Genomic DNA, 50,228 nt, shown 5'->3' on the forward strand with positions numbered 1-50,228 from the left:
GCTGCCGCTGGCAATCGCCGCCGCCGTGCGTTGAGCCGAGGGAAGCTCGGCAATCTCGATCGGCTGCTCGAGCAATTCGCCGATGCGTTCCACAGCGGTGAGCCCGCCTTGGATCTGGGTGAAGCGCTCGGCCAGCTGGCGCAGAGGGTCGAACAGGCGCTGGGAATAGAGGATGAAGGTGGTGAGCGTGCCCAGGCCCATGGCGCTGCCCAGCACCATCCAGCCGCCCAGGGCCAGCACCACCGCGACGGCGCTGAGGGCCACCCATTCGATGAAGGCCGAGATGGCGCTGTCGTAGAGGATCGTGCCGCCGACTGCTTCGCGGTAGGCGGCCGTGACCTGGGCAAAGCGGGCGCTGTTGGTGGCCTCCCGCCGGAACATCTGCACCACCTCGAGGCCCTGGAGGTTCTCCTGCAGATCGGCGTTGAGCTGGCTGAGCTCCTCGCGCACGCGGTAGTTGGCCTTGCGGTAGCGCCCCTGCAGCCAGAGGATGCCGAGCACCACCGGCACCTGGCTCACCAGCAGCAACAGGCCCAGGCGCCACTCGATCGAGATCATCGTGACGGCGATCACCAGCAGGGTCACCAGGTCGGCGAGCACGCCCACGGCGCCGCTGCCGAACACCTCGGCCAGGGCGTCGACGTCGCTGGTGAGCCGGGTGAGCAACTTGCCCACGGGGGTGCGGTCGTGGAATCGCAACGACAGCGCCATGGCGTGGGCGAACAGGTCGTTGCGAATCCGGGCGGTGAGCCGCTGGCCGACGGCCTGAACGTTGAAGGTTTGGATGCCCTGAAGGCCCAGACGCAGCAGCACCGCCAGCAGCAGCAGCAGCACCAGCAGCCGCAGGGCTTCGGGCACTGGCAGGCCGGTGAGCCAGCCGAGGGTGGGCTCGCGCCGCAGCACGGCGATCGCCTGGCCCACCAGCAGGGGCTGCACGGCGGCGGCGAAGGCCACCGGAATCAGCAGCAGCAGGGTGAGGCCCAGGCGTCGGCGGTCCAGGCTCAGGTAGGGCAGCAGGCGCAGCAGGCGCTGGCGGTCGAGGCGCGCCATCAGCGGCCCTGGGGTGCTGCGGCCACCAGTCCGAGCCGATCGATGATCCCCTGGAGTGGGCCGTCGTCGAGCCGGAGGGCCAGGGGGTGACCCACCAGCCGGGCGGTGCTGTGGAACAGATCTTCAATCGCCACCAGGCCGTTTTCCTCCAAGGTGCGGCCGGTGGCCACCAGGTCGACGATCGCCTCACTCATGCCAGTGATCGGGCCGAGCTCCACCGATCCGGCCAGGTGGATCAGCTCCACTGGCAGATCGAGGGCATCGAAGAAGGCCTGGGCGCAGCCGGTGAACTTGCTGGCGACGCGGCAATGGGCGGGCAGATCGGCGGCGCGGCGATAGCCGCTGCTGGCCTTCACCGCCACACTCATGCGGCAGCCGCCGAAGCCCAGATCCAGCAGCTGGGCAACCGGCAGCTGGTGCTCACGGATCACGTCGTAGCCCACCACGCCCAGCTGGGCCTGGCCGTAGGCCACATACACGGGCACATCGGCATTGCGCACCAGCAGCGCCCGGGCCTGCCCGCAGGCACTGGGCACCATCAGTTGGCGGTTGCCAGGCTCGAGCAGGGCCGAGAAATCTAAGCCGGCGGCGGCAAAGCGGGCCACCGAATCCTTCAGCAGGGCGCCTTTGGCCAGGGCAACGGTGATCATGCCTGGGCTGCAGCGGTGATCATGGGGGAACGCCACAGGCTGGACTTTAACGATGCCCCAACTCCGCGTCGGCCTGATCCCGGTGCTGCACGACAACTACGTGTTTGTGTTGCAGCGCCAGGGCCAGGCCGCCGTGGTGGATCCCGCCGTGGCTGAGCCTGTGTTGGCCGCCTTGGAGCAGCAGGGGCTGGAGTTGGTGGCGATCCTGCACACCCACCACCACAGCGATCACATTGGCGGCACGCCGGGGCTGCTGGCCCGCTGGCCCGGTGCGGCGGTGCTGGCCAGCCGCGACGACCAGGCTCGCATCCCGCTCCAGACCCAGGGGTTGGTGGATGGCGACCGGTTTGACCTGTTGGGTGAGACGGTGGAGGTGCTGGCCGTGCCGGGGCACACCCGCGCCCATATCGCCTACTACTTGCCCATTTCGGGGCATCTGTTCTGTGGCGACACTCTGTTTGCCGCAGGCTGCGGGCGGTTGTTCGAAGGCAGCCCGGCCCAGATGCAGGCCTCGCTGCAGCGCCTCGGCCAGCTGCCCGAGGCCACCCGGGTGTGGTGCGCCCACGAGTACACCACCTCCAACCTGCGTTGGGCCGCCGCCACCGTGGCGCCCGGCGATCCCTGCGCTGCGGCGATCCAGCAGCGGCTTGCGGAGGTGTTGACAGCCCGGGCTCAGGGGGAGCCCACCATCCCCAGCACGGTGGGGCTGGAGCGCGCCACCAACCTGTTTCTGCGTGCCGGCAGCGCTGAGCAGTTGGCTGCCCTGCGCAGCAGCAAGGACCACTGGGCGGCCTAGGGGCGGGTCAGGGCTGGGGGGCGGCCAGCACCTGCAGCGGCACGCGGGTCGGGAAGAGCACCCCTGGGGCCCCGGGCCGTAAGGACAGCTGGCAGCGCACCCCGCGGTTGTATTCGGCGTCGAGGGGCAGCCGCAGCCGCAGCCTCAGGTGATCGAGCTGTACTTGATAGAGCCATTCCCGGCCCAGAAACTCACGCCCCTGCACCCAGGCCTGGCCGTCGGGGTCGGGGCGGAGCTGGATGGCCTCGGGGCTGATCAGCACCTCCAGCGGCTCCTGGGCTTGCTGTGTCGCGCCCGTCGCCAGGCTCGCTTCGCCTGGGCTGGCGATCAGGCAGCCGAGGACTGTGTGGAGGCGATCGCCCTGGCGCTCGGCTGGCAGCAGGTTGCCTTGGAGCACGAACCGTCCCACGAAGGCCGTGGCGGGCTGCTGCACCAGCTGCCGTGGACTGGCGCACTGGTGCAGTACCCCATCGCGCAGCACCGCCACCCGATCGCAGATCGCCAGCGCCTCTTCTGGGTCGTGGGTGACGATCAGACCGCTGGCGCCACAGCGGGAGAGCACGGCGGGTAGTTCGCTGCGCAGGCGCAGCCGCACCTCCACATCGAGGTTGGAGAAGGGTTCATCGAGCAGCACCACCGACGGCCCTGGAGCCAGGGCGCGGGCCAGGGCGAGGCGCTGGCGTTGGCCGCCGGAGAGTTCGTGGGGATAGCGGCTTTCAAGCCCCTTGAGCCCGAGCAACTCCAGCAACCAGCTGGCCCGGCTGCTGTCCTGGCCGCGCCGCAGCCCGAAGCAGGCATTGCGCCAGGCATCGAGGTGGGGGAACAGGGCGTAGTCCTGAAACACCATGCCAACGCCGCGGCGCTCGGGTGGCAGCCAGCGGCCAGCTCCGGCGACGGTGCGGCCATCGATCGACACCGAGCCGCGCTTGGGCCGCTCAAAGCCGGCGATCAGCCGCAGCAGGGTGGTCTTGCCACAGCCCGACGGGCCTAGCAGGCCCACCAGCTCCCCCTGGCCCAGGGCCAGATCGATTCCCTGGAGGGTCCACTCGTCGGGGGCGGCGTTGGCGTAGCGGTGCCAGATGTCTTTGAGTTGCACGTGCTCACGCAGCGGCAACTCAGCAGGGATCAGCTCGGTGAGGGGGCTGGCGATCGGCGCAGGGCCAGCAAGGGCCATAAGCTCTCCCTTCATCCTGACCTGGCATGAGCCCATCGATGCAGCTGGAAGCCGTGATCACCGCCGAAGCCCCGGCGCCCGTGGGCCCTTACAACCAAGCCGTGAAAGCCAGCGGTGTGCTGTATTGCTCCGGCCAGATCGCCCTGGATCCAGCCACTGGGGGCATGGTGGGCGGTGGTGACGTGGAGGCTGAAACCCGCCAGGTGCTCACCAACCTCAAGGCCGTGCTGGAAGCCGGCGGCAGTAGCCCCCAGCAGGTGCTGCGCACCACGGTGTTTCTGGCCGATCTGGGCGATTTCGCACGGGTGAATGCGATTTATGCGGAGATGTTCGGCGAGGGGGTGTCCCCGGCCAGGGCGTGCGTCGAGGTGGCAGCGTTGCCGAAGGGCGCCCGGGTGGAGATCGACGCCATCGCCCTCAGCGCCTGATTCCAGAAAGGCGGATGTTGCTCAACCAGGCAGATCGAGGGGACAGTCCATCAGGCTGGCGGCCTGGTCGTCGACGGCCCTGAGGCGCTCGAGGATCGATTGCAGGTCGAGCGCTGAAAGTTCCCCATCTCGCCCCCACTTCATGACGGATCGGCCGATGTCCGTGGAGTCGCCGGCCCGAGTGGAGAAACCATTGCCGGAGTCCATCGCCATGGTTGAAACCTCCGTGTGTCGGTTTCAACACTAGCCAGGGAGTGGAGGGTTGTCTGCCCCTCGGAGCGGGGGCAGCTGATCAAACAGGTTCCCCTGGATCAGCGTTGCCCAGGCGGCGGGAGCCTTGATTGGCGCTAAGGCCTTTGCGACCCGGCGCCGCGAGGCAGCGGGCTTGGGCGGCAGATCGGGCTCCGTGCGCAGCCATGGATTAGCTCTGAACACGGCGTAGGGAGAGGAGATGGTCATGGCGCCTGCAATCGGTACACCTGTACTAGCAGCTTTGGCTATCACCGTCAAGCACCGTTGGCTTGTCCAGGATGATGGAGAGGAATGGCTCAGGTTTTGGTGTGAAGCTGCTCGAGGGCTGGCGTGTGTGGTTGCTGGTGCTGGTTCTCAATGTCCTGGCTGGTGGCCTGTGGTTTCTTGATCGGGACGTGGCGCGCCCTGCCCCTGGGGGCAGCCTCTGGGATGCGTTCCGTTCTTTGGGCGGTGGTTGAGCCCTGCCGCATCGGCTCCACCGCTGTCGCCTGGCGCACGCCGCCCCCCTAAGCTCCCAGCAACGGGGCGTGGCGCAGCTTGGTAGCGCGGGTGCTTTGGGAGCACTAGGTCGCAGGTTCGAATCCTGTCGCCCCGATTATCTAAAGCCATTGCGGCGTAAGCACTTTCGAGGGTGTTCGTTGCGACCTAGGCAGCTCTGACGGCAGTCGCTGACGGCAATCCGACGGCAATTCTTGAGATCCGCTGCGCCGCAGTTGATTTCGGGTGCCGCTCTACGATTAGCAAGATTTGATCCTGTCTGAACCCTTGCAGTGACTGCGGTTTCGGCGGTTGTGGCTATCCCAGGTGCATCACATCCGCAGCACCTCGCCATCGGAGCGCAGCGAGGTGGCATAGGGTTGGGGTGAGGGCCAGATCCGAGCGGGTTGGTCAGGTGCGTCATCACCCGCAGACTGGTAGCGTCGAGGGTGGTGTGCCAGTTGGCTTGTCTGATAATCGGCAAAACTCGCGAGAATCAAGATGGGCTACAAGCTGCCAGCCGTGATCGCTGCGGCCCTGTCACTAGCCGTTTTTCAGCTACCAAGCCAGGCGCAGTACTTCCCGGGGTTTGGAGGGTATTCACAACCTCAGCAACAGGGCGGCGGCCGGTGTCGCGGCTACGACGGTCCTGGTGGACCTTGCTACAGCGGGCCTGGTGGTCCCTACTACGACGGTCCTGGTGGCCCCTGCTACGACGGTCCTGGTGGACCTTGCTACAGCGGACCTGGCGGTACTGGTCGAGGCTGCGCGCCAGGCTGCCCTTAGGCGTCGTGATTAGTCGCGCGACGTGTCTCGGGCAATGGACTAGTCGCGGGACAAGTCGAACAGATAGCCGCTCTCGCCGCCGCTGTGGCTGCTGCAATGCCAACGGCGCCTGTTAATCCATTGCGGCGGGCTAGGGCGCTGGCAGAGGCAGCAGAGCTGGGTGTGGCGCTGTCATCAATCGAGCTGGCGGAAGTGGTTGGTATGTCACCCGCCACCGTGAGCAGCTGGCCCGATGGGCACTCACCAAGGCCGGGGTTCACCTTGCGCTGTGAAAAGGCTGGTGCTGCGGTTTGGTGGATGGTTGAGAGGCAAGGCGCACCCATAAGCAACGTCCGCGCCATTGGTGGCCGCACTGTTGGTTTTGGTTCTTGCCTGACGGTGGAAGCGGTTGCCTTGCCTTACTTCTGAGGCGGACTGTGGTATTTCGCAACAGCTACGCCAGAAGTGCCTTTCTGGCGTAGCTAATTTCAACACAACACCACCACTCGAGCCCGCTGCATATAACCCTGTTGGCCCCCGGTAGACTTTAATCAACCGCGATTGAAGGGTGACAAAACCAGTGCGTCAGGTATCAGTCCTGGCTGATGCATTGCTCCGGCAGCTTCAGGTGGAAGCATTGCAGCAACACCAGCAGGATGATGACTGCTTGCCAGCACCTGACCCGATGAGCAGTGCTCAGGCCCGCCGTGCTGCTGTTGTTGGGGTGGCGCGATGACTGACCTAGATTCTCAAATCGACCAACAGCACAGGCAAGTTGAAGAGGTCGAAAATCAAGCCCGGCAAATCGAGGCCCGTATCTGTCGCATCCAAGGCGCCGCAAGGTATTTGCCACACCGCCGCTATGGCTCTGCTGTGGATGGCAACGAGATCAGAAAGAACCTCACGTTGGCGAGTCTGATTGCCAGACGTGACGCGCCATTAGCTGCCTATTTAGGTGTCGCCAGTGGTGAACATCGCCGCCGGGAAGAGGAAGCTGAAGCCCGCGCAATGGCTGCCGAGTCGATGCGGCTGCAAACCGAGCGGCTACGCCAACAAAACCAGCAGGCGCAACACCAGCGTTATCAGCAGCAGTTGGCAGGTGTTGACCAATGGGGCCGCCCGAGGTGGGCACGATGATTAGCAGGATGCACCCCGTAGCCAACTGGGTGAGGTTGGCGCCACACGAACACCGGAAGGCATTGGACAAGGTGATGCAGTTTCGTGATGCAGCACCCGACCCGATGGCTTCAGGTTTGCCACAGGCGGCTCTGACGTGGTTTTGGACAGAAGAACTACCCAGGCTGTTGCAGCGCCCAGATGTACGTCAACAGGCATTGGATCGCCTTGTAGAGCTGCAAGACACCCAGCTACGCCTGGCGGATCAGATCCAGATGCAATCCGGGTCGCTGCTCGAGCAGCAGGCCGCAGCACAGCAGGAGATCCAGCAGCTCACCGCCCTGGTGGAGGTGACAGCGTGACCCTGCTGCAAGACATTCCCGGCGCCAACCAAAGCGTCATCACCTACGCCATCGCTCACCAGGGGGGCGCTGTTGCTGTTGTGCGGCGCGTCATCACCGCCGCCGACTATCTGGAGCCAGAGCAACGTGAGGCGCTGCTAGGCGCCATACAGCAGGCGCTGAGCTGATGGCTAGAGCCGAGACTCATCACCGCCGACAGGAAGCCCTACGGCTATTGGGTGCGGGTTACGGCTGTAGTGAGCTGGTGTCGCACCTGGCTGAAACGTGGGGGTGCAGCAGGCGCACAGCGCAGAGATACGTTGTCGCCGCCTACGCCGAGCTGGTGTCAGACCTGACGCCAGTACAGGCCGCAGACATGCTTGCCACCATCGTGAACCGCTTAGAGCGTGTCGCCCGTAAAGCTGAAGAGTCGGGCCAATACGGTGCTGCTGTTGGCGCTTGCAGGTCGCTGTTGGAAGCGGTTGTGGAGCCGCATCGTGGGCAGCAGCAACACCACCCGCGGGTGAAGCGGTGGACTTGATACGGGCGTTGCTGGCATTGGAGCGCGCCGCCGCCGACGTGGAATCATTCATTCCCGCCGATGCGGATGATGCGGCATTGGTGGAGCTGCTGGATGCATGGGGGCCACCACGCCGCAGGCCCAACACCAGCCGCACCCGCGAGCTGCAACTGCTGGATTGGGTTGCATGGTTGAAGGACTGTGCGATGCGGTGGGAATCGCAAGCCAACTGGCACACCTCCCCCGACGCTACCCCGTTTGGACAAGCCAACAGCGGGTGTACTACCGCCAATGGCCACGAATCACGCTGAAATCACGCCCGTTCGGGGCCAACTACAACAGCGCCGCCTAGGCCACGACTGAGCCAACTGGCACATCTAGTCCGGCGTATCTGCATCCGCAGCAGAGCATCACGCCACCTCCGGAATCGCAATGCCAGTAGCGGCAGCGCGGCGGGTGTGGGCAGCTTCAAGCGATTGCAGCAGCTCTGGCAGCTCTTCATCACTCCAACCGCTTAGGTCGGTGGCGGGCTTCAGCTCCCGTAGGCGGGCGTCGATGGCCTGGCGGGGTGTAACAACCTCGGGGGGTGTAACAACCTCGGTTTCAGGAGGTTGTGACAGGCAAACCGACTGTGCCGCAACGGGTTTCGGTGGTGTCACAACCGTCACAACCTGTTTTCCCAAAAGGGGGTGTATGTGTGCGGCGGTGGTGGGGCTAGCGGCTGTCGTTTCCACTTCAGCCACCTTTTCCATGGTTTTAGGTTGTGACGGTTGTGACGGCAGCCCCAGGTCCATTGCAGCGCAAGGGCTCTGGGTGTCACAACCTCGCGCTTTTGAGGTCGTGACAGGTCGTGACGGTTGTGACGGCTCCCATAGGCGCATCGCGCGCCCATCAACCCTTTGCTGCTTGCCTTGTTTGAATCCCAACTGCCGGAGTACAGCCGCCGCCCGCATCTGGTCGGCTTTGCCGATCTGGTCGGGTCGGCGCAGTCCTGCGCTGTAGATCACGTCGGCGGTGGCCACCGGGCGATCCGGGCTGTAGATCACGGTGCTGGGGTCGCGGTCCGGGTCCCAGCGGTGCATCGGGTCGCCAGCCATCCAGGCGCGGACCATCTCCACCCACGGGTCTTGGGCGTTGAAGTCCTCGTTCTGCTGGGCAGACAGCAGCTCCATCTCAGCGGAGAGCACCGGCAGCGCGCCAGCCCGGTAGGCGGCGACAGCGGCCTTCCAGATGCCATCGCGGGCCGCCAGTAGGCCCTCACGATCCAACGGCTCTCCGCCTTCCACTGGCACCACCCAATAACGGCGGTTTCCGGTGTCATCCCGTAGGAAGGTGTCCTCGTTCACCGTGGCGCAGAACACGGACTGACGAGGCATCCGCTCGCTTGTGCGCCCATACGGCACCCGCACAAGGTCGGCTCTGGTGGTGATGAGGTTCTTCAGCCTTCCGGCCTCCTTCCTGCCGGTGACGGACTCCAGCTCAGCCAGCTCGTAGATCCATGTGCTGTGAACGTTCAGCAGCAGATCCTTTTCGCCTTCAGGGATGCTGGAGCAGTGCCACTCAGGCGAACCGAGTGTCTCCAGCGTCCAGGATTTTTTTTGTCCTTGGCCGCCCTTGAAGACCAAGCAATAGTCCATCTTGCAGCCGGGCTCCAGGGCCCGCGCCACGGCCCCGATCAGCCACTTCCGCACCATCTCGGCATGTAGATCCGACTGAGCCCGGAAGAATGTTTTGGCCACCTTGTCCAGGTCAAACGGCGCCACTGTCGGGTCCGCTTCCAGTCGGCGCAGATAGTCGCGGACTGGGTGGTGCGGCGCCTGCCTAGCGACATGGAGCACCGCCTTCACGGTTGGATCGAGTCCCACCTTCCAGCCCTTGCCGGTGAGCACGACGTAGGCGGAGTCCATGTCGGCATCGGTGATTTGCACCCACCCGTTGGTGGTGCTCACCTCACCCCTGAGTGTCATCTCGTTAAAGCGAAGCCACACGGAGGGGAGCTTTTCGGCAAGCTCTCCGGCGCTCATAGATCCTTTTGTCGCGGCACCTGTTTTCTCACTCACTCGCCACCCATCGGGCAGCTGCTGGATCAGGGCCTGAAAAGACGCGGGCTTTGCGGTGCTGGTACCGGGGTCTACGAGGGGTGTTCCCGTCCGGGGTGGGGGTGTTTTGGCGGTTTTGGCCTGCCGTGGCTTGGGTGTGACAAACACCGAGAACACGTCGCCATTGGCCTGCGCTTCGGTTTTGGCCAGCGCCCAGATAGTCCCTTGCCTGTCGGTGATCTCAGCCCCGGGCTTCAGCGCCCCGTGGTTGTGCTCTGGGTTGAATGTGCTCCCGTGGAAGCAACGGATCGTTGCCCCGTCGCGGTGTTTGCTGCAATAGCCCGTTGAATCCCTGCCGCAGATCGGGCACGGGTTCAGCGGCATCCAGTCTTTGCTGTTGCTACTGGTGGCCTTGGCCTTGCTGCTGGTGGCCTTGCTGCTGGTGATCTCCAGCGCTGCCGCCCACCAGCCTGGCGGGATCTCCGCCAGTGCTTCGGGTCCCATGTCATCAGGCCAAAAATAGACACCCTTGCTCAACCAGTGCTCCCCCAGGACGATCACTTGGCCGGAGCCATGGAACAGTTCCACCGCCTCTCCCTTGGTGATCTCTTTGCCGTTGGCGTCTAGAGCCGGTGGCTTGGTGTCCACCTTTGTGTGGATCTGCCCGATCTGCTGCTGCTGCTCTGGGTCGAGCCGGAACGCCACCTTCAGGCGCTCGGGGTCGGTGTTGCGGTGGATCTGCCAGGTCGTCGTCGTCGTCGGCTCACATCCGCGCTCCAGCAGCCAACCGCGAGCCGTTGCGCCGTCAATGTCGAAGACAGCCAACCCGTGCGCGTCCTTCCCGGTGCGGGTGCCGCAGGCAATCACCCGGGGAGACGATCCCTCAATGTCCCGAACCGAGTGCTTGGCTGTTGGCCATCCGAACAACAGCGCCCCATCGCGGAGCCGGGCGGGCGCCTTTCTTTCTTTGTCTGCGCCAACCGCCAGCAGCGGCAGATCCATCTCGTGGAGCCTGGTCAGCGCCCCGGCTGGCATCTTCCGCCAGGCCTTTGGCTGGAAGGAATCCAGCCCTAGACGGGTGTTGTCAGCTTCTGTGCCGACGGGCTGCAACTTCGACTCCCCATGCTCCGCCTGGAGCATCTGCATAGACAGCAGCGACAAATCGCCTTTTTCTGTCTCATCGCCGCTGCTGGCAACGGACTCACTGGAGTCTTCGGGTGTGGCTTGAGACTGTTCACCGCTTTTTGCAGTGACGCAATGGCCAAGACAAACGCTGTCTATGTCCAAGACAGCTTGGGACTGTGGCTGACCTAAAATGGCTTCGGAAGATTTCGCCATGAGGTCGCCCGGCAAGGCGGCCTTTTTCATGCCACTGCCTCCAGGGCGTGGTGGCCAAGGCGGTCGTGCTCCATCTGAGCCGCGATGGTTGCCGTCGATAAGTGGTGCTCACAAGCTGCCAGGTCGTAGATGACGTGGCTATTGAGGTTTGCAGGAACTTTCCTTATCCAGCACTTGCCAACTGGCAACTGCCCGTCGTTGCGCAGGCGTTGTAGCGAGCGAATACTGATGCTTAGGGCAGCAGCAGCCTCTTGCTGTGTTGCCCACTTTTGAATGGCCATTGGAGATCTAAGCGTTGATTTGGCTTTAGATCTCCGTTCCGGTCTTTCCTACTGAATTCAAGCCTGATTCAGCGGTCCCGGCAGTCGGCTGAGGTTTCCTTCTCTGGCTAGAAGGCGCCTTGGCGACGGAGTGGCATTTCTACCTGTGTCGCACCATAGCCGCATCTGTCTGGTCTTAACCGGTCAGCTGACACCAGCCACGGTGTGCGGTTCGATTAGGCGTTGACGAGTCTGCTATGTGCGTTGGCAAAAGCCTCTTCAGTACTGGACTTTTGTGCCCACGGATAGAACGTGCAGTGTGTCTGCAATGAATGACCCATGACCATCGCCATGGACCCCGCGTCAATGTGTCTGCGATGACCTCTGACGCTGAAGCTGTGCCTGAAGCTGTATGCCGTTAGTCGCTTGTCTTCCACTTCTTGCGCCCGCTGTTTCAGCGATAGCCAGTAAGGGCGGCGACAAAAGTAGGTCTTCCAGCGGTCGGCGGCGCCATTGCCGGACTCAAGTGGTGGCAGTTCGATGTCCACGGCTCGCCATCGCTGCAGCAGGTTCCATTGCTGTAGCTCCCCATCGGTGCTCAGCAATGGCAGCGGGATGATTCTGCGTGGCTCCGTGGCACCGTTCCCACCTTTCTTGCGATAGGTACACCACCAGTACGGCTCACCGCTCATTTCGTCGATTCGCACCTTGAGGTGCAGAAGCTCGACAGGTCGGAGCCCCAGTTCTGCCATGAGCATTGTGGCGTCACGCCATCTGCGCCCTGTTTCGTCATCGGGCAGCGATCCCAGCAGATCAATGATTTCCTGATCGCTGCTAAAGGCATGAGCCTTTTGGTTGACCGCTTCAGAAGGCTTCTCGGCGCCGATGAGCGGCTTTAGGTTTTTGGGTGCGGCCCAAGCGTCTGGAAGGTGGTGTTGTTCGACGCAGTAGTTCAAGAACTGCGCCAGCGAGCGGACCCGGATCTTTCGCATCCGACTGCCGCTGCGCCAATCCTTGACGCAGGCCAGCATCAGGGGTTGCGCCATCAATGGTGGTGTCTTGCCCGTAAGGAGCTTGAGGGCGTCGCTGATGACCGGTTCGTAGCTGTGCGCCCAGGTGACGGCTTTGATGGCGCTGTCGGCGGTGGTCTTCCATTCCTTGAACGCCGCCTTCATGGACTCCCAGTTGCGTTCGCCGCTGGGTGACCTGGCTTCGGTCAGGTTGGCCGCCTCGACGAGGTTGTAGCCCTGGATGGCGGTGCTGTACACGTTCCGAATCCGGACATAGCAATCGCCCCACGACGCCTCGCACCAGTCGAATGGCAGGACGATGCGATTACCTGGTCGCCGTGGCCTGATCGACAGCTCGACTTTGCCGCGCACGGAGCGGCTGATGCTGAGAACAGGCTTCAGGCCTCGGCTCGTGCACAGCTCGTTGAGTTGCCGGCGGGCGCCATCGACCCATTCAGAACTGCCGTCAGACCTCTCTGAAATTGCCGTCAAACTGCCGTCGCTTTTTCGGCGCTTTGAGGCCTGATTCCGCGAGAGTGGCTGTGCCATGGGGCTTTTGGGGTGACGGCAATCCGACGGCAAAACCACCCTAAACTGTCCAGACAGACCGCGCCAGAGCCGGTCAAAACCATTGCAATAACTGAAGACCCAGTGCTTCAAAAGCTGTTTTCAGTGCTTTGGGAGCACTAGGTCGCAGGTTCGAATCCTGTCGCCCCGATTAACTTCTCAGGGATTAGCCGCTGATTCTGCGGTCAAAACGCGGTCAAAACCCCACTCCCCCCTGAGCTTCGCCCGCAGCAGCTCGTGGCGGTCCTAGCTGTCGAGCAGCCGGAGCTGGTGAGGATGCGTAGCGTTGGCTCATGAAGCAGCTGCCCGGTAAAGCAAGGCCGAAATGGCTAGTGGCGGTTGCTCAGGGCATCGCGGCTGTCGTGTTTGTAGCCATGACCGCCAGCATCCTTCCGGTGCTGCTGATCGCGAGCCTTCTGGCAGCTCTGTTGCTGATTCCTGTGATGCGCCAGCTCCGCAAAGAGGTGGAGCGGACTGCGGTGACCCTCAACACGCCCTCGAGGGAGGAAATGGTTGACATCACGCCGCTCCACCAAAGATTGCGGCAGGAGTTCTTGCTGTTCATGCGCCGCCGCCGATAGGCGCACGATCATGCTCATTCCCAGTCTCCGTGCTCCTCCCGGAGCCATGCCCGCAGCTGCGCGATGGGATTCCCTCGATCGTCGCTCCCGGCTGCTGGGGTCTCTTTGGCGGTCACCTGGATCCGGGCGAGACGCCGGAGCAGCCCCAGGCGACTGAGCTGGTGATGGTGCACCACATCCACCGGCGCACGGCCCACGTGTTTCGGGCCGAGCTGTCGGTGCCGCTGGAGCGACTGACGCTGCTGGAGGGTCAGGACATGGGAGGAAATGGTTGGGAATCGACGCAGAGTGCACCTCTTGAGGAGCGCATCAATCCACCATCACGGGGCGATAAGCGAGGCCTATGGCTGCGATCAGGTCTGCTGCTGATCCACAGCAGGTCCTCGGCGGCTAAGGACTGTGAACTGGTGTTAAGCTGGAATGAGCGAGCGGATTTCCGCACCGCACCTATCTACCGCTCTTCTGCCAACGCCTCCGGGCAGAGGCCAGCCGAGCACTCTCCCAACCGTTCTCATGACAACCACAATTCAGCAGCGCCAAGGCGCTTCTGCGTGGAACCAGTTCTGCGAGTGGGTCACCTCCACCAACAACCGCCTGTATGTGGGCTGGTTCGGTGTGCTGATGATCCCCTGCCTGCTGGCTGCCACCATCTGCTTCATCGTGGCGTTCATCGCCGCTCCCCCCGTCGACATCGACGGCATCCGTGAGCCCGTCGCCGGCTCCCTGATGTACGGCAACAACATCATCTCTGGTGCTGTTGTGCCTTCCAGCAACGCCATCGGCCTGCACTTCTATCCCATCTGGGAAGCCGCCAGCCTCGATGAGTGGCTGTACAACGGTGGTCCTTTCCAGCTGGTGGTCTTCCACTTCCTGATCGGCATCTACGCCTATATGGGTCGCGAGTGGGAACTGTCCTACCGCCTCGGCATGCGCCCCTGGATCTGCGTTGCTTACAGCGCACCTGTGGCTGCTGCTTCTGCTGTGTTCCTGGTGTATCCCTTCGGTCAGGGCTCCTTCTCGGACGCCATGCCCCTGGGCATCTCCGGCACCTTCAACTACATGCTGGTGTTCCAGGCTGAGCACAACATCCTGATGCACCCCTTCCACATGCTGGGTGTGGCTGGCGTCTTCGGCGGCAGCCTGTTCTCCGCCATGCACGGCTCGCTGGTGACCAGCAGCCTGGTGCGTGAGACCACCGAGAGCGAGAGCCAGAACTACGGCTACAAGTTCGGTCAAGAGGAAGAGACCTACAACATCGTGGCTGCCCACGGTTACTTCGGTCGCCTGATCTTCCAATACGCCTCCTTCAACAACAGCCGCAGCCTGCACTTCTTCCTGGCTGCCTGGCCCGTGGTTGGCATCTGGTTCACCGCCCTGGGCGTGAGCACGATGGCCTTCAACCTGAACGGTTTCAACTTCAACCAGTCGATCCTCGACGGCCAAGGCCGTGTGGTGAACACCTGGGCAGACGTGCTGAACCGTGCAGGCCTGGGCATGGAAGTGATGCACGAGCGCAACGCTCACAACTTCCCGCTCGACCTGGCAGCAGCAGAAGCCACCCCCGTGGCTCTGACCGCACCGGCAATCGGCTGAGGCAACAGCCTCTGCTGAGCGTGACGCTCAAACGGAATCCCTCAAGCCCCCTCTTCGGAGGGGGCTTTTTCATGGGAGATGGCCTTGGAAATGGTTTTGGCGTTGTTGCACAGGCTGTTTTACAGGCTGTGCAACAGCATGATCAAACGTAGGAAGTGGCGTCGGTTGTGTCAAAGCATCATTTCAAGCTCTTGCCCGCCAAGGGTTAGACTGGGATTTGATTCCATTGAAGATAATGTCTGAAATCGAAGAAATTAATAAGCTTGTCACATTTGGACTTGTCGATGGAAAGCTGCGGATCCTGCAAGTTAACGCCAACGTGTGGGGTGACGTAAAGGGAGATATTCAAGGCAGCGTCCAAGGCGATATTTATGGAGACGTTGCAGGCAGTGTTGAGGGATATGTTGGCCGTGATGTTGGTGCAAATGTCGGCCGCCATGTCTTGGGGAATATTAATGGCAATGTGGAAGGAAGTATTTGGGGCGATGTGAAGGGAGCTATTTGGGGTCGCGTCTACGGTGAAATCCAGGGTGGTCAGGAGCAAGAAGATGTTCTCGATTAAGAGTCCAGAATCCATTGTTAAAGTCCGTTCGCTGACAAAAGCAAGATCTAGTTCTGCTTCATCAATTCTTATCTATCGATCATTTCTCTGAAGGCCCTAGCCTTCGTCTCGGGCGGTCGAATTCGTTGATGATGCGCGAAAGCGTGTAATGCTGTTTCGAGAAGTTGATCCACGGGGAGCGGTTCAAGCTCTGGGCGCAGACGCGGCAGCTGGTTAGGCGGCCCGCCAGCATGGAGTTACTCGCAACCTCGACGTGCTTTTGAATCCCTTCTTGCCGTTCAGCACTGCCAAGGTGCTGGGCCTTAAGGCCACCGTGCTGCTGCTGCTCACCCTGCTGATCAAGGCCAGAGTGCAGATTGTGGCCGGTTCGGCCTTGGGGATCTTCCTCTTGCTGCTGCAGGTGCTGGTGTTCCTGGCTGTCAGCGGTGGGCTGCTGCTCACGGCTGGTGGAGCAGCGTTTTACGCCACCCAGCAGCGGCGGTCGGCGGCGGCCTGATCGGCAGCGAGGGGATTCCTTTGCTTCATTTGCAGGATCGCAAGGCATCCTTGGAGAAGCTGAGGGCCCACGCCTATCCCGAGCGAACAGCAGGTTCAACAGAATGGCTTGATCCCGGAATCAGGAGCCATGGGGGTTGAGGAGTGCAGTGCCGGAGCGACCCGGCACATCCTGCTTACGGGTGGCAGCTCCGGGATCGGTTTTCAGGCGGCGATCCTGCTGCTCCAGGCCGGTCACCGTCTCACCCTGCCCTGCCGGGATGCCAACACTGCTGCGGCCTTGCGCCAGCGCCTAGGCGGGCGGATCGAAACCCCCATCTGCGATCTGGCCGATCTGAGCAGCATCAAGCGCTGCGCTGAATCCCTGCTGGCAGAGGGCGAGCCGATCGACACCTTGGTGCTCAACGCCGGCCTGCAGTACAGCGGTGGGGGCGAGCCCCGCTGGTCAGCCCAGGGTTTTGAACTCACCATTGCGGTGAACCACTTGGGCCACCAGGCTCTGCTGCAGCAGCTGTTGCCCCTGCTGATGCGGGGCACTGCTCCGCGGCTGGTGGTCACGGCCTCTGAAGTGCATGACCCCACCACCGCCGGAGGCAAGGTGGGCCTTCCGGCCGGCTTGGGTGACCTTGCTGGTCTGCGACAAGGCCCTGGGGCTCTGCTGCTGGATGGCAGCGGCAGCTTCAATGCCGAGAAGGCTTACAAAGACAGCAAACTCTGCAACCTGCTGATGGCCAGGGAGGCGGAGCGCCGGCTGAGGGAGCAGGGCGCGCCCCTGCCGGTGCTCGCCTGGAGCCCGGGGTTGGTGATCCCGCGCAGCAAGGGTGGCTTCTTCCGCTACAGCCGCAGCCACAACCCCGTGGCCCAGGCACTGTTCGCCCTGGTGGCCCGCGACCTGCTGCGGCTCACCGAAACGCCGCAGAGGGCTGGCACCCTGCTGGCAGGCCTGGCCAGTACGGCAACGCCGCAACCCAGCGGATTCCAGTACTGGAGCAACCGGGTGCTGGGCCCAGGCCGGCTGCGTTTTGAGGCCAGTCAGCCCAGCGGGGAAGCCTGCTCAGACACCCTGGCCCTGCAGCTCTGGGATCTCAGCGCTCAGATCGGAATCGGTTGACCGCGCTAGGCCGAGCGCAGAAGCAAAGCCCACGTTTCATATTTCTTCACATTAGAGTTGGCAAAAGCGGAGCTGCAAATGAATGACCTTCTGGCTGGTGTGTATCTGATCTGCTTTGCGGCCATCGCTGGTGGTGCCTTTGCTCTGATGACCCAGAACCTGCGCAGCTCCACAGGGCGGGTTTCTTCTCCCTCTCCTCGCATGCGCGGCAGGGTGCACCCAGAGGCCCCCCAGCCTGGAGAAGAGGTGCTGTATGCCGACTTCAGCCGGGAGCGGCTGGAGCAGTTGTATCAGCAAACCCCGTGACTCCCTAGGGGTACCACTCGCGATACAACACCCGTCCATGATCTTGATTTCTTTGCTTTGCTCGTTGGATATCTCCTCGGCCAGCTTGCGAATCATGTGTCGACGGATGTTCGCCGCTGTCATTGTTGACATCATCGCGCCCATTTGATGGTGAGGAATCATCTGCTCGATAAAGGCCTCGGTCGAAATCGATGGATTGACGCAGGGCCTGCATGTTGACGCCGATCATGCGGCTGTGTTGCCAGTCCATCCCCAAGCGGCGATCTGGAGCCCATCGCTGGAGATCACTGCCATACCACTGTCGATACCAGCGGCGCATCTGGTCGTTTTCGCGCCCCTGATTCACCTTGATGGTGCGAGCCAGGTTCTTGATTTCGTCGCGCCGTGCTCTGACTAGGGCGAGATCAGCCATCGCAATCGCGTCTTCATGGTGGAGCACCATCACGTGAAGAAGTTCTGATCTGTCGGCTTCATCCGCCCCTGCCAGGTCCATCCCTTGCCCAGGCAAAATTCAGCCATGGTCAGTGGCTTTGTTCGGGGTCTTGCGGGCTGCGTGGCAGTGGGGCTCGTTGCGGCCTTGGTATGGCCGACTGGTGTGACCGGGCGGCGCATCACGGCCGTGGTGGTCTCAATCGGCGACGGCGACACCATCCGCGTGCGCCAGGCGGGACGGGTGTTGACGGTGCGGCTAGCCTGCATTGATGCCCCTGAGGCGGCCCAAGGCTCCTACGGTGCCCAGGCGCGTCGCTCCCTGCAGCAGCTACTACCCCTCAACCGCGCGATTTCGCTCGACGTGAAAACCGTCGATCGCTATGGCCGCACGGTTGCTGAGGTGTTCACGGTGGCCAACCTTTTCAGGCAGGTGAACATCAACCTGGCGATGGTGGAGGACGGTGAGGCCTTTGCCTATCGCCGATACCTGAGCAGCTGCAACGAACAGGTTTACCTAGAGGCGGAGCACAGGGCCAGCCGCCGCCGTTTTGGGGTGTGGCAGGTGCCGGGCGGCATCACCCGGCCCTGGGATTTTCGGCGTGGGCGCTGACGCCTGATCAGATCTCCTGCCCCAACTGCGGTTGGTAGAAAAAGCCGCCGCCCGCACTCGCCTGCTGAACGACGGCGCAGCGGGTCGCCACCCGCCACAGCGCCCGGTGAATCGGGGTAGGGTCGTGTCGCACGAGGTGGGGGAAGCGCAGTCTCAGCAGGGTGGTGGCCTTCCAGGCGTTGTAGTGAGGGATTCGGGGATTGATGTGATGACATACGTGGGTGGATCCGATGCCGTGGTGGAGCAGGTTCAGAACGGGGCCGTAGGGGCGATCCACCGTCTGCAGGGCTCCCTTGGCCCAGGTCCAGTCAGCGGTGGAAAAGTGGGGAATATCCGTATCGGTGTGTTGTAGCCAGGTGTAGCCCACCAGCCAGGCATTGATCACCAAGTAGGGAAGTCCGTAGACGCACAACATCCGTGCCGGCGAGAACTGAATCGCGGCCATGATCAGGATCCCTATCATCGCCAGCAACCCAAGATTCGAGAGCTGCATCAAGGGGAGGCAGGCATTCGGAAATAGGGCTCGCTTGCCGTTTCGAAACGGCGCAGCCGTGGTGAAGTGGGAGGTGGGAGCACCGTATTTTTCGCCGCCGGCCACGCCGAACAGCAGATAGAGCGGCCAGCCCAGCAGCAGATGGCTGATTAACGAGGTGATACCAAACAGCTGGGGCCCGAGACGCCTGCTCATCCCCGCCACAATCTGGCCCGTACGCGACTCTGCACGGGGGGGCACATGGGTTTCACCCCCTTCCATGTGATTGCAATTGGCGTGATGCACCGCATGGCTGTGCTGCCAGCTGAAGTAGGGCACCAGCAGCAGGCTGTGCAGCACGAATCCCACGGTGGCTTCCACGCGAGGGTTCGGATGGAAGGCGCGGTGCCCGCACTCATGGGCAATCACCCAGCAACCGCCAGCCACGGTGCCCGCCACCACCGCGTAAGGAAGCCAAAGCGGAGCCGCCATCGCGGTGAGGGGAATCTGGGTGCCCAGTCCGTAGGTCAGCAGTGTGAGGCTGAGGGACATCGCCAGGCTCCCCCAGGCTTTGCCTGGATGGATCCTTAGGAGCTCGGGGGGAAGGCAGGCCAGCAGTTCAGCTTTGCTGGGATAGGCGGGTGATTCAGGCGAAACTGACTCCGGTGCAAGGGGCCGGAGGGAGACAGAAGAAATCAATGAGGCAGCCGTAGGCGCAGGGAAATCAACAAGACCGGGGTAGGCCTCGATGACACTAGGGATTTCACGATGCAATCGTGGATGGCCTCAGTGACAGGCCGAAGGATCAGGAAACAGATTTAATAGTTATCGCCGTATTTGACGGGTGACGAGGCGTCCATGAGTTCAACGGTGGTTTCATATCCCTGAGCAACCGTAACTTCGTGCTGCTTGCCAATGTCTCTGAGGGCGTCGAAGTCAAATGTTGGAGCCGTGATCCAGCTGAAGCCTTTGCCAAAGGTGTTGTCTGGATTAACGATGTACCAATGACAGGCCGTATCGGGTACGGATACAGAGCATTTCGACCAATCCACATCCCATTGGGGGACTTGAACGAATGACAGCGCTGCAAAAAGAAAGCCGAATAGACTTATTAACATTTCAATCTCAAATTTTGGCTATTCTATCACATGACTTCGAGATCCTAACCCCTGTTGTTCAGCTTCGCTGTGCAGTTTGGAGAGGTCGTTCACGATCAGTTCTGCTGCGCGCTCAGCAGCATCCAGAAAGGGCAGCAGGGTGCGCTGGGCGCCGATGGCTTCCAGCTTCACCACCTCAGCTTCATCGTGGGCGGTGGCAATGAAACGCCCCTGAAAGCCTGCCGTTTCCAGCCCATGACGGATGGCGGCGTTGCTTTTCAGCGACGGCAAGGTGCTCACCACCACCGTGGCCGACGACAGCGGCAGGGTGGCGGTGAACTCTGGATCCTCCGAATCGCCGTATTGCACAGGCAGCCCGTGAGCCGCTGCCAGTCGCAGCGCCTGAGGATCGAAGTCGATGCCCAGGATCGAGAGGCGGTGGGTTTGTAGCTGGCGGTAGATCGCGCTGCCAAACCGCCCCAGCCCCAGCAGCACCACATCCGCCCGCACCGGACCGCTAGCGCTGCCACTGATCTCGCTGAATGGCGTGCTGCGTTCGAACATCCGCAGAGGTGCCTGCAGCCACCCGTAGAGACGATCGGAGCCCAGGATCATGTATGTGGAGAGGCCGATGGTAATGACGCCCACCAGGGTGATCAGGCTCACCTCGCCTTCCCTGAGTTGGCCTAGCTGGAGCCCCAGTGCCGCCAGGATCAGTGAAAACTCTGAGATCTGGGCCACGGTGAGCCCTGCCAGAAATCCGGTGCGTCGCCGGTAGCCCATCGCCCCCATGATCGCCACCACGATCAGCGGGTTGCCCACCAGCACAAAGACCGACAGCACCAGGGCTGGCCCCAGCTGCAGACCCGCCGCTGACAAGCTGAGGCCGGAGCCCAGATCAATGAAGAAGAACAGCAGCAGGAAGTCGCGCAGGCCGGTGAGCCGCGAGGCGATGGCTTCCCGGTAGGGGGTGGAGGCAATCGACACCCCACCGAGAAACGCACCCACCTCCTTGCTGAAATTCACGCTATCGGCCAGAGCCGCCAGACCCACGGCCCAGACCACGGCAAACAACACCAGCAGCTCCTGGTTCTGGGCCAGCCGCCCGAGCAGCGGGGGCATCACCCAACGCATGGTGGCAGCCGTCCCCAGCACAAACGCCGTACCCACCAGCAGCAGCCGCAGCGCCTGGCTCACGAAGCCGCCACCGCCTGCGTTGGCGAAGGAGGTGAGCAGGATCATCGCCAGGATCACGGCGATGTCCTGCACCACCAGAAATCCCACGGCAATGCGCCCGTGAAGTGAATCGATCTCCCGTTTATCCGAGAGCAACTTGACGATGATGATCGTGCTGGAGAAGGTGAGGCAGACGGCGATGTAGATCGCCTTCACCGGAGCAAAACCCAACCCCAGGCACAACAGAAAGCCAAACAGAGCTGTGAACACAATCTGCCCAAGGCCCGTGGCCAGAGCCACCGGGCCCACCGAGCGGATCAGCCCCACATCAAGCTTGAGGCCCACCACAAACAACAGCACGGAGATCCCGATGCTGGAGAGCAGCTTGATCTCGCTTCCTCCTGAAGCCCAGCCGAGCACCGCTGGGCCCACCACGATGCCGGTGAGGATGTAGCTGATGATCAGCGGCTGGCGCAGCTTCAGGGCGAGCACCCCGATCACGCCGGCGATCCCCAGGATGGCGGCGAGCTCGTGGAACACGGTGCTGAAGGTCATCGGAGTTGGCAACTGCGGCCATCGTGAGCAGTGCTCGCCCCTAAATGGGGCCTTCCGCAAGGAAGTGATGTGTCAGGCGAGCAGCGTTTCGCGAGGGTCTGAGCCATCCTCAGGCGGAGTCAGCCATCGGATTGGGCGGGAGGCGGCAGGGTGTGGATCAACGTTGCCGTGCTACTGGCCGGCGTGCTGCTGCTTCTCGGCATCACCTCCAGCAAATTCTCGGCCCGGCTTGGGGTGCCGGTGCTGGTGTTGTTTCTCACGGTGGGGATGCTGGCCGGATCGGAGGGGCTCGGCCGCATCCCCTTTGAGAACTACGGCCTTGCCAACAGCGTTGGCAGCGTTGCCTTGGCTCTGATCCTGTTTGACGGTGGCCTGCGAACCTCCCTGGCCTCGGTGCAACAGGTGTGGAAGCCCGCGCTGGCGTTATCCACGGTTGGGGTGCTGCTCACCGCGCTGATTACGGGCCTGGCTGCCTCCTGGGTGCTGAAGCTGCCGATGTTGCCGGGACTGCTGCTCGGCAGCATCGTCGGCTCCACCGATGCGGCAGCGGTGTTTGCCGTGCTGCGCTCCAGCGGCCTCAAGCTGCCGGAGCGGCTCACCTCCACCCTGGAAGTGGAGAGCGGCTCCAACGATCCGATGGCGATCTTCCTGACCCTCGGGTTGATGGGCATGATCACCGGACGCGCCGATTCCGCGCAGGCCTTGGCGCTGCTGTTTGTGGCGCAGTTTGGCGTGGGTAGCCTCGCCGGCCTTCTCGTGGGCAGGCTGGCCACCTGGGCCATCAACCGGATCAATCTCGATTACCCGGGCCTCTATCCACTGCTGGCCCTCGCCTTTGGCCTGGTGGCCTTCGGGCTAGCTGCGGTGCTCGGCGGGAGCGGTTTCCTGGCGGTGTACGTCGCTGGCATCGTGCTCGGTAGCAGCTCGATCGTGTTTCGGCGGGGCATCTTGTCCTTCCACGACGCCACCGCCTGGTTGGGGCAGATCGTGCTGTTCGTGATGCTGGGGCTGCTCAGCTTCCCCAGCCGCCTGCTGGCGGTGGCCTGGGAGGGACTGCTGATTGCCCTGGTGCTGATCCTGGTGGCCAGACCCATCGCGGTTTGGGCCTCAGCGTGGCCTTTCCGCTTCCGCAGCAGAGAGCTCGCCTTCCTGTCCTGGGTGGGCTTGAAGGGGGCCGTGCCGATCACCCTGGCTACCTTCCCGCTGATGGCGGGAGTGCCCCAGAGCCAGCTGATTTTTAACGCGGCGTTCTTCGTCGTGTTGATCTCGGCCATCACCCAGGGCTGGTCGCTGCCGCTTGTAGCGCGTGCGCTGCAGATCGGCCGACCCGCCGATCCCATCCCGGCGCTTTCGGTAGAGATCAACGCCCTGCGCCACGTCGATGGCGAGATTCTCGATTACACCGTCAACGCCAAGGCTCCGGTGGCTGGTCAGCAGCTGCGCGATCTGGCCCTGCCCGATGGGGTGCTCGTCACCTTGATCCTGCGCGGCCGGGAGGTGCTGATGCCGCGCGGCACGACAACTCTCATGCCTGGCGACCACGTGTTCGTTGCCCTGCGCATCAGTCTGGAGCCGTTGATCAATCGGCTGTTCGATCCCGACCCGGAGCCCTCCGCGCTGCCATCCGATCTGCCGCTCAGCTTCAATCCAGCCACCACCCTGGCGCAGCTGCATCGCTTCTACGGCCTACCCCTGCCGCTGGAGATGGCAGGCTCCGCCGCTGCCCAGAGCCTGGAGGCCCTGCTGGCCCAGTCCGCTCCTGGGGATGCTCCTGGTAATGCTCATGGAAAGGCCCTTCGCGTTGGTGTTTTGCTGATTCAGGCTGGAGCTGAGCCAGAGCACGTGACCGTTCTGATAGCCCGGCATCTCCTGCCATTTCAAGGCCATGGGGGTGACATTGCGCACCAGTGAGATGGATCGCAAGCTCGGATTACTGGGATGGATGGAGGCTGTTGCGTCCGGATGGCTCCATCGCGGCCCGGGGTGGGGCACTGCCTTGGTGGATGTGGATATGAAATAGCCTGAGGTCTACGGGCGTTATCGCAAGATCTTGCTGCAGCAATACCCTCTCAAGCGAGAGTTGGTGCTTCCCCCGTATCTGCCCGTGGAGAACCCAGAAGCAGCATTCGGCATTCATGGCGAAATCTCCGCTGGCATGCCAGAGCCAGCTCGAGCAGAACCCTGTTCGTTAGCAGCCCTGATTCACTTGACTCAACCTTGAGCCACCTGCGTCGTCGTGGCGTCTGATCGCTGATCTGGAGCCAGGAGCAGCTCCTGAAGATTGAGGTCGGGGCGGCGCAACAAGGCAAACACCGTGCCCGCATTGCCGCGGCAGATCCTCAGCGCGTCGTCGAGCACGGTGATGTCCAGCCAGGCCGGAACGGGTTGGCTCACGCGCCGAAGCAGCTGCAGCCGCCCCAGGCCCACGGCCGGGCCCAGCCAGCCACCCCGCTGAAAACGCACCTGAACGCGCTGGCGCGGGTTCAACCCAACCCCGGAATCCATTCCCTTGGGATCTCCGCCGGGTTCGGCCTCGACCCTGATGGTGGCTTCCACGGCAATGGCGGCCAGGGGCGCCAGCGGACCTGGTAGCCGTAGCAGGTTCATGCCCCGACCCTGGGATGGCGCCAACAGCTGCAGGTTTTCCAGCCAGGGTCCTACAGCTAGATAGGGCTGGCGGCTGCTGCTCCAGCGCAACTCCCACACACCCTCCAGGAGCTCCAAGGCTCCAGGTGCTCCCAGATCAGCGGGCGTCGACCGCTCCAGTGCGCCAATCAAGGCGTGCAGATGGTTCTCCTGTAGGTGGGGGCCACCGCGAGGCTCCTGTTGCAGAAGCGTGAGCAACATCTGCCGTTGCTGTGCTGGATTCAGTTCGCTGAGCTCTGCCTGGTTGGCCTGGGACATCCGCTCGCTGCCATATCGCTACTCCTCATGCTGGCCAGGTTTAGGAGCGGCGTGGCGTCGCGACCCCGCAACCATTTGACTCTCCAGCTATTTGGGGCTGCATGGTGGATGGGCTCTCGTCAATGGATGGACTATGCGATCAGCATTGGCGGCTCTGGCGGTGATCGCTTCAAGCCTGGGTCTGTTGGCCGCCAGAGGCCGAGGGGTTGAAGGGTTGAGGGGTTACCCGCGCCAGGTCGGTTGACCATCCTTGAGCAGGGAGCCCCGATGCCGCCATAGGGCTTCATTGGTGATCTCAATCCCGTGATTGTGTAGAGCTTGACGCACGTCTTCCGTACTGGTTGTCAACCTCAGGAAATCAGCAAACTCTGGTTGTTCGTCAATCAGGTGTTGGATGGCATCGAGCGCTGCATTCACAGCCGCAGCATGCTCAGGGTGAGCCTGAAAATCCTCATCCTGAGGTGATGCCTGGGTGCTGTCGATCTCTGATGGTTGCTGCTCCGGGCTCATGTTGACGACCTGTCGATGCGAACTCCTGAATAGCCTGGTTTAGCCGTGTGTCGCCTAGCTCTGCTGCCGCAAGGTTGCCCCGGTATCGCAGCGTGATCGCCGCAGCAGACAGCAGGCCCAGATAGGAAGGTCACAGCCTGGACATGACGGGGATCAGGCCAGGAATTACCCCCCTATGGGGGCATCCTTGTCGGCGCACCATCACTGAGAGTGGACCCATCTAAAGCACGGAGGTTCGCCATGGCGGACTCCAACACAAGGGTCCACTCCAGCACCTGCCTCGGGCGCACCTGCATGAAATGGAGTGCCGATGGCGAGCTCACGGCGCTCGACCTCCATCTGGTGATGGAGCGCCTGGCTCAGGTGGATCGAGATGTGGCAGCCCTTTCCAAAAACAGCCAGCCTGCTTGAGCCTTCACCGGCTTGAGATTCAATACAGCGCCTCTTCGGCATGGGTTGCGACCGTGCAGTCCGAGGTGGGGATCGCCACGCAGGTCAGTACAAAACCGGCGGCAATCTGGTCCTCATCGAGGAAGGCCTGGTCTTCCTGGTTCACCGTGCCACTGACCAATTTGCCAGCGCAGGAGGAACAGGAGCCGGCGCGACAGGAGATCGCCAGGTCGATGTCCTGATCCGCAGCCGCATCGAAGATCGATTGGTCGTCGTCGCACTCGATTGTCCGATTCAGTTCTTCGTTGGCGTTGACCAGCCTGACCTTGTAGATCGCCATAGCAATGGTTGGTGTAGGGCTCGACAGGAAAAAGAGATCCAACCCCCAGATTTCGGCTGAAGGTGGACCCTCTTGGATGGCGACAGCGAAGCTCGTCCCTCATCGTCGCGGTTCGATCCTGGGTCGCAGGGATTGATCTGCGCCAGTCCCCATCCGGGGGGATTGCTGCCGATGGATCAGCTCCAGGCGATGAAGCTGACCGGTTCGTACTTGGCAATGGAGATTCGCCAGCCCCTGATCACCAGGTTGCGAAGGCTGCCAAGCAAGGCTTCGGTTTCGCCACCAGAGATCCAGTTCGCCTTGAGTAGGGGCAGTTGTTCGCTCATCACGTCCAAGGGCAGCTCGAGCAACAGCAGGCTCTGCTCTCCAGCAGCCCGTTGCAGAGCCCCGTCGTCGCTTCGCTGCCAGAGGCGCAGGAGCAGCTCCAAGGCCAGGGTGTGACCACTGTCACCTGGGTCAGAAGCTTCAGCTGCCGCTGCTGGCTGGGATTTACCGGTGAGTGGCAAGGCTCTCTTGCCTGCAATCTCAACCAGAGCCAGGGCCACGAGATAGGGAGCATCAGCCATGGAAGGGATTCCCAGAACGCCACCACCTTGGAGGAACGACCGCCATAGGCGAAGCCAACTGCAAAAAGTGAGTAGAAATACCTGGATTTCATGGTTGTTCATCGTTCTGTGGATTGATGCACAATCCACTGCGCCGGAGGGACATTGGAGGAATGCCGTCTCCTTTCACCGGTTCACGTTTGACGCCGTTGGTGAGGCAATAGGGCTAAATTCGCGCTGCCGATCCGGGCCCTATCGGGGCATGTTCCATGGCCACCATTGGAGACCAGCTCCAGACCTATCGCAACGCCCTGGCAGAAGCCCTCGCCAAGGACGAAAAATCCACTGCGCGCAAGATCGAGCAGCAGATCAAAGAGCTTGGGGAATTCCAGCAGCGTCATCCTGAAGAAGCTGAGGCTCCTTCGCCGTTTGAAGTGTTCTGTGACCTCAATCCTTCCGACGTCAACTGCCGCGTCTACGACGACTGAGCCGCCCTTAGCTCGACTTCATTTCGGCAAGGCGCAACCTTTGGGAAGCGCTGGCGTGACCGCCTTAATTGGTCCAGGCGCAGTCAAGAGGCTTCAGTCTGCTCTGGATCCACGATCGCTTGCAGATCCTGTCACCCAATTACCCCCATCTGGGGGCAGCGCACGACCAGGTAGCCAAGCGATTATTCAGCTCGCCCAAAGCGTTGCTGCAATGAGCCAATCAACTTTCACAACCGCTCTCACGATCGGTGAGCTTGAAGCTAATTACGCGCTCTATTGCAAGGCTATGCGTATATTGGTATTAGAAGAAAAAACGATTCAGCAGATTCGACGGAGTGTTTGCTGGCATCGATTGGAATGCCTGCATCAGTGCTTGCCACGGCAGTATAAGAATCCCGAGCATCTCTATTTCCTTCTCAAAAGAGAGCCCAACTCTTGAAGCGCGTACTGGCGATCATTCTCGGGGGTGGTGCGGGCACGCGCCTGCAACCCCTCACCCTGACTCGCGCGAAACCTGCAGTGCCACTTGGCGGTAAGTACCGCCTGATTGATATTCCAATCAGCAACTGCATTAACTCTGGGATCAACAAGATTTACGCGCTGACCCAGTTCAATAGTCAGTCACTCAACCGCCACCTCAGCCTGACTTACAACCTCTCTTCCGGCTTTGGCGGCGGTTTTGTGGAGGTACTGGCGGCCCAGCAGACCCCCGACAGTCCAAACTGGTTCAAGGGTACTGCTGATGCTGTCCGTCAGTACCGCGAACTCTTCGAAGCCTGGGACGTGGATCAGGTGTTGATCCTCTCGGGTGACCAGCTCTATCGGATGGATTACGCAGCCTTTGTCGCAGCCCATCGGGCAAGCGGGGCGGCGCTGACGGTTGGCGCTCTACCTGTTGATGGATCGGCGGCCGAAGGGTTTGGCTTGATGCGCACGGACGCATCCGGACGAATCAAGGAGTTCCGTGAAAAGCCCAGGGGTGCAGCGCTCGAAGCCATGCGGGTGGACACCCAGGCCCTGGGGTTGTCCGCCAGCGAGGCAGAGCGTCGCCCATTTCTGGCCTCGATGGGCATTTATGTCTTTGAGCGAGACACACTGTTCAGTCTTCTGTCCACGCACCAGCAAGCAACGGACTTTGGCCAGGAGGTCATTCCGGCAGCGCTGGAGAGCGGCCTCATGCTGCAGAGCTACCTCTTTGATGGTTACTGGGAAGACATTGGCACGATTCAATCCTTCTTTGATGCGAATCTCGCTTTGACGGATGAGCAGCCTGCGTTCAGCTTTTACGACGAGCGCGCCCCGATCTATACCCGTTTACGTTATTTGCCGCCCAGTCAAATCCATCAATCCCACATTCGTCGTTCTGTTCTCAGCGAAGGCTGCATCCTCGATCGCTGTGTTATCGACCATTGCGTACTAGGTTTGCGCCTGCGGGTTGAGGAGGGAGTTGTACTTGAAGACGCCCTGGTGATGGGTGCTGATGGGTATGAGTCGGAGGCTGAGCGTGTTCAGGTGCGTTCACGCGGTGGGATTCCTCTTGGGATTGGAGCAGGATCAGTGGTGAAGAGAGCAATTCTGGATAAGAATGTGCGCATAGGCACCAATGTGCAGGTGATCAACAAGGATCGCATCGAGGATGCTGATCGCCATGATCTTGGCTTTACAATCCGCAACGGCATCGTGGTGATTGAGAAGAACACCACGCTTGTCGATGGCACGGTGATCTAGCTGGGTTCTACAGCAATTGATGACGCCCCGAGATCAGTCAAGGGCAGGGTTTTAGGCGTCATCAAGGTCTTGATTCCTCTGCTCTTGGCGAGCCCCGTCGTCTGATGATAGATCGTTGAGCACCGCCAATTCACCAATGATTCGTTGCGCGTGGATGTTGTACGCAAGTGCAGCCTCTCGCTCTGTGTTGAACGACCCCAGGAAGTAACGACGTCCTCTCCAGTACACCTGGGCGACCCAGAGCTGGGTTTGCTTCCGGAAGCTCACGCCACGATGTTTGGAGCTGGCCCCAGCCCGCTTGGGACGGCTGGCGTAGGCCTGGTAGGTCTCTTCGGACGTTCGAGAGGTGCGGATGGACACGACGCGCTGGGAGGACCGTTCCCAACTTCTTCCAGCAACGGTCCGGTCGACCAGTCCCCTTTTGGGGAATGTCAGGCAGTCAGTCAGTAGCATGTTCGCGAGCTGCCAGCTGGTTTGGATGATTATATTCCTGCTCGGTTTGATCTATTGCCTGGGCTCAGGCGTGATCGCGGGGCAACTTGATCCAGATTTGGACGCGATGTGCTGAAGGGGAATTGCGCAATTCGCCTCAGGAGCTTGTGCTGCTCCTGGAAGAAGCAGCACAGCCACAATTCCTTGGCTGATGCAAAGGGTTACTTGCGAAGATGGCAATTCCTGAAGACGACGATGATAGGAACGGCGTAGATCAGCTCAGTTTATCGGACACGTGATCAGCGGTATCGCTGAGCTTCTTTTTGACGGCCTTTGCACCCTCTTTCAGCTCTTCTGTGGCACCCATGGCCGAGCTCTGCACTTGCTTGGCTTTGCCTCTGATCTGGTGACCCATATCGCCAGTCATTTCCCCATAGGCTGATTCCAGCTTGCCTTCTGCATCTTTTGCGGTCGCTCTGGATTTGTTGGACATGGCGTTCAATCCAGTGCGGAGGTGGGCCTCTTTACTGTGATGAGCCCGTTGCCAGGGCACTGGGCTCCAAATGCGGCAGATTGAGACGAGATGCGCTTCGACGCACTCCGGTCTCGAGCTGTTGCCAGCGCGCCCGCAAGCCCACCAGCACGCCCTTTAACCCAGGGGGTCCCGATGCAAACCCGCCCTATCCGTTGCGGAAACGCCCAGGCATGACAGGACAGGAATGTAGCAGTTGCTGCAATCTAAAGATATAGGTTTTCTAGCTGCCATGCTTGTGTTGGTTTCGCCGCCACGGTTCAGGGGCGTCTTGCAAGAGGCGATCTTGACGTCGCGGTGATGATGAACGCCATGGAGATCCATGTGAAAAATCCCTCACAGAAACTCTCGCCTCACTGCCTCTGTGAATCCGTTCGTTTTCTGCATCCACTCAAACTCTGTGGCGACAACTCCTCAGGTTTTGAGTCTGATCCAGGTGTTGAACATCGCTGACGCTCTCTGAGCTTTTGCGGCCGCCACAATCTTCCCATCGCGCCAGCAAGGTCTGGAGCTCGTTGTAGAGGCTGCTGCGGGAGCTGCGCGACGACCAGATCTTCGCGACGACGGGAGGTACAGGCAGAGGTGCTTGGCCCCCCCCGCCCTGGGGCGCCTTGTTGTTGCAAAGTCCGCGCCATGATCGGCATCTCTGTTGAACTCCTGCCGGGCTCGGCGTATGGGCATGGTTCGTCCTTACCAACCTTCGCTGCTGCGGCTGTTGCATGGCGCCATGGCCCTACTGGTGCCCCTGGCCTGGCTGAGCGGACTGATCGTGTACTCCAACCACGACGGTCGTTTCGGGCGGTTGAGCTGGCAGCCGGCCGGCGATTGGATTGATCTCCACGGCACGCTCGAGGTTTTCCTCTGGCCTCTGGCCCTGCTGTTTGGCCTCTATGCCCTCACCCTGGGCCGGGCCCGCCTTAACCAGGCGGCTAACACCACGGCCTTGCTGGCGTTGGCGTTGGCCGTGGGTAGCGGCAAGTTGATGAATGAAAACTGGCTCCGCACCGGCCAGTTCGATCATTTTGTCTACAGCCTTCACCTGTTGGCCTGGCTGCTCGTTGCGGCAGCGGTGATCTGGCATGTGGCTGCCATCCTGATGCGAGGTGGAGCACCGCTGGCCCGGACGATGTTTCAGCTGAAGTTGCGCCCCAACGACCTCCCCCGTGATTGGGCAGCCCAGGTGGGTCGCCTGCTGCGGCGATCGTCCTGACCCGCCCATGAACCTCCACGCCGACCTCAGCCAGCGCGCGGTGCTCCACACCCCCAACCTGGCCTGGACGCCCTCGCCGATGGCCGGGGTGGAGCGGCGCCTGTTGGATCGCCTCGGCGGGGAAGTGGCCCGGGCTACGTCGATCGTGCGCTACAGCCCTGGCAGCCAGTTTGAGCGCCACAGCCATGGCGGTGGCGAGGAGATCTTGGTGCTGGATGGCACCTTCTCAGATGAGCATGGGGACTACACCGCCGGCACCTACCTGCGCAACCCCGCAGGCTCCAGCCATGCGCCGTTCAGTGAGCAGGGCTGCACGCTCCTGGTGAAGCTGCACCAGATGCACTCGGCTGATCAACAGTGCCTCGCCATCGACACCTGCAGTGCGGCCTGGCTCCCTGGGTTGGTGACCGGTTTGGAGGTGATGCCGTTGCATGCCTTTGGCTCGGAACATGTGGCCCTTGTGCGCTGGGCGCCCGGCACGGTCTTTCAGCCCCATCGCCATGGCGGCGGCGAGAAGATCTTTGTGCTGAAGGGCGTGTTTCAGGATGAGCACGGCACCTATCCGGCCGGGAGTTGGTTGCGCAATCCCCCCGGCAGCGTCCATCGCCCTTGGAGCGAGCTGGGCTGCACGATCTGGGTGAAAACCGGCCACCTGCCGGATACCCTCCACCACGCCAGCCGTGCCGTCCTGCGGAGCTGATGCGAGTTCTCCACACCTCTGACTGGCACTTAGGACGGCAATTTCATGGAGCTTCGCTCCTGCAGGAGCAGGCCGCCGCCCTGGATCGCATCGTGGAGTTGGCCGCCGAGGCGGAGGTGGATGCGGTGCTGATCGCTGGCGACATCTACGACCGGGCCATCCCGCCAGCAGAGGCGGTGTTGCTGTTCAACGACACCCTGGCCCGCTTGAGCCGCAGCGGTGCCGCCGTGGTGGCGATTGCCGGCAACCACGATTCCCATGTGCGGGTGTCGATCTACGACCCTTTGCTCTCGGCCTTCGGGGTGACCATCCGTGGGGATGTGCGGCGGGCCCATGAGCCGGTGCTGGTCACGCCCAAGCGGGGAGGCGCCCCTGTGGCCATTTACCCGCTGCCCTATCTGGAGCCGGCTGTGGATGGTGCATCGCTCCTCGCTCTGGCTGAGGCGGTTGAGCCTGGGTCGTCTCCAGGTTCGACCCGGGTCAGCCATCAGGAGGTGACACGACTGGCCCTCGATGGGATTCGCCGGGATCTGCTCTCCCGGCCGCAGCACCGCTCGGTGCTGGTGGCCCACACCTTTGTGATGGGTGGGGAGCCATCTGAATCAGAACGGCAACTCAGCATCGGCAATGTGGATCGCGTCAGCGTCGATAGTTTTGCCGGCTTCGACTACGTGGCCCTCGGCCATCTGCACGGGTCCCAGCAGCTCGATGGCCCACGCGTGGCCTACTCCGGCACACCGCTGCCCTATTCGTTTTCGGAGCAGCATCACACCAAGTCGGTGCGGATCGTTGAGCTCGATGCCGCCGGCACGGCAAACGTCGAGATCGTGCCGCTGGGGGTGGGGCGTCCGCTGCGCACCCTCGAGGGGCCGTTGGAGTCCCTCTGCGGCGATCCCCAACACGCCACTGCTGCTGATGCCTGGCTTCGGGTGATCCTCACCGACGAGGTGCTGCCGTTGCAGGCTATGGCCCGGTTGCGCCAGCGGTTTCCCCACGTGGCGGAGCTGCGGCACCGGCCCCCGGAGCTGCAGCGCTCCACCGCCACGGAGCGCCACGAGACGGTGCGCCAAGCCACCTCACCCCTCGCGTTGGCGATGGCGTTTTTCGCCGACCAGCAGGGGCGCCCCGCCGGCCCGCCTGAGGCTGAGCTGTTGCGTCAGGCGCTGGAGGCCTCCACCCGGGGAGGGGAGCAGTGAAACCCCATCAGCTGCGGATGGAGGCGTTCGGGCCCTACGCCGAGCCTGCGGAGATCGACTTCGATGCCCTCAGCGACGAGGGGCTGTTTCTGATCCACGGCAGCACCGGTGCTGGCAAAACCTTCCTGTTGGACGCCCTCAGTTATGCCCTGTATGGCGAGGTGTCGGGGGATCGCAACGTCAAGGCGTTGAAATCGGACCACGCCGATGCGGCGGCGGTGCCGCGGGTGAGTTTGGTGTTCTCCTGCGGCGGTGGCCGCTACCGGGTGGAACGCTCTCCGGGCTACACCGCCCCCAAGACCCGCGGCGAGGGGTTCACCGAAAAGGCCGCCCAGGCGGTGCTGTTCCGGTTGAACGGTTCAGACGCCGAGCCGATCGTCAGCCGCACCACTGAGGTGAGCCGCGAGGTGGAGCAGCTGGTGGGTCTCAATGCCGCCCAGTTCCGCCAGGTGATCCTGCTGCCCCAGGGCCAATTCGCGGAGGTGTTGCGGGCCAAGGCCGAGGAGCGCGAGGCCCTGCTCAAAACCCTGTTCGACACGGTGGCCTTTGAGCAGGCGGGCTTCTGGCTGGAGGATCAGGCCAAGGTGGCACGGCTGGATCTGGCGGAATGCACCCGGGCCCAGGAGGTGCTGCGTCGCCAGGCTGCCCAGGCCTGGAGCCCGTTCGCCTCGCCGCCACTGCCTGACCCCTCTGCCGCGCCTGACCACCCTGCAGTGCCTGACCAGCCCGCCGCGCTTGTTGAGCCTGGCGCTCCTGATCTCGATCGCCTGCAGGACCAGATCGCCCTGGTGGTGGCGGGTACGGCCCAACGTCTTGCGCAGGCCACCGCAGCCCTGAATGCTGCTCAGACAGCCAAAGCTGAGGTGGACAGGCTGGCCGATCGCTGGGACCGGCGCGCGGCGGCCCAAGCCACGCTTGTGGAGCTGGAGGGCAAGCGGGCGGTGGTCGACGACTACCGCCAACGGCTGCGGTTGGCCGAGCAGGCCGAGGCCCTGCGCCTGAGCGTGGAGGCGCAGCAGGCGGCGCAGGCGGACTGCCTGCAGCTGCAACAACGCATCGCGGCCCAGCTGGGCGGCGCCATGCGAGCCCGCGACGCGGCCCAGGCCTTGCCTGCCGCTGTGTTGCAGCTCGAGCTGAGGGCGCTGCCGGCCCTGGAGGCTCTGGATGCCGCCCGCACTGCCCTGGCGGCGCGCCGGGTGGAGTTGACGGCCCTGGTGCGCCAGGCCCAGGAGGCCGCTGAGGCCCAGGGCGCCGCGGAGCAGGCCCGCCAACGGGCCGCCTCCGCTGAAGCAACCCAGGCCCGCAGCAACGCCGAACGGGAGGCGCGGCAGCAGCAGTGGCAGGCCGCCAGTGAGGCTTTCCAGCGGGCTTGCTCAGCCCGTGATCGGCTCGATGGCTTGCAGCGGGCTGCCCAGGAGGCCCAAGTGCAGAGCGATGCCAGCGCGGCCATGGCGGCAGCCCAAGCGCGGCACAGCCAGGCCATCGCCGCCCAGAACCGTGCCGATGGCGCGCTCAACCAGGCCCATGCCCTGCTGCTGGAGCTGCGCCGCCGCCAGATCGCCGGCATGGCGGCGCAGCTCGCCGGCGGGCTGGTGGACGATGCCCCCTGCCCCGTGTGTGGCGCAACCCTTCACCCCAGTCCGGCTCAGCCCTCGGAGGATGCCGTGGCCGACGCGGCGATCAGCGCCGCTGAAGGCGACCTGACCGCGGCCACCACGGCGGCCCGCGAAGCGGCGACGCTCGTGGCCACGGCCCAGGGGGAGCTGAAGGCGCTGCAGGAGAAGGCCGGCGCCGCAGCGGCAGATCCGGCGGTAGCCCGTCGGGGGGCGCAGCAGTCCAAGCAGGCCCTCAATGGTGCCAAGGCCCTGGCGGCCCAGGTCGACACCCTGCAGCAGGCGATCGTGGGTCACGAGCGGGAGCTGCAGTCCCTGCAGGTCGCCATCCAGGCGGCTGCCACGCAGCAGGCCCTGCAGAGCCAGGTTGCTGCCGAAGCCCTGCGCCGGGCCGACAGCTTTCGTGCTGAGATCGCCAGTGTGCTGGGGGACGGGGTCGACCCCCAGGTGGCGCTGCTTGGCGTTGCGCCCCTGGAGGCGGCCTTGAAGGATTTGGCGGCCTGCTGCCAGGCCAGCAGCAGCGCTGACGCGCGGCTCCAGCAGGCGGTGGAGCGGCTGGCAAAAGAATTGGCCGGCTCGGCGTTTGCCGATGGCGCTGCTGTGCAGAACGCTTTGCAGGAGCCGAGCTGGCGCCAGCGGCTGGTCGAGCGGATCGACGTCTACGACAACGACCTGATCGCCGTACGCAGTGTGCTGGCCTCCGCCGATCTGAGCGAGCTGCCGGAGCAGCGGCCCGACACCGCTGCGGCCCAGGATGCGGTGGCTGTTGCTGATGCCACCCGTACGGCAACCGTGGAGCGGCACAGCGAAGCCCGGGGGGCGCGGGCCGAGATCGAACGGCTGGCGGCTGCGCACCGGCAGGGGGCGGTTGCCCTGCAGGCAAGCCAGGAGCGGGCGCGGCTGCTCAGCGCCGTGGCGGATCGCTGCACAGGCCGGGCGGCACCGTTCATCTCCCTGCAGCGCTGGGTGTTGTCGGCCTATCTGGCGGAGATCTGCCGCTATGCCAACCAGCGGCTGGAGCTGATGACCTCAGGCCGCTACCAGCTGCGGCTCAGTGATGAAGGCGGCCGGGGTGGTCGCCATGCCGGCCTGGGGCTGGGTGTGCTCGATGCCTACACCGGCGAAGAGCGGGAGGTGAGCAGTCTTTCGGGGGGCGAAACGTTTCAGGCCTCCCTGGCCCTTGCCCTTGGTGTGGCCGACACGGTGCAGGCCCATGCGGGAGGCGTGCATCTTGATGCCCTGTTCATCGACGAGGGCTTCGGCACGCTCGATCCCGACAACCTGCAACTCGCCATGGACGAACTGGATCGCCTGCGCGATGGCGGCCGCATGATCGGAGTGATCAGCCATGTGGGTGGCCTCAAGGAGCGCATCCGGGCCGGTATCGCGATTACAGCGGGGGAGAAGGGCTCGCGGGCCACGGTGTGCCGCACCGGGATGGGCTGAGCCCTGGCGCTAACGCCATCCCGGCGGGCGTTAGGTCGCCTCTGCCAGGGCCTGTTGAAGGCTGGCGAGCCGGCCGCCGTTCACACCCAGATCGGAATCGCCGAGGCGTGACACCGAGCGGGCCTGCAACACGCCATGGGCCTTGTCGGCATACAGCTCCAGATCGTCGACAAAGCCGAATAGGGCACTGCTGGCGGTGGCATGCAGGTAGCCATTGCTCTGCTCCACCACCGCCGTGCGGGGCATCGCCTGCACCACGGGCACCAGGGCCGCCAGGGCGAGGTCGGGATCGGCTACGGCCCAGTCGGAGCGGGCGCAGTGGGCTGGTGAGGGGCAGGCCGCCAGCGCTCCGTTGTGAACCCCCAGCTCCGCGGGCACCGGCCCAACGAAATGGAACAGGGCCAGGGTGATGGCCAGAACGCAATGCTGCAGAAGGGAGGTCATGGCCGCGTGGGGACGTTCAAGGGTTGAGGTAGGGATCGAGGAACGCCAGTGGACGCGCCATGGTGGCGGAGAACCCCAAAATGCCGCGGTCTTGGTAGCTGTAGAGCAGGTTGTCGTCGCCGTCGAGCAGGTAGGTGCCGCCGCGCTGGGTGATGAAGTCGTCGCGGGGGACGTAGGTGCGCCAGGCACCAAGCACCTCCACCATGTTGCGCAGCCGCACCGTGGCCAGCTCGAAGGGACGCTGAAATCCCCCGCCACCAGCCAGGGCAAACAGCGGGCTCTCCAGCCGCTGGGGCGCTGAGCGATCGCCGCTGTAGCCCCGCAGCACCTCCGCCAGGGTGCCGGGTGAGCCGATGCCGGCGCACATCAGCAGCAGCCCAGGCCATGGGCCGCCAGCAACCTGCAGACCGGCATAGAGGCCCAGCGCTTGATGCAGCTGGGGTTCCGCATCCACCAGCAGGCGATCGCGGGGGAAGCCAGTGAACTGGCAGAAACGATCCGCCCCGGGGCCATCGCCGATGCCGATGGCCAGAATCGTGATCCCCGCTTCCGCCAGGCGCGGCAGCACGGGCACGAGGGCCTGGGCATATTCCAGGCTGTCGAAATCTCCCAGCTGGGAGAGCAGCAGCACCAGCCGACGGCCCGATCCCATGCCGGGCACCGCGGCCAGGCGTTGCAACAGGGGTTTGGGAGCCTTCATGGGCTCACCGTAACGACCGCTCTGCCGTTGCAGCGTGCCAGTGACAGAGTGGCCCCTGGCCGGCTCCGATCCCCAGAGCCTGCCTCAATCCGCCTTCCACATAAGCCTTGGCGGCCTGCACCGCCTCGCTCAGCTCCAGGCCGCGGGCGCGATAGGCGGTGATCGCCGCCCCCAGGGTGCAGCCCGTGCCGTGGGTGTGGGGCGTCGGCACGTGGGCATGCACCAACCAGCGGCCTTCGCTGGATGCGGTGAGCAGGTAGTCGCGGCCGCGCAACTCCGGCAGTCCACCACCCTTGATGAGTACGGCGGTGGGGCCTTGCTCCAGCAGCAGTCCTGCCGCCCGCTCCACATCCGCTGCCGTTGCGATGGTGCTGCCGGTGAGCAACTGGGCCTCGTGGAGATTGGGCGTGAGCAGATCGGCCAGGGGCAGCAGCAGCTGGCGGTAGGCGTCGATGGCTTCTGCTTCCAGCAGCACCGCTCCGGCCCGCGACACCATCACAGGATCAATCAGCCTGGGCAGGCTCAGCGGGGCTAGGGCGGCCGCGGTGGCTTCGATCAACGAGCGGTTGAGCAGCATGCCCGTCTTGAGGGCGTCCACCGCCAGATCGCTGAGCACCGCCTCGATCTGGGCCGATAAGGCCTCCGCTGGCAGGGCATCCACGCGGGTAACGCTGCAGGTGTTCTGGGCCGTGACGCAGCTGAGGGCCGAGCAGCCATGCACCTGAAGGCTGGTGAAGGTTTTGAGGTCAGCCTGGATGCCGGCGCCGCCGCCGGAATCACTGCCCCCGATCGTGAGGGCGATGGCCGGAGCCGACGCTGGCGCCATGGTGCGAGGGGGAGGGTGAGATCCTGCAGCATCGGTCAGGCTCTGCGGCAGCCCCAGCGATTCCATGTAGCTTGAACGCGCTAGGGATGCAGATCTATGCGAATCACGCATTGTCAGGGCGAGCATCTAATTGCCTTGACGGAGCCTGAAGCTGCCTGTCTGGTCGACGCCTGCGTTCTGTTTGCGCTGGCTGCTGAATCAGTATCCGGCTCCTCCCTTCCCCCGGAGATGGCCACCCTGCTCTGCGAACTGTTCGACGGATTGAAGAGCTCGGCTGGGGCCCCCAGCGCGGCTTCACGCCCCCTTCCCTGAGCCACCCGGAGTCCGCCGCGATGAAGGTTTCCCGTCACGGCGACCAACGCCTGCTCTGCCTCAGTTCCGAGGAGGTGAGCCTGCTGGTTGACCTCTGCCACGCCGGTGCCTTTTCGGACCATCTCTCCACCTCCGCTCCGCGGCGTCAGCGGTTTCAGAACTGTCTCTGGCAGGTGCAGCAAGCGCTGCTGCCGGGGGTGAAGCAGCGCAGCGGCCGGCGCTGACCCCCCGCGCGTCATGGGCCCCCTTCATATCGTCTGGTTCAAGCGGGATCTGCGCTGCGTGGATCACCGGCCCTTGCTGGAGGCGGCTGATTGTGGTCCCGTGCTGCCGCTTTATGTGGTGGAACCTGAGCTCTGGCAGCAGCCCGATAGCTCCGCCCGCCAGTGGGCGTTTTGCCGTGAAAGCCTGGGGGAGCTCCGAGCCGCTCTGGCGAGCCTGGGCCAACCGCTGATCGTGCGCGTTGGGGTTGTTGAGCAGGTGCTGGAGCGGGCCCGCCGTCAGTTCGGCATCGCCGGCCTTTGGAGCCATGAGGAAACGGGCAATGGCTGGACCTACGCCCGCGACCAGCGGGTGGCGGCCTGGGCCCGGCAGCACGCCATCACCTGGAGAGAGATCCCCCCATTTGGGGTGACGCGCCGGTTGAACAGCCGCCAGGGCTGGGCCCGGCGCTGGGAGCAGCGCATGGCCGAGGCCATCAGCCCCGCCCCTAAGCGCTTGACACCCTTGGCTGGCCTCGATCCCGGACCCATCCCCACCGCCGAGGCGTTGGTTATGGCCGCAGACCCCTGCCCCGACCGTCAGGCCGGTGGTCGCTCCCAGGGGCTGGCCGTGCTGGAGAGCTTTTTGGAGCAGCGCAGCCGCACCTACCAGCTCGGTTTGTCCAGTCCCAACACGGCCGGGGTCAGTTGCTCGCGGCTCTCGCCACACTTAAGTTGGGGGACGCTGTCGCTGCGGGAAGTGGTGCAGCGCACCCGTCAGCGCCGCGCGGCTCTGACAGCCGTGCCCTGGCGCCGTGCCCTGCAGCGCTTTGACGAGCGGCTGCACTGGCACTGCCACTTCATCCAGAAGTTGGAGAGCCAGCCGAGCCTGGAGTTTCGCGAGCTCCATCCCCTCACCGCCGGCCTGCGCAGCGGTGAGGGGGCTGGCGACGAAGCGCGGCTGGCGGCCTGGGCCGAAGGGCGCACCGGCCTGCCGTTTGTGGATGCCTGCATGCGCTCCCTGATCGCCAGCGGCTGGCTCAATTTCCGCATGCGGGCGATGCTCCAGTCGGTGGCCAGCTATCAGCTGTGGTTGCCTTGGCGCGAGAGCGGCTTGCATCTGGCCCGGCTGTTTGTGGATTACGAACCGGGCATCCACTGGAGCCAGTGCCAGATGCAATCGGGCACCACCGGCATCAACACCATCCGCATCTACAACCCGATCAAGCAAGGGCGCGATCACGACCCCGAGGGTGTGTTCATCCGGCGTTGGCTGCCGGAGCTGGCGGACGTGCCGGCGGTGCACCTTCACGAACCCTGGAGGATGGATGGCGCCACCCAGGAGCGCAGCGGATGCCGACTGGGCGTCGACTATCCCGAGCCGATCGTCGATTGGGTGGCGGCTGCAGCCACGGCGCGCGATCGACTCTGGAGCCTGCGGCGTGAGCAGGGTTTTGCCGCAACAGCGGATGCGATTCAGCAGCGCCACGGCTCGCGCCGCTCTGGCCTGCGCGCATCGTCTCGGCGCAGCCGGCGCGACCTCCCAGCCGCAGATGCTTCGGTGGCCCAGTTGAGCCTGGATCTGGCCTGAAAGCCCGAGTGCGTTTCCCTTGGTAATCGCTCGCTGCATCGCCAGCTTTGAAGTGCCGTCTTGTGCGGATCTGCCCGGCAGGCACACGATGGCTCCAGCTTTGCAACACCGATGGCCGATCTGTTCACGCCGCTGCGCCTGGGCTCGCTGGAGCTGCCCAACCGCATCTGGATGGCGCCCCTCACCCGCTGCCGCGCCGAGGAGGGCCATCTGCCGGGGCCGCTGATGGCGGAGTACTACGGCCAGCGGGCGAGTGCCGGCCTGATCGTGGCCGAGGCCACGATGGTGATGGAGGGGAATTCCGCCTTCTGGCATGAGCCCGGTGTGTACAGCCAGGCCCAGATCGAGGGCTGGCGCCTCACCACCGAGGCGGTGCACCGCGCCGGCGGCCGCATCGTGCTGCAGCTCTGGCATGGCGGTCGCGCCTGCCACCCGCTGCTGAATGGCGGCGCCCAGCCGGTGGGCCCCAGCCCGATCGCCATCACCGGCGCCGAGGTGCACACCCCCGAGGGCAAAAAGCCCTATGTGGTGCCCCGTGAGCTGCGTGACGACGAACTGCCCGCCATTGTTGAGGGCTTCCGCCAGGCGGCCCGCGCCGCCACCGCCGCCGGTTTCGACGGGGTGGAGGTCCACGGCGCCAACGGCTACCTGCTCGATTCCTTTTTGCGCAATGGCAGCAACAAGCGATCCAGCCCCTATGGCGGCTCGATCGCAAACCGGGCGCGGCTGTTGCTGGAGGTGCTCCAGCTGGTGGGCCAGGAAACGCCGCTGATGGGGCTGCGCCTCTCGCCGCTCAACGGCTTCAACGCCATGGCGGATTCCGATCCGATCGGGCTGCTCACCTGGCTGGCCCAGCGCCTCAACGATCGACCCCTGGCCTACCTGCACCTGATCCGTGGCGACCTGCTGGGGCAGCAGCAGGGGGATGTGCTCACTCCCGCGCGCCAGCACTTCCGCGGCGTGTTGGTGGCTAACATGGGATACACGGCTGCGGAGGCCAACGCCGCCATCGCTGCCGGCGCCCTGGACGCGGTGGCCTTCGGCACCAGCTTTCTGGCCAACCCCGACCTGCCGGAGCGCTTCCGCCGCGGGGCGCCCCTCAATGCGCCCGATCCCGCCAGCTTTTACAGCCCCGGCCCCACTGGCTATACCGATTACCCCACCCTGGGGCCCCAGCCATGACGTCTCGCTCCAGCGCCCCAACCAGCGGCAGCGGATTCGTATTCCGCCCGGCTGCTGAGCGCTTTCACAGCCAGCGCGACTGGCTCGACAGCTGGCACAGCTTTTCGTTCTCCAGCCATGTCGACCCGGCCTGGATGGGCTACGGCCCCCTGCGGGTGATCAACGATGACGTGATCGCCGCCGGCACCGGCTTCGGCATGCACCCCCACCGCGACATGGAGATCGTCACGGTGATGGTGGAGGGCCAGCTCAACCACCGCGATTCGCTGGGGCATGCCGAGGTGCTGCGCGCCGGCGAGGTGCAACGCATGAGCGCCGGCACGGGCGTGGTGCACAGCGAGATGAACGGCGGCGATCGGCCCTGTCGCTTGCTGCAGATCTGGATCGAGCCCCGCAGCACCGGTAGCGCCCCGGCTTACGAGCAGAAGCCCTTCGCCATCGGCAGCGGCTGGACGCTTCTGCTGGACCCCGAGCAGACCGGCGGCGCCATGGCCATCCACCGGCCGGTGCGGCTGTGGCGGGCCCAGCCCCAGCCCGGCCAGGGCCTTGAGCTTCCCTTGGCCCCCGGCAGCCGCGGTTGGCTTCAGCTGATTGATGGCGCCGTTGCCCTGGAGGCGGGCGGGGAGGCTCCGGGCTGTCCCGCCCAGCTGAGTCGCGGTGATGGTCTGGGGTTCGAGGCGGGCGCTGCGGGGCTGGCTGCCATGACTGCCATCAGCACCGCCACCACCATCGCCACCACCACACGTGCCGATCTGCTGCTGTTTGAATTGCGCTGAGTAGGTTTGCCAAGCCTTCGGCTGCCCTTGCCATGCCCTCCGCTGACCTGGCCCGAGCCATCCAGCTCTCCCTGGCGCCGGTGTTTCTGCTGGCAAGCATGAGTGGCTTGCTGATGGTGCTCACCAATCGGCTGGGTCGCCTCGTCGACCGGGCCCGGGAGCTGAAGCGTCAGGAGCGCGACTCCGACCTGGAGATGGGACGCGACCTTCGCCAGGAGCTGCAAGGCCAGAAACGGCGCATGGGTCTGCTGATGAAGGCGATTGAGTTCGGCTCCGTCACCATGTTGCTGGTGGCCTTGGTGGTGGCGATCGTGTTCATCAGCGTGGTGGCCCAGCTCGATCTGGCGCTGATGGTGGCGCCTCTGTTTGTGCTGGCCATGGTGTGTCTGATGGTGGCCGTGTCGCTCCTGCTGCGGGAGCTTCAGCTGGCCACGGCCCAGCTGCGGCGCACTTTTTGAGCTGTTAGCCCATGCCGATGCTCTCCAGCAGCTCCCGCTGTTGGCGCGGCTGCACGAAGCGGTGGGCGGCCAGGGCGCCACTCACGGCCACTGGTGGAACTCCGATCCCCGGGAACACCCCAGCTCCGCAAAGCACCAGATTGTCGATGGGTGTGCCGCCACCGGGAAATGCCCCAGCGTTGGCCGGCCAGGCGGGCCCGTAGCTGCCTTGGTGAACCCTGAGGTAGTGCTGGTGGGTCAGGGGTGTGCCCTGCAGTTCGATCACCAGCCGCTCCCGCCAGTCGGGGATCAGGGGATCCAGCACCCGGTGGAACACCTGGCAGCGCTCGTGTTTGAGGGCCGTGTAGGCGGGGCTGCCCCGTTGGAGGTCTTGCCACAGATGCCAGGGTTCGTTAGCGGGGGTGTAGCCATGCAGCACCTGATGGCCCGCAGGTGCCATCGATGGGTCCAGCAGCGACGGCATCGACAACACAACCATGTTGCGCTCGGCCCCGATGCCCCGCTGCCAATCACCCACCCAGACATGGTGGATGGGTAGGTGCTGCAGATCGTCTCCCCGCAGCCCGACATGCCAGTGCAGAAAGCTGTTGCAGGCCGGCGTGCTGGCCTGCTTGCGCCGCCAGGCTGCTGGGCAGTCCTGCTCGTTTAACAGCGCCAGGGTGTCCCAGGGGCTGGCATTGCTGATCACCCCCCTGCGGGCGCGCAGCACCGTGCCATCCCCAAGTCGCACCCCCACGGCGCGTTTGTTCTCCACGCAGATGCTGCGCACCGGCGTCGCCGTGTGCAGCGCGCCGCCATGGCGCTCCAGCGCCCGCTTCAGGGCCTCCACCACGGCGGCACTACCACCGATCGGGTAGTCGAGGCTGGCCTCGGGTTCAAACCATTCGCCAAACAGAGTGGCCATCGCGGCGGCACTGGTCTGATCCATCGGCAGGCCCGAGATCAGAAAGCAGAGCAGATCCACCCAATGGAGCAGGAAGGGATCACGCAAGTGGCGCCGGGCGATCGGTCCAAACGCCCCGCCGAGTTGGGCCAGCCTGCCGGCCTGGGCCAGCAACCCCACAGCTCCCCGTCCGCCCAGGGTGGTGGCCAGGCCCAGGCCTGGCCTCAGGGCGAGCAGGGGCAGGGCTCGCGCGGCCCGGCAGGTTGGTTCCAGCACCTGCATGAAGCGGGCCCATTCGTCACAGGCGCTGGCGCCGCGGAGCTCCCGCACCACCGCCAGAAAGGGCTCAAGCCCCACCCCCACCCGCAACGGCCCCTCGGGCAGCAGCAGGCCCCAGTCTTGATAGGTGGCCACGGGCACGGATTCACCCACGGCCCGCAGCACCTGGGCCAGGGGATTGCTGCTGGGCCAGCCGCCCAAGCCCGACCACAACGAGGGACCGGATTCAAATTGAAACCCCTGGCGGCTGAAACCATGGGCGGCACCACCGGGCACGGTGTGGGCTTCCAGCACGGCCACCTCGAGGCCGTAGCGGGCCGCCAGGGCTCCGGCGCACAGGCCGCCCAGGCCGCTGCCGATCACCACCAGGTCGACGTCTTGGTGCATCAGAGGTTTTGGTGCATCAGCGTGGGGCGCAGTTGCCGCCTCGGGCTCGGCAGAGCGAGTCAAGGTTGGGTCGTCCCGTGAGGCGCAACCGACCAGCAGCCCAGAGGCCATAGGCCAGATCCGCCAGCTGGCGTACCAGTGGCCAGCGGGTGGGCGCATAGAGCCAGCCCAGGCCAACCAGGGCGTAGGCGCGCCGGAACACCGCCACATCCCGGAGCACCTCCCCGTCAGCCGTGATGGCATGGATGCGTCCCATCGCGTCGGCGTAGCTGATGCCGGCGTGGGCCTCGGGGTTGTAATCGGCTCGGTCGATGTCAACGAAGGCGAGCCGAGGCTGGTCGCCATGGCGGGCCTGGTCGCGTCGTTGCAGACCGTTCACCTCCCGCCGGCACAGCGGGCAGGCACCGTCGTAGAGCACGGTGAGGACTGCGAGGTTGTCTGTTTGCTGGTTCACTTCTTGCGGCAGTAGCCACCACCCACATTCATCCAGCCCGAAGGGCAGGCCTGGCCGTTGGTGGGCTGCACCGTGTAATTCATCAAGCCCAGGGTGCTGCACTGGCCATTGAATGTGTCGACGTAGCCCATCGGACAGATGTTGCCGATTCTGGGCACCTGGCGTTGGGCCTGGGCTGGCGGGCTGATCAGGGCCAGGCCCGGCAGCACCACCAACAGGGACAGCAGAGCGCGACTGGCGGTCATTCAGAAGGCTGCAGAAGGGTCATATCGATGCTAATCAGGGCTCGCTGTTGGTTATGTCTTCATGCTGCGCCAGAGCCTCGAAACGCTCCAGGTGCTCACCCCGGGTGAGGGCTTCACCGACCTCACCGGCCGGCTGAACGCCAGCATCGCCGCCAGTGGCCTGCAGCTCGGCCTGCTCAACCTGGTGTGTCTGCACACCTCCTGCAGCCTCACGATCAACGAAAATGCCGATCCGCGGGTGTTGCGCGACCTCTCGGCCTACCTGCGTGCCCTGGTGCCGGAGGAGGGCATTCGCCCCGTGAGCGGCCTGGGCGACCTGCGCCCCTACATCCACGCCGATGAAGGGGCCGACGACATGCCGGCCCACATCCGTACGGCCCTCACCACCAGCCAGCTCAGCTTGTCGTTCCAGCACGGTCGACTGCTGCTCGGCACCTGGCAGGCTGTTTACCTCTGGGAGCACCGTCGCCAGGGCAGTGCGCGCCAGTTGACGGTTCACGTGCTGGGCAGCTGACGCAGAACGGGCTTGCAGCAAGGACATGCAGCAAGGGCCGATGGTTTGGTGCTGGCGCCCATGATTGAGCTCCCCAAGCGCTGATCAGCATGACTTTGGCTGCTGAAACATGTGCGATTTGTCAGATCCATGGCTCTGTTTCAGCTCAGACGTCCTACGAAATCGGCCGCGGCGCTCTCTGGGTGCTGCGCCACCACCCCGATCCGTCGCCCCTGCTGGGTTGGCTGCTGCTCGACAGCGCACGCCACCTGGGTGGGCCGGTCGATTTCAACCCTGAGGAAGCCGCCGCTTGGGGGGTGGCCGTGCAGCACGCCAGCGCTCTGGTGAAGGAGCTCACGGGGTGTGATCGGGTGTATGCCATCGCCTTCGGAGAGGGTGCACCCCATCTGCACCTGCACCTGATTCCCCGCTTCACCAGCGACCCCCACACCGCGGCCTGGTCAGTGGCGGATCACTACCGGGCCGTCATCGCCGGGGAGCGGAACCCTGCCAACCCTGGCGACGTGGCTGATTTGGTTGTGCAGGCTCGCCAACGTGTGGACCAAGCCGTGCTGGATGCGTTCAGCCCCAGATCCGCAACTTGTTGAGCAGGAACATCAAGACGGTGGTGTGGCGTGTCTCCACATCGGCCGGTGCCGCCGCTGCCTGGGGCTTTGCTGATCGCGAGCAGATCGCTGCGCTGCTCGAGGCCAGGCCGTAAGCAGCAAGAGCGGAGACGGTCGATAAGAGCGGTGTGCATCGGCAATAGCTCCTGAGATCACACCGGCTGCTGGCCCGCTTGACCATGGCTTGGGTGGCACCCGGCTCCCTCAAGGGACCACAGGGCATTCAGGGTCTGCAGGGTGTGGACGGCCCGGCAGGACCTGCTGGCGCCGATGGCATCCAGGGCATTCAGGGCGAGCAGGGCCTTGCCGGACCAGAAGGCCCCCAGGGTCAGCAGGGCATCCAGGGTGCTGCGGGTCTGGGAATCACCTTCAAGGGCCAGGTGGCGACAGAAGCGGAGCTGCCGGGTGATGCGTCCCAGGGCGATGCCTACATCGTGCAGGCCGATGACTCCTTCTGGGTCTACGACGAGGCCAGCAGCAGCTGGGTGAATGGCGGCTCGATCCAGGGCCCCCAGGGCATCGAGGGGCCGCAAGGGGCGCGAGGCCTACAAGGAGAGATCGGCCCCCAGGGCATTCAGGGAATCGACGGCCCGGCTGGCGTTCAGGGCCTGCGCGGCACGGGCTGGTTCAACGGCAGCGGTCCTCCTGCTGCTGACATCCCCGGCTCGATCCCAGGCGACCTTTATCTGGACAAGGACAGCGGTGATGTCTACACGCTGAGCTGAGCGGTGGGCTGGTCGTTTGCTGGCAACCTGCAGGGCCCGGCTGGCCCGAGCGCCGTGTCGGCTGATGCGGGCAACAGCGCCAGGCTGGGCAGCGACGGGAGGGTGTTTGTGCCCTCTTCCCTCTACGCCCTGCCCGTGGCGACTGCCACGCTGCTGGGCGGCATCAAGGTGGGTGCCGGATTGTCCATGACGGCCGACGGCGTGCTCAACGCGGCGATGGCGACCACCTACGTCAACAAGGCCGGTGATGTGATGAACGGCCCGCTGCGCTGGGCCAACAGCGGCAGCGTTTCTACCTTCAATGGCCGGGACGTCTACCTGTACTACGACGGGACGTTTCTTCGCTGCCAGCTGCCCTCTTCTCGCACGGCCTGGCGGATTGAGAACAGCACCGGCCAGGTGACCTTTGGCTCCTGTCCGGCGGCAGCCAACCCGCCGATTGCAACCAGTGATCTGGCCAACAAGGGCTATGTCGACAGCCGACTGACCGCCGTCCTTGACGAGCTGGCAGTCCTCAAAGCCGACGTGGCCGCCCTCAAGGCCGCGAGCTGAGGCATTGCTGGAGGGCAGCTTCTCCAACGGGCTTCCATGTGCCGCAATGTGCGCCAATGTGCCGCATGGAACCTGGCATCACGCGCCAGAGCACGCCAGGTTGGTTGCAGCAGAGGGTTGAGCAGATGAGCTGGTCTGATCTGGAGCGGCTGGTTGCTGATGCAGAAAACAACCAGGAGCTCCAGCAGACCCTGCGCCACTGCCGCAGCCGCCAGGAGCTGCTCCACACCGCACGCCGCCTCGGCTATCGGGTAACCAAAAGCGACCTGTACAACGCCTGGCTAGAGCACCAGAACGCACCAGCAGCCAATGGAGCCGGTGGTGCTGATCGATGGGCAGCTGGCGGCAGCTGAGCTGCCTGCAGACAGGCCAGCTGGAGCACCACGGTTTAGGCCCGCAGCCCTGGAATCCCCGAGCGGGAGCGAGTGGGTGGAGGGGCATAGGCAGACAGTGGGGCCTGGGTCCTAGACGGCCCAGCGCAGGGGCTGCTCCCAGGCTTCCTCTGGGCAGATCAGATCCCAGCAGCTGCCGATCGGCGCCGGCAGGGTGAAGAGCACAAGCTGCTGAACGGCCGGAGCCGGCTTGCGCTGCCTGGTGTTGCTGGAGCGAAGCAGGGTGGCGGTGGCTTGCATGGCAGGAAGGAGAAAAAACGCCCCCTCCCGCGCCCATCCAGCCGCCGGGTCAAGGCCGCCTGCAGGGCGCTCGCCTTGGCCTTGACGCTGCGGCACTGCCAGCCCAGGACGTACTCTGGGTGCTGGCCCATGGGCGAACCATCGGGGACGTGCTCTCCCCTGCGGTGCACCACGGCTGACCCTTAACTCCAGCGGGTCAACAGGGGAAAGAAAGCCGGGATTAGGCCCCCGGCAGGGCCTGAGCTTTTGGGCCCTGGGCCCTAGACCAGAGCGTGCCGCTGGACCTCGAGCGAGCAGCGGTGCAGCAGCTCCTGCTGGGCCAGGAGCCGCTCATCGAGCTCATCCACCCTCGCCAGGCATTGGCGGATGGCGGGCAGCACCTCTTCTTCTAAGAAGGTGATTTCCTCTTCTCCATAGGGCTGCTCGATCCAGGTGCGGCGCAGCGGCAGATCGCGCCGCAGCATCAGCACCACCTCGATGGAACGGAGCGTGGATTCGAGCAGCAGGAACGGATCTTCCTCAGGACGGCAGAACGGTGAAGCGGTAGCTGAAAGAGAAGCCATGATTTTCTGCGCCATCTGGCGCAGCGAAGGGACTTCCCGAAGCCGAGGCATGACGCAGGAATGCCTCACACTGAGGAAGCCCGGAGCAAGCCACTGGTGGACAACCCAGAGGATCAAGGTCAGGGGCTGTTTGGGTTGCAGCGGAATCCCTGAGCAGGCGTGAACGGGTGGAGCAAGGCCCGAAGTCCGGGCTGTTCAGCGCAGAGCTGGAATCCCTGAGCGGGAGCGAGTGGGTGGAAACGCGGAGCCTGTTCCCAGAACCTTCCGGCCACCAGGGGTGGCCAAAGGCCCCTCAGCTCAGGCCTGGAGCTGCACACGCAGGGCCCCAAGGGCCTTTTTCTGAGCCCTTTGCACTGACATGGCGCTGATGCCGAGCTTCTGACCTGCATCTCGGAGGCTCAGGCCCTCAAGGATCGTGAGCCGCAGCGCTGCGGCCTGGGCAGCGGGGAGCTGCTCAACGAGCTGCTCCAGCGCCAGCCCATCGGCGCCATTCCCATCAGGTGCCTCGGCCTCTGGGGCGGCCAGCTGATCAAGCAGGCACGGCTCGCCATCGAAGCTGGCATCCAGGCTGCTGTGGCCCAGGGGGCAATCACCTGCCTCGTGAACCTGCCTGGGCACCCGCACCAGGCGGACCCGATCACGCAGGTGATGCTGCAGGGCCCCGCTGATGCAGCGGCGGAGATAGGGAGCTGCAGGCTCGCCGGCGCGGCAGCTGGGAGCTGAGAGAAGCAGGGCCTCGCGGGCCACCTGGATCAGATCCTCTCGCTCCACCAGCGGAAAGAAGCGCCGAGCTGTAGCAGAAGCGATGGCATCGGCCAGCGGCAGGTGCTCCAGCACCAGGACATCGCGGGCCTTGAGGGCAGAGCGGCTGAGGACTGCAGCTGGCTGCCGGCGGCGGGAGGGGGAAAGCGGGGAAGCCATCTGGGGACGGCGGAGAACCCCACCCCCACTGGCCGGCCGCAATGCAGGGGCAAGGACGCCTCGCAGGGGCGCATGGCCTGATCCTTGACGCGGCGTGAGGACTGGCCGAGGGATGCGGTGGGTGTTTGCCGGGCCTGGTGGCGGCCCCAGCTGACACCCCCGCCACTGTTGAAGTGTTTTAGCCCTCCGGCCCTACCGGCCTGGCCAGTGGTGAATGACCTGCTGACCCTGCCTCTGGCGCAACGGCTGGAGCTGGTCCAGACCCTGTGGGACTCAATCGCCGCTGAATAGGTTGGCGCTGAGCTCACCGACGCCAATCGGCAGCTGATTGATCAACGGCTGGAGAGCTTCCTGGCAGACGGCGACCCTGGCCACGATGCCGATGCGGCGCTCAGCGGTAGCGAAGGAACTCCTCCACCGACATGCCGATGTCTTTGGCGATCTGGCGCAAGAGCGGCGGTGCGATGTCGCGTCCTTTATGCGCAGGGACCGTTGTGCACCGGCCCTTGGCATCGCGGAACTGCTGGTGGGAACCGCGCTGGCGAACGACCTCAAACCCCAGCTTGTTGAGGATGTCTGCCACCTCTGCCGGCTTAAGAACAGGAGTTGACCCCACCGTTTAAGCCGGCACGGAGATTTGCTGCAGACCCACGAAATCGCTTTCCAGAGCTGGTTCGCCGTCCTCGAGGAGCATGGAAATCACTTCCTCAAGGTTGCCCTGCAACTCATCAAGGGTCTCGCCCTGGCTGTGAGCCCCCGGGAACCCTGGGACGTAGCCCACCAGGAGCCCGGTCTCAGGGCAGCGCTCAATCACTGCTGAAAACGTGTGCATGGTGGTGGACTCCGTCTGTCCATTCTGCTGCGCTAAGCCCAGGCCTGAGAAAAAGGGACCGGAGCCTCCCATCCCTCAGAAGGGCAGCAGGCCTTCTAGCTCGGGATCGAGCGGAGCCTCGGGCTGCTCGGCCTGCCGCTCGATCAGCGGATCATCCGGCAGCTCAGCGAGCCGCACCATGGCGAGGCCTGCGCGCCAATCCCAGGGGATCACTGTCTGCCGACAATGAAGTTGGCCGGTCGGCGACAAGCTCGTTGGCCGGTGGGGTGAGTGCTGGAGAGCCTGGTGCCGATGCGCAGGGACCAGGGGATGCCGGCACCACTGACCAGTCACCAACGCA

58 protein-coding genes, 1 tRNA gene and 3 pseudogenes (1 of these 62 only partly in view) are annotated in these 50,228 nt (G+C 64.1%); 34 read left to right on the forward strand and 28 right to left on the reverse strand.

Features of this window, described 5'->3' with window-relative positions:
• Together KBY65_RS05855 and hisG are read right to left on the reverse strand one after the other, a co-directional pair.
• Positions 1-1,050: the 5' portion of an ABC transporter ATP-binding protein gene (locus KBY65_RS05855; RefSeq protein WP_255000823.1), read on the reverse strand. 750 nt of this gene lie to the left of the window's left edge; only the first 1,050 of its 1,800 coding nucleotides appear in the window; it begins with the start codon at positions 1,048-1,050; the stop codon falls past the left edge of the window.
• A complete protein-coding gene (gene hisG / locus KBY65_RS05860; RefSeq protein ID WP_094559854.1) occupies positions 1,050-1,700 on the reverse strand; it encodes an ATP phosphoribosyltransferase in 651 nt (216 codons plus the stop codon). Before hisG ends, KBY65_RS05855 begins: the two co-directional genes overlap by 1 nt.
• Positions 1,701-1,752: 52 nt before the next feature.
• On the opposite strand from hisG, the gene gloB reads away from it, so the two are divergent.
• Positions 1,753-2,496, forward strand: coding sequence for a hydroxyacylglutathione hydrolase (gene gloB, locus KBY65_RS05865; protein ID WP_254988194.1), 744 nt, complete (start codon positions 1,753-1,755; stop codon positions 2,494-2,496).
• Positions 2,497-2,503: 7 nt separating this feature from the next.
• Here the strand turns inward: gloB and KBY65_RS05870 are convergent, their stop codons facing one another.
• Positions 2,504-3,685: an ABC transporter ATP-binding protein gene (locus tag KBY65_RS05870; RefSeq protein ID WP_255000824.1), complete on the reverse strand. Its 1,182-nt coding sequence runs from the start codon at positions 3,683-3,685 to the stop codon at positions 2,504-2,506.
• A gap of 23 nt (positions 3,686-3,708) precedes the next feature.
• Here KBY65_RS05870 and KBY65_RS05875 point away from each other — a divergent pair, with 23 nt between their 5' ends.
• Positions 3,709-4,098 carry a Rid family detoxifying hydrolase gene (locus tag KBY65_RS05875; RefSeq protein ID WP_254988257.1) on the forward strand — a complete coding sequence of 130 codons (390 nt, stop codon included), beginning with the start codon at positions 3,709-3,711 and terminating at the stop codon, positions 4,096-4,098.
• 21 nt (positions 4,099-4,119) lie between these two features.
• Here KBY65_RS05875 and KBY65_RS05880 read toward each other — a convergent pair whose 3' ends face one another.
• Positions 4,120-4,311 (reverse strand): hypothetical protein, encoded by a 192-nt coding sequence (locus tag KBY65_RS05880; RefSeq protein ID WP_094559850.1) that lies wholly within the window; start codon positions 4,309-4,311, stop codon positions 4,120-4,122.
• Positions 4,312-4,871: 560 nt separating this feature from the next.
• On the opposite strand from KBY65_RS05880, the gene KBY65_RS05885 reads away from it, so the two are divergent.
• The 5 genes from KBY65_RS05885 (at position 4,872) to KBY65_RS05905 (ending at position 7,880) form a co-directional block, all read left to right on the forward strand.
• Positions 4,872-4,945, forward strand: a tRNA-Pro gene (locus KBY65_RS05885).
• A gap of 1,379 nt (positions 4,946-6,324) precedes the next feature.
• A complete protein-coding gene (locus KBY65_RS05890) occupies positions 6,325-6,729 on the forward strand; it encodes a hypothetical protein (protein ID WP_255000826.1) in 405 nt (134 codons plus the stop codon).
• A 197-nt stretch (positions 6,730-6,926) separates the two neighbouring features.
• On the forward strand, positions 6,927-7,070 hold the full coding sequence (locus KBY65_RS05895) for a hypothetical protein (RefSeq protein WP_255000828.1): 144 nt from the start codon (positions 6,927-6,929) through the stop codon (positions 7,068-7,070).
• Complete coding sequence (locus KBY65_RS05900) at positions 7,067-7,237, forward strand: hypothetical protein (protein WP_255000829.1); 171 nt, start codon at positions 7,067-7,069, stop codon at positions 7,235-7,237. The genes KBY65_RS05895 and KBY65_RS05900 overlap by 4 nt, the downstream gene beginning before the upstream one ends.
• Before the next feature lie 271 nt (positions 7,238-7,508).
• Positions 7,509-7,880, forward strand: a complete 372-nt coding sequence (locus KBY65_RS05905; protein ID WP_255000830.1) for a hypothetical protein — start codon at positions 7,509-7,511, stop codon at positions 7,878-7,880.
• Between the two features lie 99 nt (positions 7,881-7,979).
• Here KBY65_RS05905 and KBY65_RS05910 read toward each other — a convergent pair whose 3' ends face one another.
• The 3 genes from KBY65_RS05910 to KBY65_RS05920 form a co-directional block, all read right to left on the reverse strand.
• Complete coding sequence (locus KBY65_RS05910; protein ID WP_255000831.1) at positions 7,980-10,976, reverse strand: virulence-associated E family protein; 2,997 nt, start codon at positions 10,974-10,976, stop codon at positions 7,980-7,982.
• Positions 10,973-11,227: a hypothetical protein gene (locus tag KBY65_RS05915; protein WP_255000833.1), complete on the reverse strand. Its 255-nt coding sequence runs from the start codon at positions 11,225-11,227 to the stop codon at positions 10,973-10,975. The genes KBY65_RS05910 and KBY65_RS05915 overlap by 4 nt, the downstream gene beginning before the upstream one ends.
• Before the next feature lie 215 nt (positions 11,228-11,442).
• Positions 11,443-12,765, reverse strand: a complete 1,323-nt coding sequence (locus tag KBY65_RS05920; RefSeq protein WP_255000834.1) for a site-specific integrase — start codon at positions 12,763-12,765, stop codon at positions 11,443-11,445.
• A 311-nt stretch (positions 12,766-13,076) separates the two neighbouring features.
• On the opposite strand from KBY65_RS05920, the gene KBY65_RS05925 reads away from it, so the two are divergent.
• From KBY65_RS05925 to KBY65_RS05950, 7 genes and pseudogenes are all read left to right on the forward strand, one after another.
• Positions 13,077-13,364 carry a hypothetical protein gene (locus KBY65_RS05925; RefSeq protein ID WP_094561693.1) on the forward strand — a complete coding sequence of 96 codons (288 nt, stop codon included), beginning with the start codon at positions 13,077-13,079 and terminating at the stop codon, positions 13,362-13,364.
• 29 nt (positions 13,365-13,393) lie between these two features.
• Positions 13,394-13,624, forward strand: a pseudogene (locus KBY65_RS14045) (hypothetical protein); the annotation flags it as partial.
• 253 nt (positions 13,625-13,877) lie between these two features.
• Positions 13,878-14,957: a photosystem II q(b) protein gene (psbA, locus tag KBY65_RS05930; protein WP_255000835.1), complete on the forward strand. Its 1,080-nt coding sequence runs from the start codon at positions 13,878-13,880 to the stop codon at positions 14,955-14,957.
• 235 nt (positions 14,958-15,192) lie between these two features.
• Entirely contained in the window at positions 15,193-15,519 is a 327-nt protein-coding gene (locus tag KBY65_RS05935) for a hypothetical protein (RefSeq protein ID WP_255000836.1), read from the forward strand.
• 271 nt (positions 15,520-15,790) lie between these two features.
• Positions 15,791-16,015: a hypothetical protein gene (locus KBY65_RS05940; RefSeq protein WP_233128788.1), complete on the forward strand. Its 225-nt coding sequence runs from the start codon at positions 15,791-15,793 to the stop codon at positions 16,013-16,015.
• A 129-nt stretch (positions 16,016-16,144) separates the two neighbouring features.
• Positions 16,145-17,125, forward strand: a complete 981-nt coding sequence (locus KBY65_RS05945) for an SDR family NAD(P)-dependent oxidoreductase (protein WP_255000837.1) — start codon at positions 16,145-16,147, stop codon at positions 17,123-17,125.
• A 78-nt stretch (positions 17,126-17,203) separates the two neighbouring features.
• Positions 17,204-17,431, forward strand: a complete 228-nt coding sequence (locus tag KBY65_RS05950; protein ID WP_198953911.1) for a hypothetical protein — start codon at positions 17,204-17,206, stop codon at positions 17,429-17,431.
• On the opposite strand, the pseudogene KBY65_RS14050 reads toward KBY65_RS05950, so the two are convergent.
• Positions 17,336-17,593 (reverse strand): annotated as a pseudogene (locus KBY65_RS14050) (DUF305 domain-containing protein); the annotation flags it as partial. The gene KBY65_RS05950 and the pseudogene KBY65_RS14050 overlap by 96 nt on opposite strands.
• A gap of 49 nt (positions 17,594-17,642) precedes the next feature.
• Positions 17,643-17,924, reverse strand: a pseudogene (locus KBY65_RS14055) (DUF305 domain-containing protein); the annotation flags it as partial.
• An 84-nt stretch (positions 17,925-18,008) separates the two neighbouring features.
• On the opposite strand from KBY65_RS14055, the gene KBY65_RS05960 reads away from it, so the two are divergent.
• On the forward strand, positions 18,009-18,473 hold the full coding sequence (locus KBY65_RS05960; RefSeq protein WP_255000839.1) for a thermonuclease family protein: 465 nt from the start codon (positions 18,009-18,011) through the stop codon (positions 18,471-18,473).
• A gap of 7 nt (positions 18,474-18,480) precedes the next feature.
• Here the strand turns inward: KBY65_RS05960 and KBY65_RS05965 are convergent, their stop codons facing one another.
• The gene (locus KBY65_RS05965) at positions 18,481-19,497 is read right to left on the reverse strand and encodes a fatty acid desaturase (RefSeq protein WP_255000841.1); all 1,017 of its coding nucleotides are present in this window, start codon (positions 19,495-19,497) and stop codon (positions 18,481-18,483) included.
• Between the two features lie 584 nt (positions 19,498-20,081).
• Entirely contained in the window at positions 20,082-21,773 is a 1,692-nt protein-coding gene (locus tag KBY65_RS05975; RefSeq protein ID WP_255000844.1) for a cation:proton antiporter, read from the reverse strand.
• Between the two features lie 150 nt (positions 21,774-21,923).
• On the opposite strand from KBY65_RS05975, the gene KBY65_RS05980 reads away from it, so the two are divergent.
• On the forward strand, positions 21,924-23,684 hold the full coding sequence (locus KBY65_RS05980; RefSeq protein ID WP_255000845.1) for a potassium/proton antiporter: 1,761 nt from the start codon (positions 21,924-21,926) through the stop codon (positions 23,682-23,684).
• Between the two features lie 300 nt (positions 23,685-23,984).
• On the opposite strand, the gene KBY65_RS05985 is transcribed toward KBY65_RS05980, so the two are convergent.
• Both KBY65_RS05985 and KBY65_RS05990 read right to left on the reverse strand, forming a co-directional pair.
• The gene (locus KBY65_RS05985) at positions 23,985-24,677 is read right to left on the reverse strand and encodes a PAP/fibrillin family protein (protein WP_233128785.1); all 693 of its coding nucleotides are present in this window, start codon (positions 24,675-24,677) and stop codon (positions 23,985-23,987) included.
• Positions 24,678-24,899: 222 nt separating this feature from the next.
• Positions 24,900-25,187: a hypothetical protein gene (locus KBY65_RS05990; protein WP_094561672.1), complete on the reverse strand. Its 288-nt coding sequence runs from the start codon at positions 25,185-25,187 to the stop codon at positions 24,900-24,902.
• A 240-nt stretch (positions 25,188-25,427) separates the two neighbouring features.
• On the opposite strand from KBY65_RS05990, the gene KBY65_RS05995 reads away from it, so the two are divergent.
• On the forward strand, positions 25,428-25,598 hold the full coding sequence (locus KBY65_RS05995) for a hypothetical protein (protein WP_158217081.1): 171 nt from the start codon (positions 25,428-25,430) through the stop codon (positions 25,596-25,598).
• A 19-nt stretch (positions 25,599-25,617) separates the two neighbouring features.
• On the opposite strand, the gene KBY65_RS06000 is transcribed toward KBY65_RS05995, so the two are convergent.
• Both KBY65_RS06000 and KBY65_RS06005 read right to left on the reverse strand, forming a co-directional pair.
• Entirely contained in the window at positions 25,618-25,917 is a 300-nt protein-coding gene (locus KBY65_RS06000; RefSeq protein ID WP_255000878.1) for a 2Fe-2S iron-sulfur cluster-binding protein, read from the reverse strand.
• A gap of 176 nt (positions 25,918-26,093) precedes the next feature.
• Entirely contained in the window at positions 26,094-26,483 is a 390-nt protein-coding gene (locus KBY65_RS06005; RefSeq protein WP_255000846.1) for a hypothetical protein, read from the reverse strand.
• 248 nt (positions 26,484-26,731) lie between these two features.
• Between KBY65_RS06005 and KBY65_RS06010 the strand changes: the two genes are divergently transcribed.
• The 3 genes from KBY65_RS06010 to KBY65_RS06020 all read left to right on the forward strand — a co-directional run bounded on the left by KBY65_RS06010 (position 26,732) and on the right by KBY65_RS06020 (position 28,678).
• Positions 26,732-26,950 (forward strand): CP12 domain-containing protein, encoded by a 219-nt coding sequence (locus KBY65_RS06010; RefSeq protein WP_255000847.1) that lies wholly within the window; start codon positions 26,732-26,734, stop codon positions 26,948-26,950.
• A 286-nt stretch (positions 26,951-27,236) separates the two neighbouring features.
• On the forward strand, positions 27,237-27,389 hold the full coding sequence (locus KBY65_RS06015; protein ID WP_409996012.1) for a DUF3136 domain-containing protein: 153 nt from the start codon (positions 27,237-27,239) through the stop codon (positions 27,387-27,389).
• On the forward strand, positions 27,386-28,678 hold the full coding sequence (locus tag KBY65_RS06020; protein WP_255000848.1) for a glucose-1-phosphate adenylyltransferase: 1,293 nt from the start codon (positions 27,386-27,388) through the stop codon (positions 28,676-28,678). Before KBY65_RS06015 ends, KBY65_RS06020 begins: the two co-directional genes overlap by 4 nt.
• Before the next feature lie 51 nt (positions 28,679-28,729).
• Here KBY65_RS06020 and KBY65_RS14060 read toward each other — a convergent pair whose 3' ends face one another.
• Both KBY65_RS14060 and KBY65_RS06025 read right to left on the reverse strand, forming a co-directional pair.
• Positions 28,730-29,131, reverse strand: coding sequence for an AP2 domain-containing protein (locus KBY65_RS14060; protein WP_409996626.1), 402 nt, complete (start codon positions 29,129-29,131; stop codon positions 28,730-28,732).
• 253 nt (positions 29,132-29,384) lie between these two features.
• Positions 29,385-29,603 carry a CsbD family protein gene (locus KBY65_RS06025; RefSeq protein ID WP_255000849.1) on the reverse strand — a complete coding sequence of 73 codons (219 nt, stop codon included), beginning with the start codon at positions 29,601-29,603 and terminating at the stop codon, positions 29,385-29,387.
• Between the two features lie 718 nt (positions 29,604-30,321).
• On the opposite strand from KBY65_RS06025, the gene KBY65_RS06030 reads away from it, so the two are divergent.
• The 4 genes from KBY65_RS06030 to KBY65_RS06045 are packed head-to-tail and all read left to right on the forward strand — an operon-like array spanning position 30,322 to position 35,807.
• Positions 30,322-30,852 carry a cytochrome B gene (locus KBY65_RS06030; protein WP_255000850.1) on the forward strand — a complete coding sequence of 177 codons (531 nt, stop codon included), beginning with the start codon at positions 30,322-30,324 and terminating at the stop codon, positions 30,850-30,852.
• Between the two features lie 7 nt (positions 30,853-30,859).
• Entirely contained in the window at positions 30,860-31,552 is a 693-nt protein-coding gene (locus tag KBY65_RS06035; RefSeq protein WP_255000851.1) for a cupin domain-containing protein, read from the forward strand.
• Complete coding sequence (locus KBY65_RS06040; protein ID WP_255000852.1) at positions 31,552-32,748, forward strand: exonuclease SbcCD subunit D; 1,197 nt, start codon at positions 31,552-31,554, stop codon at positions 32,746-32,748. The genes KBY65_RS06035 and KBY65_RS06040 overlap by 1 nt, the downstream gene beginning before the upstream one ends.
• A gap of 17 nt (positions 32,749-32,765) precedes the next feature.
• Positions 32,766-35,807, forward strand: a complete 3,042-nt coding sequence (locus tag KBY65_RS06045; RefSeq protein ID WP_255000853.1) for an AAA family ATPase — start codon at positions 32,766-32,768, stop codon at positions 35,805-35,807.
• 30 nt (positions 35,808-35,837) lie between these two features.
• Here KBY65_RS06045 and KBY65_RS06050 read toward each other — a convergent pair whose 3' ends face one another.
• The 3 genes from KBY65_RS06050 to thiD are packed head-to-tail and all read right to left on the reverse strand — an operon-like array spanning position 35,838 to position 37,777.
• The gene (locus KBY65_RS06050; protein WP_094561618.1) at positions 35,838-36,251 is read right to left on the reverse strand and encodes a DUF1499 domain-containing protein; all 414 of its coding nucleotides are present in this window, start codon (positions 36,249-36,251) and stop codon (positions 35,838-35,840) included.
• Positions 36,252-36,267: 16 nt separating this feature from the next.
• Positions 36,268-36,951, reverse strand: a complete 684-nt coding sequence (locus KBY65_RS06055; RefSeq protein ID WP_255000855.1) for a peroxiredoxin-like family protein — start codon at positions 36,949-36,951, stop codon at positions 36,268-36,270.
• 4 nt (positions 36,952-36,955) lie between these two features.
• Complete coding sequence (gene thiD / locus KBY65_RS06060; protein ID WP_255000857.1) at positions 36,956-37,777, reverse strand: bifunctional hydroxymethylpyrimidine kinase/phosphomethylpyrimidine kinase; 822 nt, start codon at positions 37,775-37,777, stop codon at positions 36,956-36,958.
• A gap of 332 nt (positions 37,778-38,109) precedes the next feature.
• Between thiD and KBY65_RS06065 the strand changes: the two genes are divergently transcribed.
• The 5 genes from KBY65_RS06065 (at position 38,110) to KBY65_RS06085 (ending at position 42,296) form a co-directional block, all read left to right on the forward strand.
• Complete coding sequence (locus KBY65_RS06065) at positions 38,110-38,313, forward strand: hypothetical protein (protein WP_254987219.1); 204 nt, start codon at positions 38,110-38,112, stop codon at positions 38,311-38,313.
• Positions 38,314-38,326: 13 nt separating this feature from the next.
• Complete coding sequence (locus KBY65_RS06070) at positions 38,327-39,880, forward strand: FAD-binding domain-containing protein (RefSeq protein ID WP_254987220.1); 1,554 nt, start codon at positions 38,327-38,329, stop codon at positions 39,878-39,880.
• A gap of 111 nt (positions 39,881-39,991) precedes the next feature.
• A complete protein-coding gene (locus KBY65_RS06075; RefSeq protein ID WP_255000858.1) occupies positions 39,992-41,062 on the forward strand; it encodes an alkene reductase in 1,071 nt (356 codons plus the stop codon).
• Entirely contained in the window at positions 41,059-41,838 is a 780-nt protein-coding gene (locus tag KBY65_RS06080; protein ID WP_255000860.1) for a pirin family protein, read from the forward strand. Before KBY65_RS06075 ends, KBY65_RS06080 begins: the two co-directional genes overlap by 4 nt.
• A gap of 32 nt (positions 41,839-41,870) precedes the next feature.
• On the forward strand, positions 41,871-42,296 hold the full coding sequence (locus tag KBY65_RS06085; RefSeq protein ID WP_094561610.1) for a DUF2721 domain-containing protein: 426 nt from the start codon (positions 41,871-41,873) through the stop codon (positions 42,294-42,296).
• Positions 42,297-42,300: 4 nt separating this feature from the next.
• Here the strand turns inward: KBY65_RS06085 and KBY65_RS06090 are convergent, their stop codons facing one another.
• The 3 genes from KBY65_RS06090 to KBY65_RS06100 are packed head-to-tail and all read right to left on the reverse strand — an operon-like array spanning position 42,301 to position 44,544.
• Positions 42,301-43,845: a phytoene desaturase family protein gene (locus tag KBY65_RS06090; protein ID WP_255000880.1), complete on the reverse strand. Its 1,545-nt coding sequence runs from the start codon at positions 43,843-43,845 to the stop codon at positions 42,301-42,303.
• A gap of 16 nt (positions 43,846-43,861) precedes the next feature.
• The gene (locus tag KBY65_RS06095; protein ID WP_254987222.1) at positions 43,862-44,299 is read right to left on the reverse strand and encodes a thiol-disulfide oxidoreductase DCC family protein; all 438 of its coding nucleotides are present in this window, start codon (positions 44,297-44,299) and stop codon (positions 43,862-43,864) included.
• Positions 44,296-44,544: a hypothetical protein gene (locus KBY65_RS06100; protein WP_255000862.1), complete on the reverse strand. Its 249-nt coding sequence runs from the start codon at positions 44,542-44,544 to the stop codon at positions 44,296-44,298. The genes KBY65_RS06095 and KBY65_RS06100 overlap by 4 nt, the downstream gene beginning before the upstream one ends.
• Before the next feature lie 61 nt (positions 44,545-44,605).
• On the opposite strand from KBY65_RS06100, the gene KBY65_RS06105 reads away from it, so the two are divergent.
• The 5 genes from KBY65_RS06105 to KBY65_RS06125 all read left to right on the forward strand — a co-directional run bounded on the left by KBY65_RS06105 (position 44,606) and on the right by KBY65_RS06125 (position 47,293).
• On the forward strand, positions 44,606-45,058 hold the full coding sequence (locus KBY65_RS06105; RefSeq protein WP_094561606.1) for a secondary thiamine-phosphate synthase enzyme YjbQ: 453 nt from the start codon (positions 44,606-44,608) through the stop codon (positions 45,056-45,058).
• 89 nt (positions 45,059-45,147) lie between these two features.
• Complete coding sequence (locus KBY65_RS06110) at positions 45,148-45,645, forward strand: HIT family protein (protein WP_094561605.1); 498 nt, start codon at positions 45,148-45,150, stop codon at positions 45,643-45,645.
• Between the two features lie 197 nt (positions 45,646-45,842).
• Positions 45,843-46,388, forward strand: coding sequence for a hypothetical protein (locus tag KBY65_RS06115; RefSeq protein ID WP_255000865.1), 546 nt, complete (start codon positions 45,843-45,845; stop codon positions 46,386-46,388).
• Positions 46,389-46,391: 3 nt separating this feature from the next.
• Entirely contained in the window at positions 46,392-46,940 is a 549-nt protein-coding gene (locus KBY65_RS06120; RefSeq protein ID WP_094561603.1) for a hypothetical protein, read from the forward strand.
• A gap of 125 nt (positions 46,941-47,065) precedes the next feature.
• Positions 47,066-47,293 carry a Nif11-like leader peptide family natural product precursor gene (locus KBY65_RS06125; RefSeq protein ID WP_094561630.1) on the forward strand — a complete coding sequence of 76 codons (228 nt, stop codon included), beginning with the start codon at positions 47,066-47,068 and terminating at the stop codon, positions 47,291-47,293.
• Between the two features lie 111 nt (positions 47,294-47,404).
• Here the strand turns inward: KBY65_RS06125 and KBY65_RS06130 are convergent, their stop codons facing one another.
• The 5 genes from KBY65_RS06130 to KBY65_RS06150 all read right to left on the reverse strand — a co-directional run bounded on the left by KBY65_RS06130 (position 47,405) and on the right by KBY65_RS06150 (position 49,888).
• On the reverse strand, positions 47,405-47,572 hold the full coding sequence (locus tag KBY65_RS06130; protein WP_158217079.1) for a hypothetical protein: 168 nt from the start codon (positions 47,570-47,572) through the stop codon (positions 47,405-47,407).
• A 260-nt stretch (positions 47,573-47,832) separates the two neighbouring features.
• Positions 47,833-48,135: a hypothetical protein gene (locus KBY65_RS06135; RefSeq protein WP_255000868.1), complete on the reverse strand. Its 303-nt coding sequence runs from the start codon at positions 48,133-48,135 to the stop codon at positions 47,833-47,835.
• Positions 48,136-48,432: 297 nt separating this feature from the next.
• Positions 48,433-49,056, reverse strand: coding sequence for a sigma-70 family RNA polymerase sigma factor (locus tag KBY65_RS06140; RefSeq protein WP_255000870.1), 624 nt, complete (start codon positions 49,054-49,056; stop codon positions 48,433-48,435).
• A gap of 391 nt (positions 49,057-49,447) precedes the next feature.
• On the reverse strand, positions 49,448-49,639 hold the full coding sequence (locus KBY65_RS06145) for a type II toxin-antitoxin system HicA family toxin (protein ID WP_233128778.1): 192 nt from the start codon (positions 49,637-49,639) through the stop codon (positions 49,448-49,450).
• 36 nt (positions 49,640-49,675) lie between these two features.
• Complete coding sequence (locus tag KBY65_RS06150; protein ID WP_094561627.1) at positions 49,676-49,888, reverse strand: type II toxin-antitoxin system HicB family antitoxin; 213 nt, start codon at positions 49,886-49,888, stop codon at positions 49,676-49,678.
• Positions 49,889-50,228: the final 340 nt, after the last annotated feature.

The sequence above is a fragment of the Cyanobium sp. Alchichica 3B3-8F6 genome (assembly GCF_024346435.1).
Classification (GTDB): domain Bacteria; phylum Cyanobacteriota; class Cyanobacteriia; order PCC-6307; family Cyanobiaceae; genus Cyanobium_A.

Bases quoted from the DNA above. Each gene is read 5' to 3' on its own strand.
- hisG (WP_094559854.1), bottom strand. From the start codon at position 1,700: ATGATCACCGTTGCCCTGGCCAAAGGCGCCCTGCTGAAGGATTCGGTG.
- gloB (WP_254988194.1), top strand. From the start codon at position 1,753: ATGCCCCAACTCCGCGTCGGCCTGATCCCGGTGCTGCACGACAACTAC.
- KBY65_RS05870 (WP_255000824.1), bottom strand. From the start codon at position 3,685: ATGAAGGGAGAGCTTATGGCCCTTGCTGGCCCTGCGCCGATCGCCAGC.
- KBY65_RS05875 (WP_254988257.1), top strand. From the start codon at position 3,709: ATGCAGCTGGAAGCCGTGATCACCGCCGAAGCCCCGGCGCCCGTGGGC.
- KBY65_RS05880 (WP_094559850.1), bottom strand. From the start codon at position 4,311: ATGGCGATGGACTCCGGCAATGGTTTCTCCACTCGGGCCGGCGACTCC.
- KBY65_RS05890 (WP_255000826.1), top strand. From the start codon at position 6,325: ATGACTGACCTAGATTCTCAAATCGACCAACAGCACAGGCAAGTTGAA.
- KBY65_RS05910 (WP_255000831.1), bottom strand. From the start codon at position 10,976: ATGAAAAAGGCCGCCTTGCCGGGCGACCTCATGGCGAAATCTTCCGAA.
- KBY65_RS05915 (WP_255000833.1), bottom strand. From the start codon at position 11,227: ATGGCCATTCAAAAGTGGGCAACACAGCAAGAGGCTGCTGCTGCCCTA.
- KBY65_RS05920 (WP_255000834.1), bottom strand. From the start codon at position 12,765: ATGGCACAGCCACTCTCGCGGAATCAGGCCTCAAAGCGCCGAAAAAGC.
- KBY65_RS05925 (WP_094561693.1), top strand. From the start codon at position 13,077: ATGAAGCAGCTGCCCGGTAAAGCAAGGCCGAAATGGCTAGTGGCGGTT.
- psbA (WP_255000835.1), top strand. From the start codon at position 13,878: ATGACAACCACAATTCAGCAGCGCCAAGGCGCTTCTGCGTGGAACCAG.
- KBY65_RS05935 (WP_255000836.1), top strand. From the start codon at position 15,193: ATGTCTGAAATCGAAGAAATTAATAAGCTTGTCACATTTGGACTTGTC.
- KBY65_RS05945 (WP_255000837.1), top strand. From the start codon at position 16,145: ATGGGGGTTGAGGAGTGCAGTGCCGGAGCGACCCGGCACATCCTGCTT.
- KBY65_RS05950 (WP_198953911.1), top strand. From the start codon at position 17,204: ATGAATGACCTTCTGGCTGGTGTGTATCTGATCTGCTTTGCGGCCATC.
- KBY65_RS05965 (WP_255000841.1), bottom strand. From the start codon at position 19,497: ATGTCCCTCAGCCTCACACTGCTGACCTACGGACTGGGCACCCAGATT.
- KBY65_RS05975 (WP_255000844.1), bottom strand. From the start codon at position 21,773: ATGACCTTCAGCACCGTGTTCCACGAGCTCGCCGCCATCCTGGGGATC.
- KBY65_RS05985 (WP_233128785.1), bottom strand. From the start codon at position 24,677: ATGTCCCAGGCCAACCAGGCAGAGCTCAGCGAACTGAATCCAGCACAG.
- KBY65_RS05990 (WP_094561672.1), bottom strand. From the start codon at position 25,187: ATGAGCCCGGAGCAGCAACCATCAGAGATCGACAGCACCCAGGCATCA.
- KBY65_RS05995 (WP_158217081.1), top strand. From the start codon at position 25,428: ATGGCGGACTCCAACACAAGGGTCCACTCCAGCACCTGCCTCGGGCGC.
- KBY65_RS06000 (WP_255000878.1), bottom strand. From the start codon at position 25,917: ATGGCGATCTACAAGGTCAGGCTGGTCAACGCCAACGAAGAACTGAAT.
- KBY65_RS06005 (WP_255000846.1), bottom strand. From the start codon at position 26,483: ATGGCTGATGCTCCCTATCTCGTGGCCCTGGCTCTGGTTGAGATTGCA.
- KBY65_RS06010 (WP_255000847.1), top strand. From the start codon at position 26,732: ATGGCCACCATTGGAGACCAGCTCCAGACCTATCGCAACGCCCTGGCA.
- KBY65_RS06015 (WP_409996012.1), top strand. From the start codon at position 27,237: ATGCGTATATTGGTATTAGAAGAAAAAACGATTCAGCAGATTCGACGG.
- KBY65_RS14060 (WP_409996626.1), bottom strand. From the start codon at position 29,131: ATGCTACTGACTGACTGCCTGACATTCCCCAAAAGGGGACTGGTCGAC.
- KBY65_RS06025 (WP_255000849.1), bottom strand. From the start codon at position 29,603: ATGTCCAACAAATCCAGAGCGACCGCAAAAGATGCAGAAGGCAAGCTG.
- KBY65_RS06030 (WP_255000850.1), top strand. From the start codon at position 30,322: ATGGTTCGTCCTTACCAACCTTCGCTGCTGCGGCTGTTGCATGGCGCC.
- KBY65_RS06035 (WP_255000851.1), top strand. From the start codon at position 30,860: ATGAACCTCCACGCCGACCTCAGCCAGCGCGCGGTGCTCCACACCCCC.
- KBY65_RS06040 (WP_255000852.1), top strand. From the start codon at position 31,552: ATGCGAGTTCTCCACACCTCTGACTGGCACTTAGGACGGCAATTTCAT.
- KBY65_RS06045 (WP_255000853.1), top strand. From the start codon at position 32,766: ATGGAGGCGTTCGGGCCCTACGCCGAGCCTGCGGAGATCGACTTCGAT.
- KBY65_RS06050 (WP_094561618.1), bottom strand. From the start codon at position 36,251: ATGACCTCCCTTCTGCAGCATTGCGTTCTGGCCATCACCCTGGCCCTG.
- KBY65_RS06055 (WP_255000855.1), bottom strand. From the start codon at position 36,951: ATGAAGGCTCCCAAACCCCTGTTGCAACGCCTGGCCGCGGTGCCCGGC.
- thiD (WP_255000857.1), bottom strand. From the start codon at position 37,777: ATGGCGCCAGCGTCGGCTCCGGCCATCGCCCTCACGATCGGGGGCAGT.
- KBY65_RS06065 (WP_254987219.1), top strand. From the start codon at position 38,110: ATGAAGGTTTCCCGTCACGGCGACCAACGCCTGCTCTGCCTCAGTTCC.
- KBY65_RS06070 (WP_254987220.1), top strand. From the start codon at position 38,327: ATGGGCCCCCTTCATATCGTCTGGTTCAAGCGGGATCTGCGCTGCGTG.
- KBY65_RS06075 (WP_255000858.1), top strand. From the start codon at position 39,992: ATGGCCGATCTGTTCACGCCGCTGCGCCTGGGCTCGCTGGAGCTGCCC.
- KBY65_RS06080 (WP_255000860.1), top strand. From the start codon at position 41,059: ATGACGTCTCGCTCCAGCGCCCCAACCAGCGGCAGCGGATTCGTATTC.
- KBY65_RS06085 (WP_094561610.1), top strand. From the start codon at position 41,871: ATGCCCTCCGCTGACCTGGCCCGAGCCATCCAGCTCTCCCTGGCGCCG.
- KBY65_RS06090 (WP_255000880.1), bottom strand. From the start codon at position 43,845: ATGCACCAAGACGTCGACCTGGTGGTGATCGGCAGCGGCCTGGGCGGC.
- KBY65_RS06100 (WP_255000862.1), bottom strand. From the start codon at position 44,544: ATGACCGCCAGTCGCGCTCTGCTGTCCCTGTTGGTGGTGCTGCCGGGC.
- KBY65_RS06105 (WP_094561606.1), top strand. From the start codon at position 44,606: ATGCTGCGCCAGAGCCTCGAAACGCTCCAGGTGCTCACCCCGGGTGAG.
- KBY65_RS06110 (WP_094561605.1), top strand. From the start codon at position 45,148: ATGACTTTGGCTGCTGAAACATGTGCGATTTGTCAGATCCATGGCTCT.
- KBY65_RS06115 (WP_255000865.1), top strand. From the start codon at position 45,843: ATGGCTTGGGTGGCACCCGGCTCCCTCAAGGGACCACAGGGCATTCAG.
- KBY65_RS06125 (WP_094561630.1), top strand. From the start codon at position 47,066: ATGAGCTGGTCTGATCTGGAGCGGCTGGTTGCTGATGCAGAAAACAAC.
- KBY65_RS06130 (WP_158217079.1), bottom strand. From the start codon at position 47,572: ATGCAAGCCACCGCCACCCTGCTTCGCTCCAGCAACACCAGGCAGCGC.
- KBY65_RS06135 (WP_255000868.1), bottom strand. From the start codon at position 48,135: ATGGCTTCTCTTTCAGCTACCGCTTCACCGTTCTGCCGTCCTGAGGAA.
- KBY65_RS06140 (WP_255000870.1), bottom strand. From the start codon at position 49,056: ATGGCTTCCCCGCTTTCCCCCTCCCGCCGCCGGCAGCCAGCTGCAGTC.
- KBY65_RS06150 (WP_094561627.1), bottom strand. From the start codon at position 49,888: ATGCACACGTTTTCAGCAGTGATTGAGCGCTGCCCTGAGACCGGGCTC.